Origin of the sequence: Streptomyces sp. YS415, from assembly GCF_023544665.1 — a bacterium.
In the GTDB taxonomy this organism is placed as follows: domain Bacteria; phylum Actinomycetota; class Actinomycetes; order Streptomycetales; family Streptomycetaceae; genus Streptomyces.
Genome location: NZ_JAMJFL010000031.1, coordinates 1 through 54753, shown reverse-complemented (window position 1 = coordinate 54753; position 54753 = coordinate 1). Strand labels below are relative to the sequence as shown.

General features: G+C 72.4%; 58 protein-coding genes and 1 tRNA gene (1 of these 59 only partly in view). 32 read left to right on the top strand and 27 right to left on the bottom strand.

Annotation, left to right across the window (positions count from 1 at the left end):
- Positions 1 to 1691, bottom strand: the 5' portion of a protein-coding gene (locus tag M8H82_RS30020) for a cation-translocating P-type ATPase (protein WP_250078219.1). 541 nt of this gene lie to the left of the window's left edge; only the first 1691 of its 2232 coding nucleotides appear in the window; the start codon lies at positions 1689 to 1691; the stop codon falls past the left edge of the window.
- 18 nt (positions 1692 to 1709) lie between these two features.
- On the bottom strand, positions 1710 to 1925 hold the full coding sequence (locus M8H82_RS30015) for a heavy-metal-associated domain-containing protein (RefSeq protein ID WP_250078218.1): 216 nt from the start codon (positions 1923 to 1925) through the stop codon (positions 1710 to 1712).
- Positions 1926 to 2121: 196 nt separating this feature from the next.
- Between M8H82_RS30015 and M8H82_RS30010 the strand changes: the two genes are divergently transcribed.
- Entirely contained in the window at positions 2122 to 3321 is a 1200-nt protein-coding gene (locus M8H82_RS30010) for a cation:proton antiporter (RefSeq protein WP_250078217.1), read from the top strand.
- Between the two features lie 43 nt (positions 3322 to 3364).
- Positions 3365 to 4408, top strand: coding sequence for a zinc-dependent alcohol dehydrogenase family protein (locus tag M8H82_RS30005; RefSeq protein WP_250078216.1), 1044 nt, complete (start codon positions 3365 to 3367; stop codon positions 4406 to 4408).
- Positions 4409 to 4440: 32 nt separating this feature from the next.
- On the opposite strand, the gene M8H82_RS30000 is transcribed toward M8H82_RS30005, so the two are convergent.
- Both M8H82_RS30000 and M8H82_RS29995 read right to left on the bottom strand, forming a co-directional pair.
- Positions 4441 to 4641, bottom strand: coding sequence for an AlpA family transcriptional regulator (locus M8H82_RS30000; protein WP_234847426.1), 201 nt, complete (start codon positions 4639 to 4641; stop codon positions 4441 to 4443).
- Positions 4642 to 5032: 391 nt separating this feature from the next.
- The gene (locus M8H82_RS29995) at positions 5033 to 5956 is read right to left on the bottom strand and encodes a helix-turn-helix domain-containing protein (RefSeq protein WP_250078215.1); all 924 of its coding nucleotides are present in this window, start codon (positions 5954 to 5956) and stop codon (positions 5033 to 5035) included.
- Positions 5957 to 6096: 140 nt separating this feature from the next.
- On the opposite strand from M8H82_RS29995, the gene iolC reads away from it, so the two are divergent.
- From iolC to mmsA, 5 genes are read left to right on the top strand one after another with little or no spacing between them, the layout of a single operon-like run.
- Entirely contained in the window at positions 6097 to 7269 is a 1173-nt protein-coding gene (gene iolC / locus M8H82_RS29990; protein WP_250078214.1) for a 5-dehydro-2-deoxygluconokinase, read from the top strand.
- On the top strand, positions 7266 to 8150 hold the full coding sequence (locus tag M8H82_RS29985; RefSeq protein ID WP_250078213.1) for a deoxyribose-phosphate aldolase: 885 nt from the start codon (positions 7266 to 7268) through the stop codon (positions 8148 to 8150). The genes iolC and M8H82_RS29985 overlap by 4 nt, the downstream gene beginning before the upstream one ends.
- A gap of 7 nt (positions 8151 to 8157) precedes the next feature.
- Complete coding sequence (gene iolB, locus M8H82_RS29980) at positions 8158 to 8973, top strand: 5-deoxy-glucuronate isomerase (RefSeq protein WP_250078212.1); 816 nt, start codon at positions 8158 to 8160, stop codon at positions 8971 to 8973.
- Positions 8973 to 10850, top strand: coding sequence for a 3D-(3,5/4)-trihydroxycyclohexane-1,2-dione acylhydrolase (decyclizing) (gene iolD, locus M8H82_RS29975; RefSeq protein ID WP_250078211.1), 1878 nt, complete (start codon positions 8973 to 8975; stop codon positions 10848 to 10850). The genes iolB and iolD overlap by 1 nt, the downstream gene beginning before the upstream one ends.
- A 14-nt stretch (positions 10851 to 10864) precedes the next feature.
- Positions 10865 to 12367 carry a CoA-acylating methylmalonate-semialdehyde dehydrogenase gene (mmsA, locus tag M8H82_RS29970; protein ID WP_250078210.1) on the top strand — a complete coding sequence of 501 codons (1503 nt, stop codon included), beginning with the start codon at positions 10865 to 10867 and terminating at the stop codon, positions 12365 to 12367.
- 57 nt (positions 12368 to 12424) lie between these two features.
- On the opposite strand, the gene M8H82_RS29965 is transcribed toward mmsA, so the two are convergent.
- On the bottom strand, positions 12425 to 13285 hold the full coding sequence (locus M8H82_RS29965) for a hypothetical protein (RefSeq protein ID WP_250078209.1): 861 nt from the start codon (positions 13283 to 13285) through the stop codon (positions 12425 to 12427).
- A gap of 363 nt (positions 13286 to 13648) precedes the next feature.
- Between M8H82_RS29965 and M8H82_RS29960 the strand changes: the two genes are divergently transcribed.
- The gene (locus tag M8H82_RS29960) at positions 13649 to 15043 is read left to right on the top strand and encodes an APC family permease (RefSeq protein ID WP_250078208.1); all 1395 of its coding nucleotides are present in this window, start codon (positions 13649 to 13651) and stop codon (positions 15041 to 15043) included.
- Positions 15044 to 15046: 3 nt separating this feature from the next.
- Here the strand turns inward: M8H82_RS29960 and M8H82_RS29955 are convergent, their stop codons facing one another.
- A complete protein-coding gene (locus tag M8H82_RS29955; RefSeq protein ID WP_250078207.1) occupies positions 15047 to 16432 on the bottom strand; it encodes a condensation domain-containing protein in 1386 nt (461 codons plus the stop codon).
- 224 nt (positions 16433 to 16656) lie between these two features.
- On the opposite strand from M8H82_RS29955, the gene M8H82_RS29950 reads away from it, so the two are divergent.
- From M8H82_RS29950 to M8H82_RS29940, 3 genes are all read left to right on the top strand, one after another.
- The gene (locus tag M8H82_RS29950; RefSeq protein ID WP_250078206.1) at positions 16657 to 19290 is read left to right on the top strand and encodes an alpha/beta fold hydrolase; all 2634 of its coding nucleotides are present in this window, start codon (positions 16657 to 16659) and stop codon (positions 19288 to 19290) included.
- Positions 19287 to 20141, top strand: a complete 855-nt coding sequence (locus M8H82_RS29945) for an ABC transporter permease (RefSeq protein ID WP_250078205.1) — start codon at positions 19287 to 19289, stop codon at positions 20139 to 20141. Before M8H82_RS29950 ends, M8H82_RS29945 begins: the two co-directional genes overlap by 4 nt.
- A gap of 147 nt (positions 20142 to 20288) precedes the next feature.
- Entirely contained in the window at positions 20289 to 21827 is a 1539-nt protein-coding gene (locus tag M8H82_RS29940; protein WP_250078204.1) for a von Willebrand factor type A domain-containing protein, read from the top strand.
- 82 nt (positions 21828 to 21909) lie between these two features.
- Here the strand turns inward: M8H82_RS29940 and M8H82_RS29935 are convergent, their stop codons facing one another.
- The gene (locus tag M8H82_RS29935) at positions 21910 to 22302 is read right to left on the bottom strand and encodes a rodlin (protein WP_250078203.1); all 393 of its coding nucleotides are present in this window, start codon (positions 22300 to 22302) and stop codon (positions 21910 to 21912) included.
- Between the two features lie 243 nt (positions 22303 to 22545).
- On the opposite strand from M8H82_RS29935, the gene rdlA reads away from it, so the two are divergent.
- The 3 genes from rdlA to M8H82_RS29920 all read left to right on the top strand — a co-directional run bounded on the left by rdlA (position 22546) and on the right by M8H82_RS29920 (position 24340).
- Positions 22546 to 22941 (top strand): rodlin RdlA, encoded by a 396-nt coding sequence (gene rdlA, locus M8H82_RS29930; RefSeq protein WP_250078202.1) that lies wholly within the window; start codon positions 22546 to 22548, stop codon positions 22939 to 22941.
- 306 nt (positions 22942 to 23247) lie between these two features.
- On the top strand, positions 23248 to 23475 hold the full coding sequence (locus tag M8H82_RS29925; RefSeq protein ID WP_250078201.1) for a chaplin: 228 nt from the start codon (positions 23248 to 23250) through the stop codon (positions 23473 to 23475).
- A 235-nt stretch (positions 23476 to 23710) separates the two neighbouring features.
- Positions 23711 to 24340, top strand: a complete 630-nt coding sequence (locus M8H82_RS29920; RefSeq protein WP_250078200.1) for a chaplin — start codon at positions 23711 to 23713, stop codon at positions 24338 to 24340.
- A gap of 70 nt (positions 24341 to 24410) precedes the next feature.
- Here M8H82_RS29920 and M8H82_RS29915 read toward each other — a convergent pair whose 3' ends face one another.
- Positions 24411 to 25676, bottom strand: coding sequence for an ATP-grasp domain-containing protein (locus tag M8H82_RS29915; RefSeq protein WP_250078199.1), 1266 nt, complete (start codon positions 25674 to 25676; stop codon positions 24411 to 24413).
- Between the two features lie 125 nt (positions 25677 to 25801).
- Here M8H82_RS29915 and M8H82_RS29910 point away from each other — a divergent pair, with 125 nt between their 5' ends.
- Positions 25802 to 27079, top strand: a complete 1278-nt coding sequence (locus M8H82_RS29910; protein ID WP_250078198.1) for a glycoside hydrolase family 26 protein — start codon at positions 25802 to 25804, stop codon at positions 27077 to 27079.
- A 22-nt stretch (positions 27080 to 27101) separates the two neighbouring features.
- Here the strand turns inward: M8H82_RS29910 and M8H82_RS29905 are convergent, their stop codons facing one another.
- From M8H82_RS29905 to M8H82_RS29865, 9 genes are read right to left on the bottom strand one after another with little or no spacing between them, the layout of a single operon-like run.
- Entirely contained in the window at positions 27102 to 28193 is a 1092-nt protein-coding gene (locus tag M8H82_RS29905) for a GNAT family N-acetyltransferase (RefSeq protein WP_250078197.1), read from the bottom strand.
- Positions 28190 to 28846 (bottom strand): lipopolysaccharide biosynthesis protein, encoded by a 657-nt coding sequence (locus M8H82_RS29900; protein ID WP_250078196.1) that lies wholly within the window; start codon positions 28844 to 28846, stop codon positions 28190 to 28192. The genes M8H82_RS29905 and M8H82_RS29900 overlap by 4 nt, the downstream gene beginning before the upstream one ends.
- Positions 28843 to 30000 carry a glycosyltransferase gene (locus M8H82_RS29895; RefSeq protein ID WP_250078195.1) on the bottom strand — a complete coding sequence of 386 codons (1158 nt, stop codon included), beginning with the start codon at positions 29998 to 30000 and terminating at the stop codon, positions 28843 to 28845. The genes M8H82_RS29900 and M8H82_RS29895 overlap by 4 nt, the downstream gene beginning before the upstream one ends.
- A complete protein-coding gene (locus M8H82_RS29890; RefSeq protein WP_250078194.1) occupies positions 29997 to 30755 on the bottom strand; it encodes a polysaccharide deacetylase family protein in 759 nt (252 codons plus the stop codon). The genes M8H82_RS29895 and M8H82_RS29890 overlap by 4 nt, the downstream gene beginning before the upstream one ends.
- Positions 30739 to 32388: a murein biosynthesis integral membrane protein MurJ gene (gene murJ, locus M8H82_RS29885; protein WP_250078193.1), complete on the bottom strand. Its 1650-nt coding sequence runs from the start codon at positions 32386 to 32388 to the stop codon at positions 30739 to 30741. Before murJ ends, M8H82_RS29890 begins: the two co-directional genes overlap by 17 nt.
- Positions 32385 to 33683 carry an O-antigen ligase gene (locus M8H82_RS29880; protein ID WP_250078192.1) on the bottom strand — a complete coding sequence of 433 codons (1299 nt, stop codon included), beginning with the start codon at positions 33681 to 33683 and terminating at the stop codon, positions 32385 to 32387. Before M8H82_RS29880 ends, murJ begins: the two co-directional genes overlap by 4 nt.
- A 4-nt stretch (positions 33684 to 33687) precedes the next feature.
- Positions 33688 to 35115, bottom strand: coding sequence for a sugar transferase (locus tag M8H82_RS29875; protein WP_250078191.1), 1428 nt, complete (start codon positions 35113 to 35115; stop codon positions 33688 to 33690).
- Positions 35112 to 36272: a glycosyltransferase family 4 protein gene (locus tag M8H82_RS29870; protein WP_250078190.1), complete on the bottom strand. Its 1161-nt coding sequence runs from the start codon at positions 36270 to 36272 to the stop codon at positions 35112 to 35114. Before M8H82_RS29870 ends, M8H82_RS29875 begins: the two co-directional genes overlap by 4 nt.
- Before the next feature lie 51 nt (positions 36273 to 36323).
- Positions 36324 to 36533: a hypothetical protein gene (locus tag M8H82_RS29865; protein ID WP_250078189.1), complete on the bottom strand. Its 210-nt coding sequence runs from the start codon at positions 36531 to 36533 to the stop codon at positions 36324 to 36326.
- A 293-nt stretch (positions 36534 to 36826) separates the two neighbouring features.
- Here M8H82_RS29865 and chpG point away from each other — a divergent pair, with 293 nt between their 5' ends.
- The 8 genes from chpG (at position 36827) to M8H82_RS29825 (ending at position 42042) form a co-directional block, all read left to right on the top strand.
- Positions 36827 to 37066 carry a chaplin ChpG gene (chpG, locus tag M8H82_RS29860; protein WP_250078188.1) on the top strand — a complete coding sequence of 80 codons (240 nt, stop codon included), beginning with the start codon at positions 36827 to 36829 and terminating at the stop codon, positions 37064 to 37066.
- 245 nt (positions 37067 to 37311) lie between these two features.
- Positions 37312 to 38130, top strand: a complete 819-nt coding sequence (locus tag M8H82_RS29855) for a hypothetical protein (protein ID WP_250078187.1) — start codon at positions 37312 to 37314, stop codon at positions 38128 to 38130.
- A 190-nt stretch (positions 38131 to 38320) separates the two neighbouring features.
- The gene (locus tag M8H82_RS29850; RefSeq protein WP_250078186.1) at positions 38321 to 38608 is read left to right on the top strand and encodes a hypothetical protein; all 288 of its coding nucleotides are present in this window, start codon (positions 38321 to 38323) and stop codon (positions 38606 to 38608) included.
- Between the two features lie 189 nt (positions 38609 to 38797).
- A complete protein-coding gene (locus M8H82_RS29845; protein WP_250078185.1) occupies positions 38798 to 39292 on the top strand; it encodes a DUF5949 family protein in 495 nt (164 codons plus the stop codon).
- Positions 39292 to 39897, top strand: coding sequence for a vitamin K epoxide reductase family protein (locus M8H82_RS29840; RefSeq protein WP_250078184.1), 606 nt, complete (start codon positions 39292 to 39294; stop codon positions 39895 to 39897). The genes M8H82_RS29845 and M8H82_RS29840 overlap by 1 nt, the downstream gene beginning before the upstream one ends.
- A 118-nt stretch (positions 39898 to 40015) precedes the next feature.
- Positions 40016 to 40528 carry a hypothetical protein gene (locus M8H82_RS29835; RefSeq protein ID WP_250078183.1) on the top strand — a complete coding sequence of 171 codons (513 nt, stop codon included), beginning with the start codon at positions 40016 to 40018 and terminating at the stop codon, positions 40526 to 40528.
- 181 nt (positions 40529 to 40709) lie between these two features.
- Complete coding sequence (locus tag M8H82_RS29830) at positions 40710 to 41192, top strand: tyrosinase cofactor (protein ID WP_250078182.1); 483 nt, start codon at positions 40710 to 40712, stop codon at positions 41190 to 41192.
- Positions 41176 to 42042, top strand: a complete 867-nt coding sequence (locus M8H82_RS29825) for a tyrosinase family protein (RefSeq protein ID WP_250078181.1) — start codon at positions 41176 to 41178, stop codon at positions 42040 to 42042. Before M8H82_RS29830 ends, M8H82_RS29825 begins: the two co-directional genes overlap by 17 nt.
- A gap of 125 nt (positions 42043 to 42167) precedes the next feature.
- Here M8H82_RS29825 and M8H82_RS29820 read toward each other — a convergent pair whose 3' ends face one another.
- The 3 genes from M8H82_RS29820 to M8H82_RS29810 all read right to left on the bottom strand — a co-directional run bounded on the left by M8H82_RS29820 (position 42168) and on the right by M8H82_RS29810 (position 43230).
- The gene (locus M8H82_RS29820) at positions 42168 to 42479 is read right to left on the bottom strand and encodes a chaplin (protein WP_250078180.1); all 312 of its coding nucleotides are present in this window, start codon (positions 42477 to 42479) and stop codon (positions 42168 to 42170) included.
- Positions 42480 to 42665: 186 nt separating this feature from the next.
- A complete protein-coding gene (locus M8H82_RS29815; RefSeq protein ID WP_250078179.1) occupies positions 42666 to 42836 on the bottom strand; it encodes a hypothetical protein in 171 nt (56 codons plus the stop codon).
- Between the two features lie 37 nt (positions 42837 to 42873).
- On the bottom strand, positions 42874 to 43230 hold the full coding sequence (locus M8H82_RS29810) for a PRC-barrel domain-containing protein (RefSeq protein ID WP_250078178.1): 357 nt from the start codon (positions 43228 to 43230) through the stop codon (positions 42874 to 42876).
- Positions 43231 to 43414: 184 nt separating this feature from the next.
- On the opposite strand from M8H82_RS29810, the gene M8H82_RS29805 reads away from it, so the two are divergent.
- The gene (locus M8H82_RS29805) at positions 43415 to 43723 is read left to right on the top strand and encodes a hypothetical protein (protein WP_250078177.1); all 309 of its coding nucleotides are present in this window, start codon (positions 43415 to 43417) and stop codon (positions 43721 to 43723) included.
- Positions 43724 to 43778: 55 nt separating this feature from the next.
- Here M8H82_RS29805 and M8H82_RS29800 read toward each other — a convergent pair whose 3' ends face one another.
- From M8H82_RS29800 to M8H82_RS29780, 5 genes are all read right to left on the bottom strand, one after another.
- A complete protein-coding gene (locus M8H82_RS29800; protein WP_250078176.1) occupies positions 43779 to 44495 on the bottom strand; it encodes a GAF and ANTAR domain-containing protein in 717 nt (238 codons plus the stop codon).
- A 78-nt stretch (positions 44496 to 44573) separates the two neighbouring features.
- Positions 44574 to 45254, bottom strand: a complete 681-nt coding sequence (locus tag M8H82_RS29795) for an ANTAR domain-containing protein (RefSeq protein ID WP_250078253.1) — start codon at positions 45252 to 45254, stop codon at positions 44574 to 44576.
- A gap of 192 nt (positions 45255 to 45446) precedes the next feature.
- A complete protein-coding gene (locus M8H82_RS29790) occupies positions 45447 to 45839 on the bottom strand; it encodes an STAS domain-containing protein (RefSeq protein WP_250078175.1) in 393 nt (130 codons plus the stop codon).
- Positions 45840 to 46254: 415 nt separating this feature from the next.
- Positions 46255 to 46524 carry a hypothetical protein gene (locus M8H82_RS29785; protein WP_250078174.1) on the bottom strand — a complete coding sequence of 90 codons (270 nt, stop codon included), beginning with the start codon at positions 46522 to 46524 and terminating at the stop codon, positions 46255 to 46257.
- Between the two features lie 10 nt (positions 46525 to 46534).
- Positions 46535 to 47308, bottom strand: coding sequence for a DUF5994 family protein (locus tag M8H82_RS29780; protein ID WP_250078173.1), 774 nt, complete (start codon positions 47306 to 47308; stop codon positions 46535 to 46537).
- 258 nt (positions 47309 to 47566) lie between these two features.
- On the opposite strand from M8H82_RS29780, the gene M8H82_RS29775 reads away from it, so the two are divergent.
- Positions 47567 to 47878 (top strand): hypothetical protein, encoded by a 312-nt coding sequence (locus tag M8H82_RS29775; protein WP_250078257.1) that lies wholly within the window; start codon positions 47567 to 47569, stop codon positions 47876 to 47878.
- 208 nt (positions 47879 to 48086) lie between these two features.
- Positions 48087 to 48485: a DUF5994 family protein gene (locus tag M8H82_RS29765; protein ID WP_250078172.1), complete on the top strand. Its 399-nt coding sequence runs from the start codon at positions 48087 to 48089 to the stop codon at positions 48483 to 48485.
- 359 nt (positions 48486 to 48844) lie between these two features.
- Here M8H82_RS29765 and M8H82_RS29760 read toward each other — a convergent pair.
- Positions 48845 to 48937: transfer RNA gene (locus tag M8H82_RS29760), tRNA-Arg, on the bottom strand.
- Positions 48938 to 49562: 625 nt separating this feature from the next.
- On the opposite strand from M8H82_RS29760, the gene M8H82_RS29755 reads away from it, so the two are divergent.
- Positions 49563 to 50036, top strand: a complete 474-nt coding sequence (locus M8H82_RS29755) for a DUF4240 domain-containing protein (RefSeq protein ID WP_308293292.1) — start codon at positions 49563 to 49565, stop codon at positions 50034 to 50036.
- Here the strand turns inward: M8H82_RS29755 and M8H82_RS29750 are convergent.
- On the bottom strand, positions 50012 to 50767 hold the full coding sequence (locus M8H82_RS29750; protein ID WP_250078171.1) for a GntR family transcriptional regulator: 756 nt from the start codon (positions 50765 to 50767) through the stop codon (positions 50012 to 50014). The two genes, M8H82_RS29755 and M8H82_RS29750, sit on opposite strands and share 25 nt — an antisense overlap.
- A 78-nt stretch (positions 50768 to 50845) precedes the next feature.
- Here M8H82_RS29750 and M8H82_RS29745 point away from each other — a divergent pair, with 78 nt between their 5' ends.
- The 5 genes from M8H82_RS29745 to M8H82_RS29725 all read left to right on the top strand — a co-directional run bounded on the left by M8H82_RS29745 (position 50846) and on the right by M8H82_RS29725 (position 53875).
- Positions 50846 to 51124, top strand: a complete 279-nt coding sequence (locus M8H82_RS29745; protein WP_250078170.1) for a hypothetical protein — start codon at positions 50846 to 50848, stop codon at positions 51122 to 51124.
- A gap of 532 nt (positions 51125 to 51656) precedes the next feature.
- Positions 51657 to 51881 (top strand): hypothetical protein, encoded by a 225-nt coding sequence (locus tag M8H82_RS29740; protein ID WP_250078169.1) that lies wholly within the window; start codon positions 51657 to 51659, stop codon positions 51879 to 51881.
- Complete coding sequence (locus tag M8H82_RS29735; RefSeq protein ID WP_250078168.1) at positions 51878 to 52624, top strand: GntR family transcriptional regulator; 747 nt, start codon at positions 51878 to 51880, stop codon at positions 52622 to 52624. Before M8H82_RS29740 ends, M8H82_RS29735 begins: the two co-directional genes overlap by 4 nt.
- The gene (locus M8H82_RS29730; protein WP_250078167.1) at positions 52621 to 52923 is read left to right on the top strand and encodes a hypothetical protein; all 303 of its coding nucleotides are present in this window, start codon (positions 52621 to 52623) and stop codon (positions 52921 to 52923) included. Before M8H82_RS29735 ends, M8H82_RS29730 begins: the two co-directional genes overlap by 4 nt.
- Before the next feature lie 193 nt (positions 52924 to 53116).
- A complete protein-coding gene (locus M8H82_RS29725; protein WP_250078166.1) occupies positions 53117 to 53875 on the top strand; it encodes a hypothetical protein in 759 nt (252 codons plus the stop codon).
- Positions 53876 to 54753 lie beyond the last annotated feature (878 nt).

Here is a 54753-nt window from a genome sequence, read left to right as displayed (position 1 = left end):
AGGACCGCACGCGCGGCCCCGTCCCAGCCCACGACGACGGCCGTACGCCCGCCCCTCTCGGCCTCGTCCCGGGCCCGGGCCAGCTCCTCGGGAAGCTCCGCGAAGAGCCGCCCCACGGCGACCTCATGACCCTCCACGCGCCCGCGCACGCCCCGCCCGGGCACGTTCTCGAACCGCTCGGCCGACGGCAGCGCCCCGGCCCGCTCCTCCGCCCCCGCGGCGACCGCCCGGGCGACGGGGTGCTCGGAGGCGTGCTCCAGGGCGCCCGCGAGCCGCAGCGCCTGCCTCTCGTCGGTGCCCTCGGCGACGTACACCTCGTGCAAGGTCATGTGTCCCGTCGTCACCGTGCCGGTCTTGTCGAGGACGACCGTGTCGACGCGACGGGTCGACTCCAGCACCTCCGGCCCCTTGATCAGGATGCCGAGCTGGGCCCCGCGCCCGGTGCCGACCATCAGCGCGGTCGGGGTCGCGAGACCCAGCGCGCACGGGCAGGCGATGATCAGGACGGCGACGGCGGCGGTGAACGCGTCGACGGTGTCCCCGGTGGCGCCGAGCCAGCCCCCGAAGGTGGCGACGGCGATCACCAGCACCACCGGCACGAAGACCGCGGAGATCCGGTCCGCGAGCCGCTGCACCTCGGCCTTGCCGTTCTGCGCCGCCTCCACCAGCCGCGCCATCCGCGCGAGCCGGGTACCGGCACCGACCTCGGTGGCCTCGACGACGAGCCGCCCGCCCGCGTTGACGGTGCCCCCGGTCACGACGGAGCCGGCCGTCACGTCCACCGGCACCGACTCCCCGGTCAGCATCGACGCGTCCACCGCCGAGACCCCCTCGACGACGGTGCCGTCGGTGGCGATCTTCTCCCCGGGCCGTACGACGAACCGGTGGCCGACGGCCAGTTCGGCCACCGGGATCCGCCGCTCCCGCCCGTCCCTGAGGACGGCCACGTCCTTGGCGCCCAGTTCCATCAGCGCCCGGAGCGCGGCTCCCGCGCGGCGCTTGGCGCGGGCCTCCAGCCAACGGCCGAGCAGGATGAAGGCGACGACTCCGGACGCCACTTCGAGGTAGATCGTCGAGGCGCCGTCCATCCCGCCGACGGTGAGCCGGAACTCGTCCCGCATCCCGGGCATCCCGGCGTCCCCGAGGAACAGCGCCCACAGCGACCAGCCGAAGGCGGCCAGCGTCCCGAGCGAGACCAGGGTGTCCATGGTCGCGGCGCCGTGCCGGGCGTTGGTCCAGGCGGCACGGTGGAAGGGCAGCCCGCCCCAGACGACGACCGGGGCGGCGAGGGTGAGCGCGAGCCACTGCCAGTTGTCGAACTGCAGCGCCGGAACCATCGACAGCAGCACGACGGGCGCCGCGAGCAGCGCGGAGACGGTGAAGCGCTGCCGGTAGCCGGTCGGATCGGGGTCGTCCTCGGCCGCCTGCTCCGGCGCGGCGGGCTCGGGCGGCGCGGGCTCCTCGGCGGTGTACCCCGTCTTCACCACCGTGGCGATCAGATCAGCCACGTCGACCCCCGCCGGGTACCTGACCCTCGCCTTCTCGGTGGCGAAGTTGACGCTGGCGGTGACCCCGTCCATCCGGTTGAGCTTCTTCTCGACCCGGGCGGCGCAGGCCGCGCAGGTCATGCCGCCGATGAGCAGCTCGACCTCGAAGACGGGGGCTGCCGGGGCCTGGGTGAGGGTGGACATGGCCGGACTCCGTACGGCTCAGACGGCGCCGACGAGTTCAAAACCGGCCTCGTCCACGGCCGCGCGCACGTCCTCCTCGCGCAGCGCCTCCGCGGAGACGACGGTCACCTCGCCGGTGGAGGCCACGGCCTTCACGGAGCTCACGCCGGGCAGCTCGGAGATCTCGCCGGAGACGGCGCCCTCGCAGTGTCCGCAGCTCATCCCGTTGACCTTGTAGACGGCGCTGACGCTCATGTTGTTCTCCTCGTCGAGGCATGTGGGGCCGACGGGTACCACGAGGGGTTCCCGTATCACACCACCGTATACCCCGGCGGGGTATTCCTCCAAGGAGGGTCCCTGCGGGCGGGCGCGCCCGTCTACGCAAGCCCGGCCCTCGGGAGAATCCCTCGGGTTGAGATGATTTGTCCCCTCCTCATGGTAGGTACGCCCTATGTCGCAGGCCGGGACGCTCATCCTCATCATGTCCATCGCGGTGCTGGCGCCGCTGCTCGCCCATGGGGTCGGCCGCCGACTGCCGGTCCCGCTCGTCATCTTCGAGATCGCGCTGGGCATCCTGGTGGGCCCGGACGTGCTCGGCTGGGCGGGGGAGGGCGAGGTCATCGACGTCCTCGCCGATCTCGGCCTGGCGATGCTGATCTTCCTCGCGGGCTACGAGATCGAGTTCGACAAGGTACGCGGCGCCACCCTGCGCCGGTCGGTGCGGGCCTGGCTGATCTCCCTCGCGGTGGGCCTGGGTCTGGCCACCCTGCTGTCCGGCTTCGACCGGGGCGTCTACATCGGTACGGCGCTCACCAGCACCGCCCTCGGCACCGTCCTGCCCATGCTGCGTGACGCGGGTGACCTGCGCTCCCGGTTCGGCTCGGTGATGCTGACGTTCGGCGCGGTCGGGGAGTTCGGGCCGATCATCGCCATCGCCCTGCTGCTGAGCGGCCGTTCGCCGGGCCGCTCGACGGCGGTACTGGCCGCGTTCGCGCTCCTGACGGCGGTGGCCGTGTGGTGGGCGACGCGGCCCCGCCCGCCCTGGTTCACCCGGGTGGTCGAGCTGACGCTGCACACCAGCGGCCAGTTCGCCGTACGCCTCGTGGTCCTGCTGCTCGCGGTCATGCTCGGCGTCTCCCAGGCGCTGGGCCTGGACACCCTGCTCGGCGCCTTCGCCGCCGGGGTGATCGCCCGGCTGGTGCTGCACGGCTCGGCGCCCCGGAGCGCGGAACCGGTCATGGAGAAGGTCGAGGCGATGGGCTTCGGCTTCCTGGTGCCGGTGTTCTACGTGGTCACCGGCATCGAGTTCGACCTGGACTCCCTGCTGTCCGGCGGTCGCGCCCTGCTGCTCCTGCCGCTGTTCCTGGTGCTCTTCCTCGCTGTCCGGGGGCTGCCGGTGTACGCCCTGGCCCCGCGCGACCTCGGCCGCCGCGACCGGGGCGCCCTGACCCTGTTCGCCGCCACCGCCCTGCCGCTGGTCGTGGCCATCACGACGATCGGCGTGGACGCCGGCACGATGCGCACCGACGAGGCGGCGGCCCTGGTCGGCGCGGCCATGGTGTCGGTGCTGGTGTTCCCGCTGGCCGGACTGCGGCTGCGGGGCGAGCGCGCGGCGCCGCGAAAGGCGGCCGGGGAACCGGAGTCGTGGTGATCCGGGGACCGGGCCTAGTCTTCGCCGGGGAGGAAGGAGCCCCATGCGAGCCGTGGTCTTCGAGCAGTACGGCGAACCCGCCGAGGTACGCGACCTGCCCGACCCCCGCCCCGCCGACCACGGAGTCGTGGTCCGGGTCGAGGCCACCGGCCTGTGCCGCAGCGACTGGCACGGCTGGCAGGGCCACGACCCCGACATCACGCTGCCGCACGTCCCCGGCCATGAACTCGCAGGAGTCGTCGAGGCGGTGGGCGCCGGGGTGACCGGATGGCGCCCCGGCGACCGGGTCACCGTCCCCTTCGTCTGCGCCTGCGGAAGCTGCCCGGCCTGCGCGGCGGGCGACCAGCAGGTGTGCGAGCGGCAGACCCAGCCCGGCTTCACGCACTGGGGCTCCTTCGCCCAGTACGTGGCACTGGACCACGCCGAGGTGAACCTGGTCGCGATCCCGGACGACCTGTCCTGCGCCACCGCCGCCTCGCTCGGCTGCCGGTTCGCCACCGCGTTCCGGGCGGTCGTGCAGCGCGGCCGGGTCGCCGCGGGGGAGTGGGTGGCGGTGCACGGCTGCGGCGGGGTCGGCCTGTCCGCGGTGATGATCGCGGCCGCGTCGGGCGCGCGGGTCGTCGCCGTGGACGTCTCGCCCCGGGCGCTGGAACTGGCGCGGACGTTCGGTGCCGCGCACTGCGTGGACGCCGCAAGCACCCCGGACACCGCCGGGGCGGTCCGGGAGCTGACCGGTGGCGGTGCCCACCTCTCCCTCGACGCCCTGGGCTCGCCCGTCACCTGCGCGGCCTCGGTGCACAGCCTGCGCCGCCGCGGCCGGCACCTCCAGGTGGGCCTGCTGCCCTCGGCCGACGGCACCACCCCCGTCCCGATGGCCCGCGCCATCGGCTGGGAGCTGGAACTCCTCGGCAGCCACGGCATGGCCGCGCACACCTACCCGCCGATGCTGGAACTCGTCCGGTCCGGCGTACTGCGCCCGGACCTCCTGGTCACCTCCACCATCACCCTGGACGAGACCCCGGCCGCGCTGGCGGCGATGGGCACGGCGCCGGGGTCGGGGGTGACGGTCATCGATCCCTGGAGCTGACACTCCCGGCCGATTGCCGGGCCGCTGGAGCGTCAGTCGGCCCGCCGGCCGCGGTTGCCCGGGCGGGAGGCGACCCACGCCCGGACGGTGTCGGCGTACCAGTAGGGCTTGCCGCCCTCCACGTGGTCGGGCGGTGGCAGCAGCCCGTGCTTGCGATAGGACCGCACGGTGTCGGGCTGCACCCGGATGTGCGCCGCGATCTCCTTGTAGGACCAGAGCCGTCGGTCGGTCATGACGTGCACCTCCCCGCGCGCACCGCGGCGGCGGCCGGAACGGCCGTCGGGGGTACCGGGCGCTGCGCTGGCGATCACAAAGCCTGTGCCCGGTGAACGACGCTCAGTGACCGCAGGGTTGGGGCTGTGCACCGGGTGTGACGCAAGGACCGCGTAGACGCGACATGTGTGACACAAGGGGGGCGTTTGTGACACAGGTGAGGCAAAGGCGCACGCGGGCGTGTGGCGTGGCGCGTTGACGGCCGGGGCGCGATGTGCGGGGACGGCAGATGTACGGGGACGGCAGGGCGGGCCGGACCCGCTGCGTCAGGTCCGGCCCGCCGTTTCCCCCGCCGACCTCGGCTCGTCGTCGGCTCGAGGTCAGGGGCACAGCGTGCCGGGGGAGATCCCGTCAGGTATTGGAAAAAACCGAACTACCGCCGGACGCGAGCACCACACTGGTGGCCTCGCCCGCCAGCCGGTCGGCGCCCGGAGCCCCGTCCGCCGTCGGCACGGACGACCGCCGGGCGGCCGTGAACTCCCGGGGCGTGCACCCCGTCATCGTCTTGAACTCACCGCTGAGATGGGCCTGGTCGTAGAACCCGCACAGGGCTGCGGTCTCGGCGGCGCCACGTCCGGCCGCGAGCAGGCGCCGGGCCCGCTGCAGGCGCAGCACCCGGGCCGCGGCCTTCGGGCCCAGACCGATCTGCTCCCGGAACCGGTTCTCCAGGTGCCGCGCACTCCAGCCGACCTCCTCCGCGAGCCGCGGCACCGGCATCGCGCCACCCGTGCGCACCAGTTCCGACCAGGCCCGCACCACCCGCGCCGAACTGGGCACCCCGGCCGCGGACCAGCGCGTGAACACCTCGTCCAGCAGCCCGAACCGGCTCTGCCAGGTCGGCAACGCGGCCAGCGCACCGGCGAGTTCGCACACGCCGATGTCCAGGGCGTGCGGCAGGTCGTCGGGGTCGACCGTGCGCTCGGCGAGTTCGTGCTGCGGCGTCCCGAACAGGGTGAACGCGGCCCACGGCGTGAGCAGCACCTCGATCCCGGCCAGCCGCCCGCCGTGCTCACCGACGGCCGGGGTGGTCGTGGGCCCACAGAACAGGGACACCAGCGTGTCGGGCGCCCGGCCCGGCCGCAGGATGCGCACCGGATCCCCGAACCCGAACACCACGGTCGCCGCCCCGATCGGCGTCTCCAGCCGCCGCCGGGGCCGCGCGAAACCGAGCCGGAACCCGCGATAGCTGATCAGTCCCGGCCGCAAGCGGGGGTGCGGCCGGCCGAAGGCGACTTCCCAGGATCCATCGGGCCCGTGCCCGGACCGAACAAGCACGCACAGAGCATTCCAGCCGCACGCCGAGAACAACACCCACAGGACCCGTCCCACTTCTGGTCCGAATGTCTGGACAAAACATTGACAGGGCTCCGTCCCCAGGGCTAGAAAGCCGGGAGAGCCGATACGAAGGGAACGCGATGGCGTACGACCTGATCACCATGGGGCGGATCGGGGTGGACCTCTATCCGTTGCAGACGGGCGTCCCCCTGCCGCAGGTCACCTCCTTCGGCAAGTTCCTCGGCGGCTCGGCGACGAACGTCGCGGTCGCCGCAGCCCGGCTGGGCCGGAACACCGCCGTCATCACCCGCACCGGCGACGACCCCTTCGGCACCTATCTGCACGAGGCCCTGCGGGGCTTCGGCGTCGACGACCGCTGGGTGGCCCCGGTCCCGGGCCTGCCCACTCCGGTCACCTTCTGCGAGGTGTTCCCGCCGGACGACTTCCCGCTCTACTTCTACCGGCAGCCCAAGGCGCCCGACCTGGAGATCGACGCCCATGAACTCGACCTCGACGCGGTCCGCGACGCCCGGATCTTCTGGATGACCGGCACCGGACTGAGCGAGGAGCCCAGCCGTACGGCGACCCTCGCGGCGCTCGCCCACCGCGCCAAGTCCGGCATCACGGTGTTCGACCTCGACTGGCGCCCCATGTTCTGGAGCGACCCCGACGCGGCCCGCCCCTTCTACGCCGAAGCCCTCCGGTACGCCACCGTCGCCGTCGGCAACCTCGACGAGGTGGAGGTCGCCACCGGCGTCCGCGACCCGCACGCGGCCGCCCGCGCGCTGCTCGACGCCGGGGTGGAGCTCGCTGTGGTCAAGCTGGGCCCGAAGGGAGTGCTGGCCGTGCACCGCGACGGCGACCGGGCGGAGGTCCCCCCGCTCCCGGTGACCGTCCTCAACGGCCTAGGCGCCGGCGACGCTTTCGGCGGCTCCCTCTGCCACGGCCTGCTCAACGGCTGGGACCTGGAGACGACCATGCGCCACGCCAACGCGGCCGGCGCCATCGTCGCCTCCCGCCTGGAATGCTCCTCGGCCATGCCCACTCCCGAGGAGGTAAAAACGGCCCTCACCACAGGAACAGTCCCACCGCCCGCACCCGCCGACGGCACCCCCACCCCACCAGAGCCCTCCGCACCCGACACCGGCAACAGCACCCCACCCCCACCCCCCGCACCCGCCGACGGCGATTCCGCCCCACAGGGGCCACCCGCACCCGACGACGAGAGCAGCACGGGTGGTCCGGGTGGGAACCCATCGGCCGAAGGCGAAGCCGAGGCCGAGCCCGAGCCCGGAGACGGAGCCCCCCGGTGACCGTCGACATCGCGGAGCTGATCCGCACCCGCACCAGACACCCCCAGGCCATCGCCGAAGCCGCCGCCCGCCGCAGGCGACGCCCGCTGCTCACCACCACCAGCGATCGCCTCATGATCGTCGCCGCCGACCACCCCGCCCGCGGAGCCCTGAGCGTCGGCGACCGCAAGCACGCCATGGCCAACCGCGCCGACCTCCTCGACCGCCTCTGCCTCGCGCTCAGCAGGCCCGGCGTCGACGGAGTCCTCGCCACCGCCGACATCCTCGACGACCTGCTCCTCCTCGGCGCCCTCGACGACCGCGTCGTCATGGGCTCGATGAACCGCGGCGGACTCCAGGGCGCCGTCTTCGAACTCGACGACCGCTTCACCGGCCACCGCCCCGAGGACATCGCCCGCCTCAACTTCGACGCCGGCAAGCTCCTCCTCCGCATCGACTACGACGACCCCGGCTCCCTGAACACCCTGGAGTCCACCGCCCGCGCCGTCGACGAGATGGCCGCCCGGCAACTCCCCCTGTTCGTCGAGCCGTTCATCAGCCGTCGCACCCCCGACGGAAAACTCCGCAACGATCTCTCCGCCGACGCGGTCACCCGGTCCATCGCCATCGCCTCCGGCCTCGGCGGCAGTTCGGCGTACACCTGGCTCAAGGTCCCGGTCACCGACAACCCGGACGACATGGCCCAGGTCATGGAGACCTCGACGCTGCCCGCCGTCCTCCTCGGCGGTGACATCGGGGACGACCAGGACGCCGCCTACGAGAAGTGGCGCGGCGCCCTCCAACTCCCCACCGTGCGCGGCCTGGTCGTCGGCCGTTCGCTGCTGTATCCGGCGGACGGCGATGTGGCCGCCGCCGTGGACACCGCCGTAGGACTGCTGTGAGGGCCGCATGACGACGAGCAAGGAGCTGTACGTCCCCAGGGGGGCGACCGCCGACGCGGACCACGTCCTCGACATCGGCCCCGAGCGGGCCGGCTGGGCGCACGCCGGCCTGCGGATCGTCGAGCTGGCGCCCGGCGGCACGCACACCTTCGCCACCGGGGACAGCGAATGGATCGTCCTGCCCCTCACCGGCGGTTGTACCGTGCGAACAGAACAGGAAGAGTTCCAACTCCTGGGCCGGGAAAGCGTGTTCGCGTCGGTCACCGACTTCGCGTACGCCCCCCGGGACGCCCGGGTCCAGATCGCCTCCGGCGCGGGTGGCCGCTTTGCTTTGGCAGGAGCAAGGTGCGAGCGACGACTCCCCGCCCGCTACGGCCCCGCGCCGGAGGTCCCCAAGGAGGAGCGCGGCAGCGGCAACCGGCTGCGCCACGTCCGCAACTTCGCCTCCGCCGACGCCTTCGCCTGCGACAAGCTCATCGCCGTCGAGGTCATCACCCCCGGCGGCAACTGGTCCTCGTACCCGCCGCACAAGCACGACGAGCACCGGCCGGGCGAGGAGTCGGAGCTGGAGGAGATCTACTACTTCGAGATCGACGGCCCGCACGGCTACGGCTACCAGCGGGTGTCCCCCTCCCGGGAGGGCGGCTCCGACCTGCTCGCCGAGGTCCGCACGGGTGATGTCGTCCTCGTTCCCGACGGCTGGCACGGCCCGTCGATCGCCCAGCCCGGCCACGACATGTACTACCTGAACGTCATGGCGGGCCCGGGCGAGACCCGGGAGTGGCGGATCTGCTTCCACCCGGACCACACGGAGGGCTACTGATGACCACCCGGCTGACCGTCGCCCAGGCGCTGGTCCGTTTCCTCGCCGCGCAGTACACCGAACGCGACGGCGCCCGGCACCGGCTCATCGGCGCCACCTGGGGCATCTTCGGCCACGGCAATGTCGCCGGACTCGGCCAGGCGCTCGTCGAGTACGCCGACGTCATGCCGTTCCACCAGGGCCGCAACGAGCAGTCCATGGTCCACGCGGCCGTCGGCTACGCCCGCCAGTCGAACCGGCTGTCCACGCACGCCGTGACGACGTCGATCGGCCCCGGCGCCACGAACCTGGTCACCGGCGCCGCCCTCGCGACCGTCAACCACCTCCCCGTCCTGCTGCTCCCCGGCGACACCTTCGCCGCCCGCCCGGCCGACCCGGTCCTGCAGCAGCTGGAGGTCCCCCACGCGGGCGACCTCAGCGTCAACGACTGCCTGCGCCCGGTCTCCCGCTACTTCGACCGCGTCACCCGCCCCGAGGCCCTGATCCCGGCCGCCCTCCAGGCCGTACGGGTGCTCACCGACCCGGTCGAGACCGGCGCCGTCACCCTCGCCCTGCCCCAGGACGTGCAGGCGGAGGCGTACGACTGGCCGGAGGAGTTCTTCGCCGAGCGCGTGTGGGCGGTACGGCGGCCGGGAGCCGACCCGGCCGAGCTGGCCGAGGCCGTGACCGCGATCCGCACCGCACGGCGGCCCCTCGTGGTGGCCGGCGGCGGGGTCCACCACAGCCGCGCCGAGGAGGCCCTCGCCGAGTTCGCCGCCGCCACCGGCATTCCGGTGGCCTCCACCCAGGCCGGCAAGGGATCCCTGCGCCACGACCACCCCCAGGACATCGGCGGCATCGGCCACACCGGCACCGAGACCGCCGACCGGCTGGCCCGCACCGCCGACCTGGTGATCGGCGTCGGCACCCGGTACACCGACTTCACCACCGCCTCCGGCACCCTCTTCCAGCACCCCGACGTCCGCTTCCTCAACCTCAACATCGCGCCCCACGACGGCCACAAGCTCTCCGGAATGCCCCTGATCGCGGACGCCCGCAACGGCCTGGCGGAGCTCACCGCGCGGCTGGAGATGCACGACCACCGGCTCGACCCGTCGTACGTCGCCGAGTACACCGAGGGCAAGGCGCGCTGGGAACAGCGCGTCGACGCCTGCTTCGCGGCCCCGGAGCCGGACGTACGACCGAGCCAGCCGCAGGTGATCGGCGCGCTGGACGCCCTGGTGGACGAGTCGGACGTGATCATCAACGCGGCCGGTTCGCTCCCCGGCGACCTGCACAAGCTCTGGCGGTCCCGGTCGGCCGACCAGTATCACCTGGAGTACGGCTACTCCTGCATGGGCTACGAGATCCCGGCCGCGATCGGCGTGAAGCTCGCCGCCCCCGAGCGCCATGTCTGGGCGCTGGTCGGCGACGGCACCTATCTGATGATGCCGACGGAGATCGTCACCGCCGTGCAGGAGGGCATCGCCATCAAGGTGCTTCTGGTGCAGAACCACGGGTACGCGTCCATCGGCGGCCTGTCGGAGTCGGTGGGCGGCGAGCGGTTCGGCACCGCCTACCGCTTCCGGGCGGACGACGGCTCCTACACCGGCGCCCCGCTCCCGGTCGACCTGGCCGCCAACGCGGCCAGCCTCGGCATGCGCGTCCTGCGCGCGCGGACCGTCGGTGACCTGCGCGCGGCCCTCGTCGAGGCGCGGGCCGCCGAGACGCCCACATGTGTCTACGTGGAGACCGAAACGGCAGACACAGTGTCGGGCGCGCCCGAGGCGCAGGCCTGGTGGGATGTTCCTGTGGCCGAGACCGCGACCCGACCGTCGGCGGTCAAGGCCCGCGACGAGTACGACCGGCACGTCTCAACCCGACGCCGCCATCTGTGAAGGAGTTCTTGGTCATGACGAAGATCGTCAACCACTGGATCGGCGGCAAGACCGTCGACGGCGCGTCGGGTATCTACGGGCCGGTCACCGACCCGGCCACCGGCGCGGTCACCACGAAGGTCGCGTTCGCCTCGGTCGACGAGGTCGACGCAGCCGTACAGGCCGCGCGGGAGGCCTTCGCGACCTGGGGCCAGTCCTCGCTGGCCCAGCGCACCTCGATCCTGTTCGCGTTCCGGGCGCTGCTGGACGCCAACCGGGACGCCATCGCCGAGCTGATCACCGCCGAGCACGGCAAGGTGCACTCCGACGCCCTCGGCGAGGTCGCGCGCGGCCTGGAGATCGTCGACCTGGCCTGCGGGATCAATGTGCAGCTCAAGGGCGAGCTGTCGACGCAGGTCGCGAGCCGCGTGGACGTGGCCTCGATCCGCCAGCCGCTCGGCGTGGTCGCGGGCATCACGCCGTTCAACTTCCCGGCGATGGTCCCGATGTGGATGTTCCCGCTGGCCATCGCGTGCGGCAACACCTTCGTGCTGAAGCCGTCGGAGAAGGACCCCTCGGCCGCCATGAAGATCGCCGAGCTGCTCGCCGAGGCCGGTCTCCCGGACGGCGTCTTCAACGTCGTCCACGGCGACAAGGTGGCCGTGGACCGGCTGCTGGAGCACCCGGACGTCAAGGCCGTCTCCTTCGTCGGCTCGACCCCGATCGCCCGCTACATCCACATCACCGCCTCCGCCAACGGCAAGCGCGTGCAGGCGCTCGGCGGCGCCAAGAACCACATGCTGGTCCTCCCCGACGCGGACCTGGACGCGGCGGCCGACGCGGCCGTCTCGGCGGCCTACGGCTCGGCGGGCGAGCGCTGCATGGCGATCTCCGCGGTCGTGGCCGTCGGCGCGATCGGCGACGAGCTGGTGGAGAAGATCCGCGAGCGCGCCGAGAAGATCAAGATCGGCCCCGGCAACGACCCCGCCTCCGAGATGGGCCCGCTGATCACCAAGGTCCACCGCGACAAGGTGGCGTCCTACGTCGAGGGCGCGGCGGCGGAGGGCTGCGAGGTCGTCCTGGACGGCACCGGCCACACGGTCGAGGGCCACGAGGACGGCCACTGGATCGGCATCTCGCTCCTGGACAAGGTGCCGACCACGGCGAAGGCGTACCAGGACGAGATCTTCGGCCCGGTGCTGTGCGTGCTGCGCGTGGACACCTACGAGGAGGGCGTGGCTCTCATCAACGGCTCGCCGTTCGGCAACGGCACCGCGATCTTCACCCGGGACGGCGGCGCCGCCCGCCGCTTCCAGCTGGAGATCGAGGCCGGCATGGTCGGCGTGAACGTCCCGATCCCGGTCCCCGTCGGCTACCACAGCTTCGGCGGCTGGAAGGACTCCCTCTTCGGGGACCACCACATCTACGGCAACGACGGCACGCACTTCTACACCCGCGGCAAGGTCGTCACCACCCGCTGGCCGGACCCGTCCGAGGCCCCGGCAGGCGTCGACCTGGGCTTCCCGCGCAACCACTGATCCGTCCCAGCGGCACCACCCGGGCCCGGGCACCTCAGGTGCCCGGGCCCGGTCGTGTCACTGGCCGTTCTGTTCCTTGAGCGCCTCGGTCAGGTCGGCGGTCTGCGCGGCCGGCGGGGCGGTGATGTCCTTGGTCGCGCCGAACTTGGCGAAGTCCATGGAGACCGACATGGAGCCCATCACCTGCTCCATGCGGACGGGCAGGTCCTTGTCGTTGACCCAGATGTCCATCTCCATGGTGGTGGCGCCGCCGGTCATGGCGCCCAGCATGCTGTCCTCGCCGCTGTAGGCGTCCTTGAACTTGCCCATGTCGTTCTCGTCGAGCACGGCCCGGTAGTGGGTCGCGCGCTGGCCGTTCACGGTCTCGGTGCCGAGGTTCTCGACATCGCCCGCGTACTTCAGGCTCTTCATGGACGCCGTCGGGCTGCCGGCGTCGCCGCCGCCCTTGTAGGCCTGGCTGCCGCTGTCGCCGAACACCGCGGAGGAGTCGACCTTGATCCACTCCTTGCCCGCGATCGGGCCGGAGGCCTGCGGGTCGACGTCGTAGTAGTAGACGCCGTCGACGAGCAGGACCTGGATCGTCGGGGCGTCCTGGAGTTCCTGCATCTGGGCGGCCGCGGTGTCCATCTGGACGTCGTAGGCCATGCCGTCACCCCAGGAGTAGGTGCCCTCCATGGCGATCGGCGCGCCCGTGCCGAGGTCGGTCGACATGCTCACCTCGGCCGAACCGAGCTGCTCGGTCCGGTCGGTGGCGCGGGCCAGCGCCGCCATGATCTTGTCCGCGCCGGTGACCGTCTCGGCCGCCTTCTTCGCGGTCTCCTTGGCCGTCTCCCCGGCCCCCTCGGACCCGCACCCGGTGACCGCCACCAGGGCCGCCGCCGTGAGCCCCACCCAGGCCGTGGTGTGCCTCAGCCTCATCCGTCCCCACCCCATCGCTGTGTCTGACTGTGTCTTCACTGTGTGACATCGCTGTGTGACAAAAGGACTGTAGCGGGCCCCACCGACACGTCCGTATGCCGGACGTCGGCAGTTTTTTCGGTCTTCATGTTGCGGTTCCCGTACAGCCGCAATAAGCGGAACGGCTTGCCTCTTCTGCTGTATACGCGATCTAGAGGGCTCTCTGGCTGCGGATTTCGTAGGCAAACACCCATTGACGCGTTGGTTTTCGTCGGTGTTCCATGCAGCGCCGGGAGCGGACGGAAAACCAGTACGACGAAGCCGCCGGAGGCGATAGCGCTCCCGCCCGAAACCACCGCCGCACGAGCCGATCGGAACCGCCGCATGACCGACACGCTGGAGAAGTCCCTCGTCCCCGATGACGTACCGGCCCCCGCCCCGGAGCTGAAGCGTTCGATCGGGGTCGTCGGCGGCACTCTGCTCACGCTCTCCTGTGTGACGCCCGCCTCCACCCTCTTCGTGGTCGTCCCCGACCTCTTCGGCTCGCTCGGCACCGCCACCGCGCTCACCATCGCGATCGGCTCCCTGCTCTGCATCGCCGTGGCGTTCTGCTACTCCGAGCTGGGCACCCTCATCCCCAGCGCCGGCGGCGAGTACGCGATGGTCACCACGATGGCCGGACGCCTCGCGGGCTGGCTGGTCTTCGTGCTCTCGCTGCTGGTCGTGATGATCGTGCCGCCGGTGATCGCGATGGGCACGGCCGACTACCTCGCCCCGATCGTCGACCTCGACCCCTCGATGGCGGGCGCCGGCGTGATGCTGCTCGCCACCCTCGCCGGTCTGCTGGATCTGCGCGCGAACGCCTGGATCACCGGCGTCTTCCTGGTCCTGGAGGTCGTGGCCGCGGCCGTGGTCGCCGTGCTGGGCTTCGCCCACGCCGAGCGCGGTCCGGACAGCCTGGTCTCGCTCGAGGTGGCCGGTGCCGACGGCGGCGTCGACACCGTGACGGCGATGCTGATCGTCTCCGGGCTGGCCATCGCCCTCTTCGTCACCCAGGGCTTCTCGACCGCGGTCTACCTCTCCGAGGAACTGGAGAACCCGCGCCGCAACGTCGCCCGTACCGTCCTGGCCACGCTCGCCATCTCCGCCGTGATCATCCTGGTCCCGGTCATCGGCATCACCCTCGGCGCCTCCGACCTCGCCGCGCTCACCAGCGGTGACATCGGCGGCATGGTCGAGGCCTGGTCCAACTCCGCGGTCGGCACCTTCGTCAGCCTCTGCGTGGCCCTCGCGATCATCAACGCGGGCATCGTCATGGTCATCCAGAACTCCCGCGTCCTGTTCGCCTCCGCCCGCGACAAGGCCTGGCCCGAGCCGGTCAACGCCGTCTTCGCCAAGCTCGGCCGCTTCGGCTCCCCCTGGGTCGCCACGCTGGCGGTCGGCGTCCCCGGCGCCGCCATGTGCTTCGTCAACCTGGACACCCTGTACGGCGTGACCGGCGTGTCGGTGACCGGCATGTACCTGCTGGTCGCGGTCGCCGCCCTGCTGGCCCGCCGCGGCGGCCACCAGCACCGTCCCGCCTGGCGCATGCCCCTGTGGCCGGCCATGCCGGTCCTGCTGATCGTGGTCCTGGCCTACATCCTGACCCAGCAGGAGACGGAGTACCTGCTGTGGACGGGCGGCATCACGGCCGTGGCCACCCTGTACTGGGCGCTGTACCTGCGCCCGAGGCGGACCACCCGCTGGCTGGTGACGCTTCCGCACGACGAACGGGACTAGCCCTCACCCGCGGGCCACTCCCACCACGACGTCCCGCAACCGCTCCACGTACAGCCGCATGTTCTTGTGGGCGACGTCCGTGTCCGGGTACCGGCTGGCGAGCCAGAGCCCCTCGTGCAGCCGGTTCACCCAGACACAGACCTGATCCCCGTACGACACCCTGATCAGCGCGTACGCCGACTGGCCGGCCCAGTCCCCGGCGCCCGGAAGCCCCCGGGCGTCGAGGTACGACACGATCGAGTACAGGTCCGGCGAGGTGGGCCGGAAGTCGGTCCCGAGCAGCGTCAGCACCCGGGCGAGCGGCATCCGCGCCAGCGGCCGGGCGGCCTGCAACTGCGCGCGCACACTGCGCAGGGCCCCGGCGAAGTCCGGCTCCGGCACCAGCGGGACCTCGATCGGCGCACCCCCCACGTACCACCCCAGGGAATCCGACCACCGCGACTTCACCCGCGTGTGGAAGGGCACGACCGTGCGGTAGACGGACTGCCCCCCGATCTCCCGGACGATGAGCGCCGTGGCCGCCAGCAGACCGACCAGGCTCCCGCCGCAGGGCCGGCAGTACGCCTCGAACGCGGCGGCGTCGTCCGCGTCGACGAGCATCTCCCGCATCAGCTTCTGCGTGGGCAGCGGCCCTCCGGGCTGCACCCCGAGGTCGACCGGGAAGCCCGGCAGCGTGCCGTCGCACCGCCCGATGAACTCCCGCCAGCGGCCGACGATCTCGTGGCTCTCGTCGATCCGGTCCGCGTCCGCCCGCTCCAGCTCGCAGAAGTCGATGTAACTGCTCACCGCCGGCTGCTCCTCGGTCCGGCCCGCGAGGGCCGCCGCGTACAGCTCGAGCAGCTCGGCGGGGATGCGGTGCAGCGAGTAGGCGTCGACGTTGCTGTGGTCGAAGGCCAGGTACACGCTGGTGGCGTCGTCCCGCACCACCGCCGCGTAGATCAGGTTCGGCCAGCGCAGTGCGTCCGCCACCACGTCGAACCGGTCCTGGAGGTGCTGGACCAGGTCCGCCGCGTCGGTGAAGTCCCCGACCACCTCGCGGTGCAGCGCCACCTCCTGCGTGCCGAGCGTGAACCGGCGCAGCTCGTCACCGGCCAGCCGGAAGCCGCTGCGCAGCGTCTCGTGGCGCAGCGTCCAGGTCCGCAGGGCGTCCTGGAGGGCGTCGAGGTCGACCCGGCCCGGGATGTCGAACGCCGTGCCGAGCCAGGTCGGGACGAACAGCCCGTCCTCGCGCACGCTCCGGGCGGTCCTGATGTGCGACTCCTGGATGTACGCCGGCGGGCGCGTGTCGTCCGGCAGCCGCGAGGCTCTCTCGACGGTCGCCGGACTGAGCGTCCACTCGACGAGCCGTCCGGGCCGGACCTCGCAGCGCTGGATGTCGGTGATGCGCACAGGGCGTCTCCGTTCGCGTGGGGGCGGACCTTCTAGGGTCTGCCGCGCCCGGGACCGGGGCGTACCGTTTCGCCCCGCTTCAGTGGATCGGGTGGTGCCTCGAACAGCGGTCCTCGTACCACGGGCGCGGTATGCGGGAGGGCCGCCGTACGCCCGTGGGAGGTGGGCCGGTTCACTCTGCGGTCGACAACTCCCCGACAGGTTGACCCCGTACGGTTGACGGCATGGATCTTCGACTGCGAGGGCCGTTCCGGCGGCCCCGGCGTCTGCTGGCCGCCGGGGCCGCCGTCGTCGTGCTCGCCGGCGCCGGCACCTGGACCGCCGTCGCCTCGGACGAGGGGCCCGCGGTGCACCGCGCCGACCGGGTCCTGTCCGTGGGCGACGTACGCCTGGACACCTCGTTCTTCACCGCCCCGGGCGGTGAGCGGCGCCCCGCAGTCCTGCTCGGCCACGGCTTCGGCGGCAGCAAGGACGACGTGCGCGAGCAGGCCGAGGACCTGGCCGCCGACGGGTACGCGGTGCTGACCTGGTCGGCCCGCGGCTTCGGCAGGTCCACCGGCGCGATCGGACTCAACGACCCGAAGGGCGAGGTCGCCGACGTCACCGGACTGATCGACTGGCTGGCGAAGCAGCCCCAGGTCCGGCTCGACGAGACCGGCGACCCGCGCGTGGGCATGGCGGGCGCCTCCTACGGCGGCGCGATCAGCCTCCTCGGCGCCGGGTACGACGACCGCGTCGACGCCATCGCCCCGTCGGTGACGTACTGGAACCTCGCCGACGCCCTCTTCCCGAACGGCGTCTTCAAGAAGCTCTGGGCCGGCCTCTTCGTCAACACCGGCGGCGGCTGCCACCGCTTCGAGGACCGGCTGTGCCGGATGTACGAGCGGGTCGCCGAGTCCGGCACCCCGGACGCCGAGGCGCGCGCACTGCTGGAGCAGCGCTCCCCGTCCGCCGTCGCCGACCGCATCGACGTCCCCACGCTCCTGATGCAGGGCCAGACCGACTCCCTCTTTCCGCTCGGCCAGGCCGACGCCGCCGCGAAGGCGATCCGGGCCAACGGCGCCCCCGTCGACGTCGACTGGATCGCGGGCGGCCACGACGGCGGCGACCAGGAGGCCGACCGGGTCCGGGCCCGCGTGCACGCCTGGTTCGACCGGTACCTCAAGGGCGACGAGGCCGTCGACACCGGCCCCGCCTTCCGCGTCACCCGCACCGGAGGCGTCGACTCCACCGACGGCCAGGCCCAGTTGCGGGGCGCGAGCGGGGACCGCTACCCCGGTCTGGACAGCGGCCGCACCCAGGTCGCCCTGACCGGCCGCGAACAGAGCTTCGCCAACCCGGCCGGCGCCAGCCCGCCCGCCGTCTCCGCCCTGCCGGGCCTGGGCGGCGGCGGCCTCGCCCAGCTCTCCTCCCTCGGCGTCGGCGTCTCCCTCGACTTCCCCGGCCAGTACGCCCGCTTCGACTCGGCCCCCGTCCGGGACGACCTGCGCATCACCGGCTCCCCGACGGTCACCGTGCACGTCGAGTCGACCAGCGAGGACGCCGTCCTCTTCGCCAAGGTCTACGACGTCGGCGCCGACGGCAGCCGGCAGGTGCTGCCGTCCCAGCTGGTCGCGCCGGTGCGCGTCGAGGGCGCGAAGTCCGGCAAGGACGTGACGATCACGCTCCCCGCCGTCGACCACGAGATCGACAAGGGCCACCGGCTGCGCCTGGTCCTCGCCTCCACGGACCTCGGCTACGCCTCCCCGGCCGCCCCGGCGACGTACCGGGTCGCCCTGAAGAGCGACCTGAACGTGCCCACGGCCCCCGGCGTGACCACCGCCGCCGCCCCGCTGCCCGCCTGGGTGTGGTGGCTGCCCGTCGCCGGTGCGCTGGTCGCCGCGGCCCTGCTGCTGACCGCCCGCCGCCGCACCGCGGCACCCGCCCCCGACCCGGAGCTGGCCGAGGTCCCGCTCCAGATCACGGACCTGAGCAAGAAGTACGCGGGCGGCGACCGCTACAGCGTCCGCGAGGTCACCTTCCGCGTCGAGCAGGGCCAGGTCCTCGGCCTGCTCGGGCCGAACGGCGCCGGCAAGACGACGACCCTGCGGATGCTGATGGGCCTGATCCGGCCGGACGGCGGCGAGATCCGCGTCTTCGGCCACGCCATCCGCCCCGGCTCCCCGGTCCTGTCCCGGGTCGGCGCCTTCGTCGAGGGCTCTGGCTTCCTGCCGCACTTGTCGGGCCGGGAGAACCTGGAGCTGTACTGGGCCGCCACCGGCCGCCCGGCCGGGGATGCCCACCTGGACGAGGCCCTGGAGATCGCCGGTCTCGGTGACGCCCTGGCCCGCGCGGTCCGCACGTACTCCCAGGGCATGCGCCAGCGCCTGGCCATTGCCCAGGCCATGCTCGGCCTGCCGGACCTGCTGATTTTGGACGAGCCGACCAACGGCCTCGACCCGCCCCAGATCCGCGAGATGCGCGAGGTGATGATCCGGTACGCGGCCGCCGGACGCACGGTGATCGTCTCCAGCCATCTGCTGGCGGAGGTCGAGCAGACCTGCACCCACCTGGTGGTCATGGACCGCGGCCGGCTCGTCCAGGCGGGTCCGGTCGGCGAGATCGTCGGCTCCGGCGACACCCTGCTCGTGGGCACGGCCACCCCGGTCGAGGAGCCGGTCGTGGAGAAGGTGACCGCGCTCGAAGGCGTCGCCTCGGCAGTACGGACCGACGAGGGGCTGCTGGTCCGCCTCGGCGCCGACGGCAGCGCCTCCCGCCTGGTCGCCGACCTCGTACGCCTCGAAGTGCCCGTCCGGTCGGTGGGCCCGCACCGCCGCCTGGAGGACGCCTTCCTCACCCTGATCGGAGGTTCCGCATGAGCACGCTCACCGAGGTCGCCTCCGGCTACCAGGCAGGCCGCACCCTGCCGCTCCGCGTCGAGCTGATCCGTCAGCTCAAGCGCCGCCGCACCCTGGTGATGGGCGCGATCCTGGCCGCCCTGCCGTTCGTGCTGCTGGTCGCCTTCGCGATCGGCGGCGAGCCGGACCGCGGCGGCGACCGCATCACCCTGATGGACACGGCCACCTCCTCCGGCGCCAACTTCGCCGCGGTGAACCTGTTCGTCTCCGCCGGCTTCCTGCTGGTCATCCCGGTCGCCCTGTTCTGCGGCGACACGGTGGCCTCGGAGGCCGGCTGGGCCTCGCTGCGGTATCTGCTCGCGGCGCCCGTGCCACGGGCCCGGCTGCTGTGGTCCAAGCTCGTCGTCGGGCTCGGCCTGAGCCTCGCCGCGATGGTGCTGCTGCCGGTGGTCGCGCTGGCCGTCGGCAGCGCCGCCTACGGCTGGGGCCCGCTGGCCATCCCCACCGGCGGCTCGCTCGACCCGGGCACCGCGGCACAGCGCCTGGTGGTCGTCGTGGCGTACATCTTCGTCTCCCAACTGGTCACCGCGGGACTCGCGTTCTGGCTGTCGACGAAGACCGACGCCGCGCTCGGCGCGGTCGGCGGCGCGGTGGGCCTCACCATCGTCGGCAACGTCCTGGACGCGGTGACCGCCCTCGGCGACTGGCGCCACTTCCTGCCCGCGCACTGGCAGTTCGCCTGGGCGGACGCCGTCCAGCCCACCCCGGAGTGGTCCGGCATGATCCAGGGCGTCGCCGTCTCGGTAACGTACGCCGTCGTCCTGTTCGCGCTGGCCTTCCGCGGTTTCGCGCGCAAGGACGTGGTGTCCTAGGTCACCGGAGGATCACCCACCGGTCTCGACGGCCCCCCGCCGTGCCCACTTCGAGACCCACCCGCAACACCCCGTACCGCACGTTCCGCCCCCTGGCCCCGTCACAGTCACAGCAGTCGACGTCAACGGACCAAGGGGGAACGGACGATGGCACGGTACGGCACACGACGACGGTGGCGGGGCGCGGTGCTGGCGCTCACGACGGCGGGCCTGCTGCTGACGGGCTGCGGCCAGGGAAGCGGCGACCGGGCGACGGACAGCTCGGACAAGAGCGGCGACCACCACCCGGCCCCGGCCCCCGACAGCGGCGAGTACGACGAACGGGACGACGACGGCACCTCCCGGGACATCGCCCCGACCCCCGACCACCTCTCCACCTTCGCCCTGGACGTCGACACCGCCTCCTACGGCTACGCCCGACGCACCCTCGCCGAGGGCCGGCTGCCCGACCCCTGGACGGTCCGCCCCGAGGAGTTCGTCAACAGCTTCCGCCAGGACTACGACCGCCCCGACGGCGACGGCTTCTCCGTCACGGTCGACGGCGCGCGCACGGACCGGGAGGACTGGTCCCTGGTCCGTGTCGGCCTGGCCACCCGAGCCGCCCCGGCCGAGGACGAACGCCCGCCCGCCGCCCTGACCTTCGTCATCGACATCTCGGGCTCTATGAGCGAGGAGGGCCGCCTCGACCTGGCCCAGGAGTCGCTGGGGGTGATGACCGACCGCCTGCGCGACGACGACTCGGTCGCCGTCGTGACGTTCAGCGACGAGGCCGAGACGGTCCTGCCGATGACCCGCGTGGGCGGCAACCGCGACGCGATCCACGAGGCCGTCGACAGCCTGGAGCCGACCCTGTCGACCAACCTGCAAGCGGGCGTCGAGACCGGCTACGCGACCGCGGTGGAGGGCCTGCGCGAGGGCGCGACGAACCGGGTCGTCCTGATCTCCGACGCCCTCGCCAACACGGGCGCCACCGACGCCGACACCATCCTGGAACGCATCGCGGGCGCCCGGCAGGAGCACGGCATCAGCCTCTTCGGCGTGGGCGTCGGCAGCGACTACGGCGACGCCCTGATGGAACGCCTGGCGGACAAGGGCGACGGCCACACGGTGTACGTGTCGGGCGAGGAGGAGGCCCGCGAGGTCTTCAGCGAGCAGCTCCCGCGCAACATCGACCTGACGGCCCGGGACGCCAAGGCCCAGGTCGCCTTCGACCCGGAAACGGTCGAGGAGTTCCGCCTGATCGGCTACGACAACCGCCGCGTCGCCGACGACGACTTCCGCGACGACCGGGTGGACGGCGGCGAGATCGGCCCCGGTCACACCGTGACCGCCGTGTACGCGGTCCGCACCGTGCCCGGCGCCGACGGCCATCTCGCCACCGCCACGGTCCGCTGGCAGGACCCCGACACCCGCGCCCCGCACGAGGAGTCCGGTCGGCTGGAGCGGGCCTCGCTCGACGACGACCTGTGGAGCGCGAGCCCCCGCTTCCAGGTCACGGCCGTCGCGGCCTACTTCGCCGACGCCCTCCGCCGGGGCGGTGACGACCGGCCCGCACTGCCGGGCGCGCCGCCCCTGCGCGAACTGGCCGGGCGCGCCGAGTCGCTGGCGGACGCCACCGAGGACCGGGCGGTGCGGGACCTCGCCGCGACCATCCACCGGGCCCTGCCCCTGCACCCCGGGGACTGACCGGCCGCATACCGGCGGCAGCCCCGGACACGCCGAAGGGCGGGGCCACCGGACAACCGGTGGCCCCGCCCTCGTACCGGCGTCAGCTCTCGCTGTTCTGCGACAGGATCGACACGTCCTCCAGGAGGTGCGCCAGCGCGCCGTCCCGCTTGGTCTGCGTCGAGTTCTCGGCACACTGCTGGTTCATGTCGTCCGAAAGGATCGGGACGTCCTGGATCGGGATGAGGTTGACGACGGGGACGTTGATGTCCTCCAGGGCGATGCAGGGCTTGTTGAAGGAGCCCTGGATGAGCGCCATCTGCGGGCTCATGTTGCCGTAGGTGCTGGAGTTGCCGAAGCTCTGCATGGCCCCGTTGCCGTTAGCCAGGGCCGGGCCGGAGTCGTCACCGATGGCAAGCGCCTGGGGAGCCGCGACAGCGGAGGTACCCACGACGGAAGCGGCGAGAGCCGCGGTGGCAATAACCTTCTTGAACACTGGCCAGTCCTTTCAGAGAAACACGTGTGCACCGGAGCGCTCTGGTCCAACTGATCCGGCGCGACTTGGTTTCTCTCGTTCACTCCGTCGGCCCACACCGGGGGACGTTTGCCGGGCGGCACCGCTGGGGACCACGCGTTTCCCGGCTCCGTGCGCCAACCGGGTGAACCCCCGCAACCAATCCCGACGCGCTCGGTTGATGAAGCCGTACGACATGCGTCGCTACGAGGAAAGGAACGCGAAGTGCTTAAGAAGGCAATGGTCGCCGCGGCGGCTGCCGCTTCTGTCATTGGTATGTCGGTGGCGGCGGCTCCCCAGGCGCTTGCCATCGGTGACGACTCCGGCCCGGCCGTGGCCAACGGCAACGGTGCCAGTTCGTCCTTCGGCAACTCGGCGACCAAGGGCGACATGAGCCCGCAGCTCTCGCTGGTCGACGGGACGCTGAACAAGCCGTGCGCCGCGCTGGAGGACATCAACGTCGCCGTCATCAACATCGTGCCCATCCAGGACGTCCCGATCCTGTCGGACGACCTGGCGCAGCAGTGCACCGACAACTCCACGCAGGCCAAGCGCGACGCCGCGCTCTCGCACATCCTGGAGGACCTGTCGGTCCTGTCGGCGAACGGCCAGTCGGACTGAGTCGTCCCTCACGCAGCCCGGGCGGTCCGCTGAATCCTCTGCGGGCCGCCCGGTCGCGTAGGGGAACTGACCCCGCGGGCGACGCGTCGGTGTTCTCGTCACTCTCCCGGTTCCCGTCACTCTCCCGGCGGAGCGGCGGCGGTGTGGAATGAGGCATGCGAGTGAATTTCTCGGTGTCGCACGTTCCATGGTTTCCTCCTCCGTCAATTTCTCGTTTGCAGGCTGCAGGTCATGGTGCGAGCCGTACAGCGCTGCTCGCTTCGGCTTCGGCCGAAAAAGGAGCATGACCGCAAGAAGGGATAGTTCATGAAGAAGACCGTTGCTGTTGTCGCGGGTGCCATCCTGGCCATGGGCATGGCCACCCCGGCGTTCGCCGACGCGGGTGCGAACGGTGCGGCCGTCGGCTCCCCCGGCGTCCTCTCGGGCAATGTGATCCAGGTCCCCGTGCACATTCCGGTCAACGTGTGCGGCAACAGCGTGAACGTCATCGCCCTGTTGAACCCGGCGTTCGGCAACACCTGCGTCAACGACTGACGACGTAGCGCATCAGCCACTCCGCTCGTGGCACGGCCGGCCTCGGACGCCTTCTCCCCGTTCCGAGGCCGGCTTTTTTTCCTTCACTTCTTCAAGCAGGAAGACAACGAGATTGCGACAGACCCTGAGCAGGGGAATGGTCACGGCCGCAGCCGCGACAAGCATTCTGTCCCTGTACGGTGCTCCCGCCCTCGCCGACACGAGCGCGAACGGGGGTGCCAAGGAATCGCCCGGCGTGGCGGCCGGCAACGATGTGTCGGCGCCGGTCGACCTCCCGGTCAACGCCTGCGGCAACACCGTCGACGTCGTCGCCGCGCTCAACCCGTCCTTCGGCAACGGCTGCGCCACGGCGGGCGATGCGACGAAGCGCGGTGGTGACGGGGAGCCGTCCGGCGATTCCGGATACGGCGACGGCGGCGACGACCGCGACCACGGGGACGGCAACGGGGACGGAGGGTACGGCGACACACCGCCGACGAAGCCCCCCACGACGCCTCCGGGTGGCGGTCACACGCCTCCTGGCGGGGAGCACACGCCTCCGGGTGGCGGTCACACGCCTCCTGGCGGGGAGCACACACCTCCGGGTGGCGGTCACACGCCCCCTGGCGGCGACCACACGCCCCCCGGCGGCGGTCACACGCCCCCTGGCGGGGAGCAGACGCCCCCGGGCGGCGGCCACACGCCTCCGCTGCCCCCCGGTGGGGATCACGCGCCCCCGCCCGGCGGGAATCACAGCGGGCCCGTTCCCACGCTGCCCGAGACCGGTAGCGCTGAGGGGATGCTCGCCGCGTCCGGTGCCAGTGCCGCGCTGATCGCGGGCGGGGCCGTGCTGTACCGCCGAGGACGGGCCGCGTCCCGTCGGTGAGACCAACGACGGGTGCCGGACGTCCTGTACGTCCGGCACCCGTGGTGTGTGCGCCCCGGCAGGGCGCACCTCAGTGACTGCCCGCCTTCTCGTCGTCGGCGACCCGCGCCGTCGCCTGCCGGACCACGCGCGCCTCGGGCGGCGGCCCCGACCGCTTGCCCAGGCGGCGCAGCCGGTCCAGGACGCGGCGCGACACGTGCCTGGTCCACAGCGCCCACATCGCCCGGCCCGGCGCCCGGTCGTCCTTGGCGTACCAGGCCGCCTCGCGGCCGTGCCGCGTCGGACGCAGGGCCGTCATCGGCGCGTAGTTCTCCACGACGAACAGCCGCCCCGCACGCGGTGACCCCTCCGGCAGCGGACGGTGGGTCAGGTCCAGGTGCAGCGCCCGTACGACGTCCAGCTCCGCGGTGTCGGAGAAGAGGCGGAACTGGGCGCCCGGGCGCGGGTTGAAGTCGAGCAGGTGGTACTGGCCCGTCGTGACGCAGCGGCGGAAGTCGAGGTCGAGGATGCCGCGGTAGCCGACGTGCGCCACCACGGCCTCCGCCAGCGCCCGCACCTGGGGGTCGGGAGTCCAGCGGCCCACCGCGGTCAGCCCGGCGCCGCGCGGCCAGGACAGGTGCTTGGTGCCCGTACCGCCCGCCCGGAGGACGCCCGCGCGGTCGACGTATCCGTGGCAGAACCAGTCCAGGTCCGGGCCCGGCGGCAGGAACGCCTGGAGCAGCAGTTCGCTGCCCGCCTCCGCCGTGCGCGCGTACAGCTCCCGTGCCTGCCGCGCCGAGCGGATGACCACCGTGCTGCGCAGACCGCTGCCGGGCGGCAGCAGCCAGGGGCGGCTCCACTTCGCGACCACCGGCAGGCCCAGCCGCCAGGCGTCCGCCGCGGCCTCGGACGCGCCGGCCGGGATCAGGGTCCGGGGGTGCGGTACGCCCGCCGCGGCGCAGATCCCCGCCAGCTCGGCCTTGTCGGCGACCCGCTCGGGCAGTGAACGGGCCTGCTGCGGAAGGAGATAGGCGGGGGAGAGCTCCGCGCCGAGCCGGCTCACCGCCACCGCGCCCGCGTCGTCCATCGGGATCAGCACGGCCGGCCGCGCGATCCCGGCGGCCACCTTGCGCAGCACCCTGGCGATCTCGGCCGGGGCGGCACCGGGCGGGGGCGGCGGGTGCACGCGCGTCACGAAGCGGGAGCGGCGTACGGGAGACGCCGCGCAGTCGGCGACCACATGCACCTCCACGCCCGCCCGGCCCAGCGAGCGCACGGCGCCCAGCGTTCCGTGGTGAAAGGGATTCCGGTCGATCCGCAACAGCACTGCGGGGATCCGGGTGTCGAAAAGCGACACGGACTCAATTCCTTCGGTCGGGCGAGCGGGGCACTCGAAAGCCGTAACAACGGTGGCGTAATTCCTGTTCATATGACTGGGTGTCAGTAATGGGAAATACCGCGAGTGTGGAGAAAGGAGCAGGCATGGCCCCACAGCAGCGACCGTTCCGGTCCCGTCGGCGGCTGGCGTGTGTCGCGGCGGTCGTCGCCGCGTCCGCGGCCCTGGCGTCCGGTACGGGATTCGCCGCGGGTACGGGGGTGGTGCGGGTCGCCGGCCCTTCCGCTCCGGTTCCCACGGCCACCGCGCCCACGGCCACCGCACAGGCGCCCACGGCCACCGCGCAGGCCACCCCGGCACCCGCGCAGGCGACCCCGGCACCCGCGGCGCCGCGCCAGGACACCCCCGCCTTCGGTGCCTACCTCGACTACAGCGCCCGGGGCGTCGACCGGATCGCCGAGCTCAGCCGCTGGCTGGGCGGAGCCGATCTGCGGGTCGGCCACACCTACCTGCCCGGCGACCGGTGGAGCAACATCGCCGGCGCCCCCACCTTCCTGGAGGCGTGGGCGGACTGGCGGCGGGAGCGGGACGACCGGATGTTCGTCCTCAACGTCCCCATGCAGGAGCGCAACGAGGAGGGCGTCTCCGACGCCGAGGTCCGGATGCTGCTGCGCAAGGGCGCGGCCGGCGCCTTCGACCACCACTACCGCCGCCTCGCCCAGCGCCTGGTGGACCTGAAGATCCCGGACACGGTGATCGTGCTCGGCTGGGAGATGAACGGCACCACGTACACCCATCGGTGCGGCCCCGACCCGGAGGCCTGGAAGAAGTACTGGAACAGGATCGTCACCACCATGCGGGCGGTACCGGGGCAGAAGTTCCGGTTCGACTTCACCCCGACCCGGGGCCGGGACGCCGTTCCCTGGACGGAGTGCTACCCGGGCGACGACACGGTCGACGTCATCGGCATGGACGCGTACGACATGCCGCGCGGAATGTCGTTCGACGAACAGGTCAGAGAGCCCTACGGACTCCAGGCGCACGTGGACTTCGCCAAATCCCACGGCAAGCCCATCTCGTATCCGGAATGGGGACTCTTCCGCAACGGTGACAACCCCGAGTACATGCGGCGGATGCTCGCCTGGATGGACCAGCACAAGCCGCTGTACAACACGCTGACCGACTACTGCCCGCACGGCGTGTGGCAGTGCGACGACAACCCCGAGTCGTCGGAGATCTACCGCTCGGTCCTGTCCGGCCGCCCGGACGTGCCGCAGCCCACGCCGGACCCGACGCCGACCGAGCCCACCGTTCCGCCCGTCACTCCGCCGAACTGCTCGCCGCTGGAACTGGGCGACTGGGTCGAGTACTGGCTCGGCGGGAAGCTGTGCCTGCGCTTCGACTGGTTCTCGCGCAACTGGTGAACCCCCGGTGGCGGCGGGCCGGTCAGGACCTGCCGCCACCGTCGCGCTCCTTCCAGCGGCGCACCAGCTCCTTGCCCCGCCGCCGGGCGGCGACCGAGCACAGCGCCGCCGCCAGCAGTGGGGCGGTGCGCCGCCGGGCCAGCAGCAGCCTCCGGTTCTCCACCGGGTCGGGCCGCCAGTGGTGCTTGTACGGCTCGTTGCCGCGCAGCAGGCTCAGCGTGCCGCGCGCGTACAGGGTGCTCGCCTCCAGCAGCATCACCGCCACGTCCACCTTGCGCTCCCGCAGACACGGATGGGCGCCGTACAGGTAACCGCCCGCCAGCCGCGGCGACAGCAGCGTCAGATCGACGGCGATCACGTCGTCGTCCAGCCGGAACTCGGTGACGACCGCGTTCCCGCCGGCCACCATCGGGCCGACCGCGCGCACCAGGTGATCCCGGAAGCGGGGGCGCAGGTGCTCGGGCGTCACCTTGCGGCCCTGCCACTGCAGTTCGTGCAGCTCCAGCAGCCGCCGCAGCGCCTTGTCGACCTCGTCCGGTTCCACGATGTGCCGCTCGATGTCGAGCGCGGCCAGCCTGCGCAGCTTGGCGCGGGCGCGCTGCTGGGTCTTCGCCAGGGGCAGCCGGGTGATCAGCTCGGGCATCGGGGCGGCGGGCAGTTCCAGGCACAGGGAGTCGGGCACCCGGCTGCGCGGGCCGGGCCAGCGGTCGTGGATCCGCTCGGCCGCGCCGCCCGGGCGGACCTCGCGCAGATCGATCAGGGCCGTGCGGGCGGTTGCCAGCAGACCGTCGGTGAGCGCGGCGGCTGCCGGCTCGCCGCGCTCCTCGTCCAGCAGGACGTCCCCGTAGTCGGAGATCGCCCCGCCGAGCGGCACCAGCGCGGGCACCGGGCGGTGCACCCGCATCAGCGGGGCGGCGGCGACGAGTTCGTCCCCGTCGCGGACCAGCACCACGCGGAGCCGGCCCGGACGGCCGTAGGACAGCCACCAGGAGTGCAGCCAGGGGTGGCTCTGGAACGGGGTCGCGGTCGGGCAACTGCCGTACAGGCGTGCCCAGTCGGCGGACAGGGCGGCGAAGGCGCTCTCGTCGGTGACGAGTTCCGTCGTGTACGTCACAGCTGCCCGCGGACGTCGGCGGCGGAGGCCGGGCCCGGTACGGCGCGGCGCCCCTGGTCCGCGGCGGCGCGCCGGGGCCGGACCAGCAGCGCCAGGCCGCCGAGGAGTCCGCCCGCGCTCGCGCCGACCAGCCCGGTCACCCCGGACGATGCCGAGGAGGGCTCGGTGGGCTCGGTGGCGCGGGCGAACTGCTGGAGCTCGACGTGCGTGGACTTCTCGACGTGGTTCGCGTGCCGGGTCAGGGCGCGGGAGACGGCGTTGGCCATGTCGGCGGCGAGGTCGGCGCGCGAGGAGGTGGCGGTGACGGCGACCATCGGGGCGTCCGGCGAGGTCGCGGTCCGCACGCTCTCCTGCAGCGTCGACACCGGCACGCCCGCCCACACCTGGGCGTCCCCGAGCACCGCGACCTGGGTGGCGACCCGGCCGTACGCCTGGGCGAAGCCGAGCGCCGAGACCGGGTCGGACTTCTCGCCGGGGACGGCGACGACATAGCTGGTGGCCGTGTAGGTCGGCGTCCTGACCAGGCCGTACGTGCCGCCGAGCAGGCCGCCGGCGAGGGCGCCGGCCACGACCAGCGACCAGGGCGGCAGGGCCTTGGCGCGGACCAGGGTGGCGGCGGCCGGGCGGCGCGGCCCGGTGAGGGTATCGGTCATGCGGAACTGACCTCCTGGGGTGACGGGGACGAGGGGGACGCCGGGGCGGTGACGGCGGTGTACACGTCCATCAGCCGGGTGGCGCTGCGGGTGATGCCGTAGTGCAGGGCGGCCTCGGCCGGGGTGCGCGGGCGGGGGCCCGCGGCGCGGGTCGCGGCGAGGGCGCGGGCGAACTCCTCGGGGCCGCCGCGGACCCGGCGGGCGGCCGGCGCGGCCTCGGCGGGGAGGTCCTCGATCGCCGGGCAGGAGGCGTAGAGCACCGGCAGTCCGCTCGCCAGCGCCTCCACGGCGGCCAGGCCGAACGCCTCCTCCGGGGACGGGGAGGCGAAGACGTCCATCGCGGCCGTGAGGGACGGCAGGTCGGGGCCGGGGGAGCCGTCGGGGACGTAGGGGCGTTCGCCGGTGAACAGGACCCGGTCGGCGACGCCCGCCTCGTGCGCGGTACGGCGCAGGACGCTCTCCTCGGGGCCGCCGCCGATCAGCAGCAGCCAGTGGTCGTCGGGGAGCCGGGCCAGGGCCCGCACCAGGGTGCCGAAGTGCTTGCCCGCGGTGAGCCGGCCGATGCCGCCGATGACGTACGCGTCCTCGGGCAGCCCGAGACGGCGGCGGGCGCGCACGCGCTGCGCCGGGTCGAAGCGGAAGCGGTCCAGGTCGATGCCGTTGGGGACGACCTCGATCCGGGGCGCGGGCACGCCCCAGCGCTTGAGGCGGTCGGCGACGGTGGGCGACACGGCGACGGTCTTCCGGCCGAGCCGCTCGCCCGCCAGGTACAGGGCGCGCACGCCCGGGCTGAGCCGCCGCCCCTCCATCTGGGAGTCGCCGAGGGAGTGTTCGGTGGCCACGACCGCCCGGACGCCGGCCGTGCGGGCGGCGAGCCGGCCGTAGAGGCAGGCGCGGTAGAGGTGGGTGTGGACCAGGTCGTAGCCGCCGGTGCGGATCAGGCGGGTCAGCCGGGGGAGCGCGGCGAGGTCGCGGTTGCCGGCCATGCCGAGGTGGACGACCCGCACCCCGTCGGCGACCAGGCCGTCGGCGACCGCGCCCGGGTTGGTGAGCGTGACGACGTCGCACGCGACCGGCAGGTGCCGCAGCAGCAGCCGCAGTTGCTGCTCGGCGCCGCCCACCCCGAGGCCGGTGATGATGTGCAGGGCCTTCACCGGGGCCCCGCCACGGGACGCCGGCGCAGCCGGTGCAGGCGCTGCTTGAGATAGAGGCGTACGGCGGTGTCGTTCTGGCCGACATGGACGCGGGGCAGTGCGTGCAGGGAGGTGAGCGGGCCGGGCGCGATGGCGCAGGCGTAGCTGTAGCCGGCCGCCCGGACCGCCTCGACGGCGCGGGCGTCGACCGTGCCGTACGGGTAGCAGAAGCCGTCGACCGGAGCACCGGTCAGCTCCGCGAGCCGTGCTCTGCTCCCGGCGGTCTCGGTGCGCAGCAGGTCGTCGTCGGCCTGGGTCAGGTCGACGTGGGTCAGCCCGTGCGAGCCGATCTCCACTCCGGCCTCGGCGGCGTACCGGATGCCGTCGGCGGTCAGCAGCGGCTTGCGCGGGCCGAGCGGGTCCCAGGCGTTGTCGCCGCCGAGCCTGCCGGGCAGGACGAAGAGGGTGGCGCCGCAGTCGTGGCGGCGCAGTACGGGCAGGGCGTGGTCGACGAAGTCGGCGTACCCGTCGTCGAAGGTGAGCCCGACCAGGCCGCGCCCCTCGCCCCGGGCGCGGGCGGCGAGCAGGTCGGCCACGGAGACGCCCCGCAGGCCCCGGCGGCGCAGCCGGCCGAGCTGTTCACCGAGGCGCTCGGGGGTGACGGTGATCCGGTAGGGGTCGTCGGAGCAGTCGCCCACGGAGTGGTACATCGCCACCCACGGGACCGGTCCTGGGCGGGGCCCGAGGCGGGGGCCGGTGTCAACGGAAACGGACATGGCGGAGCCTTTGCGTGACGGTGCGGACAGGGGCGAGGCCTTGGGCGCCGAGGGCGCAGCCGGCCAGGAGGAACACGCCGGTCACGGTCGCGGCCCCGGCGGCGAGGGCGGACAGGGCGGCGTCGAAGCGGGCGGCGGCCAGGGCGCCGGCGGCGGTGGCGGCCACCGCGGCCGCCGTCGGCCTGCTCAGTTCGCCCAGCACCCGCCGGGTGCCGATCGGGACGGCCCGCCGGCGCATGCCCGCGAGCAGCAGCAGCGCGGTGACGGTGATGCCGGCGGCGTTGGCGGCGGCGATCCCGGCCACGCCCCAGGGCCTCACGCTCCAGGCGCCGAGGCCGCAGGTGACGGCGATGCCGACGGTCATCGTCGCCAGCGGGTACCAGCTGGGGCGGCCCGCCGCGAAGTAGGAGCGGATCAGGGCGCCGACCAGGGTCTGGCCGAGCAGCCCGAGGGCGTACACCCGCATGACGTCCGCGGTCGCCGCCGTGTCCCGCGCGGTGAACGCGCCGCGCTGGAAGAGGAGTTCGACGATCTGCGGGGCGCAGGCGATGACCGTGCCGGCACCGAGCAGCACCACGCAGGCGGCCAGCGCCAGATCGCGCTCCACCCGGACGCGGGCCCGCTCGAAGTCGCCCTCGGCCACCGCCCGCGCCACCACCGGGAAGGTGACCGTGCACAGCATCAGCGAGAGCGTCATCGGGATCTGGGCCACCTTCTGCGCGTAGTTCAGATGCGAGATGGACCCGGCGGGCAGCGTGGAGGCGAGGAAGCGCTCGATGAGCACCTGGGACTGGCGGCACAGCGCGAACAGCAGCACCGACGCGACCAGCGCCAGCGACACCGCCTGCGCGTCGGCGGGAGCCGCCTCCGCCGCGACCGTCCTGCGCCGCAACTGCCGCAGCACGAAAGGCAGTTGTACGGCGACCATCAAGGCGCCGCCCACCGCGACCCCGACCGCCGCCGACCGCACCCCCCAGTGGCCGCCGAGGACGAACATCGCCGTGATGATGCCGGTGTTGTACGCCACGTAGATCGCGGCCGGCGCCAGGAAGCGGCGGTGCGCCCGCAGGGCCGCGCTGCAGTACCCGGCGAGCCCGAAGCTCAGCACGCAGGTCGCGGTCAGGCGGGTGCAGTCGACGGCGAGGGAGGGGTCGGGCAGGCCGGGGGCGAGGACCTGGACCAGGTGGGGGGCGGTGGCGATGACCAGCCCCGCCGCGGCGACCAGGGTGAGCGTCAGTTTCGGCAGCGTGGTGGCGACCAGTGAGCGGACCGGGTCGCCGGGGGCGCCCTGGGCGCGGCGGGCGAGCGCCAGGCTGAACGCGGGGACCAGGGCGAAGGCCAGGCCGTCCTCGATCAGCAGGGTCGAGGCGAACTCCGGCACCGTCCACGCGACGAGGAAGGCGTCCGTCTCGGTGCCCGCCCCGAACAGCCGGGCCAGCGCCTGGTCGCGGGCCAGCCCCAGCAGGGCGCCGGCGACGGACAGCACGGCGGTGAGCAGGGTGGCCCGGGCCAGGAACTTCCCGGAGGCGGGGGCGAGGCCGGTGCCGTCCTTCGCCGGCCCGGGTTCACCGGAGCGCGCCGGGGGCAGGGTCGCGGGGCCGTCGGCGCCGGTCCGCGGAGGCGTCACCGTCATCGGGCCGGGCCCTCCCCGGACTTCGGGGCCAGGCCCCACCATGCCACCAGGCCCAGGCAGACCGCGGTCAGCACGGTCGAGGGGCCGCCGATGTCGGCGTACGCGAAGTCGGTCAGCTGCCACACCAGCAGCCCGCAGGCGACGAGCCCGCAGTCGGCGGCGGTCGTCCCGCGCATCCTGCGCAGGGCGCAGACCAGCAGCGCCAGCCAGCCGCCCGCGAGGGCGAGCAGGCCGATCAGGCCCTGCTCGGCGAGGACGAGGAGGTACATGTTGTGCGGGGACAGCAGCGGCTGCTTGCGGAACCCGGCGCCCGCGCCGTCGGTGTCGCTCGCGGCGGACAGCGCCAGGGAGGCGTGCGCGTCCCGGTGCTCGGGAAAGCCTTTCAGGCCGACGCCGGTCAGCGGCTGCTCGCGCCACATGCCGGCGGCGGCCGCCCACATCGTGTACCGGTCGGTGACGGACTGGTCGGGGGCGTCGGTGACCTGGGTGATGCTGCTGATCCGTTCCTGGAGCATGGCCGATCCGAGGCCGAACCCGCCCACCAGGACCACCGCCACCGCCGCCACCGCGGCGGCCACCGTCAGCGCCCGGCGCAGCCCGGCGAGCGCCAGCTGCAGCGTGCAGGCCACCGCGGTCGCGATCCAGGCGCCCCGGCTGAAGGAGAGAGCGAGCGGCAGGAGCAGGGCGAGGGCGCAGGCGACGGCGATCACCCGCTGCCGTACCGGGGTGCGGCCGAGGGCCAGACCCACCGCGCACACCAGGCCCAGGGAGACGACGGTCGCCATCCCCATCACGTCCTGCGCCCCGAAGGTGCCGACCGCCCGGACCGGTTCGCCCTGGTAGGAGGCGCCGGTGCCGGTCACGTACTGGTGCACGCCGAGGGCCCCCTGCCATCCGGCGAGGGCGACGAACGACCAGGCCAGCAGCCGGAAGTCGGACCGGTCCCGGAGCAGCAGCAGGACGGCCGCCGGGACCAGGACGAAGACCTGGAGGTAGCGGCCCATACCGGTGAGCCCCGCACCCGGCGAGATCGCGCCCGTGGCCGCGACCGCGAGACCCAGCACGGGCAGGCCGAGGACCACGGCGGCCGTACGGGACAGCGGGCGCCGCCGGTCCCGTACGACCCGGATCGCGCAGTACAGCACCACCAGCGCGGAGAGCGCGTCGGCCGGGCCCGCGCCGCCCTTGCCGCCGGCGCCGAGGGGCAGGGCGAGCAGGGCGACGACGGCCACCAGGGGCAGCGCCGGGGAGAGGGCGGCGCGGGTCCGGGGCGGGGCGAGGGCGAGACCGGCCATCGGGTCAGCTCCCCGTCGGGCGGACGAGGGCGGCCGCGGTGCGCAGCAGGATGCAGACGTCCTGCCACAGCGACCAGTTGTCGATGTACGCGTTGTCGAAGCGCGCCCGGTCCTCGATGGAGGTGTCGCCGCGCAGCCCGTGCACCTGGGCGAGCCCGGTGATGCCGGTCTGCATCCGGTGGCGGGCCGCGTAGCCGGGGTAGGTCTGGCTGAACTTGCCCACGAAGTAAGGGCGTTCGGGCCGCGGTCCGACCAGGCTCATATCGCCCCGCAGCACGTTCCACAGCTGGAGCAGCTCGTCCAGCGAGGTGCGGCGCAGGAAGCGGCAGAACCACGACATGCGCGCCTCGTCGGCGACGCTCCAGCGGGTGGCCGCCTCGTGCGCGTCGACCGGGCGGTGGGTGCGGAACTTCAGCAGGGTGAAGGGGCGCCCGTCCTTGCCGATGCGCTCCTGCCGGAAGACCACCCCGGGCCCGTCCGTCAGCCGCAGCACCACCGCGCAGAGCAGCAGCAGCGGGCTGATCAGCAGCAGCAGCGCGCCGGACACGGTCACGTCCAGGGCCCGCTTGCCCGCGCTGCCGCGGCGCCGGGTCGTGCCCAGGTCGAGGCGGCGGCAGGCGAACCCGGCGAGCTGGTCCCGGGTGGCGTACGCCGGGGAGTCCGCGTCGACCTCCCACACCGTGCACCCCGATCCGGCGAGCGCCCGCAGCAGCGGCGCCCGTTGGGACCGTACGGAGGGATGCACGGCGAGGACGTCACGGACGCCGTTCTGGATCAGCGCCCGCTCGACCTCCTCGCCGGTGGTCAGTACGGGCAGGCCCTCGGTGCCGTCCGGGTCGTCGGCGACGATGCCCACCGGCCGCACCCCGCACCGCGGGTGGCGCAGCACGCCGGCGGCCACGCGCTGCGCGGTGGCCGCCGGGCCGATGACGAGGGCGGCGCGCGGCCGGGCGAGCAGCGCGACGGCCCGGTGCCGGTGCACCAGCCCACGGGCCGCGCAGCCGGTCGCCGCGTGGAGCAGGAAGCCGAGTGCGAGGGTGCGCGCGGAGAGCGCCTGGCCCGGCGCGTACGCGGCGACCGCGGTCGCCAGCGCCAGCCAGGCCACCGCGGTCCGGCCGCAGACGGCGGGCAGTTCGTCCAGTACGCCGGTCGCGGTCCGGGCCGGCTGCGGGCGCAGCAGCAGCGCGGCGGCCACCAGCAGCGCGACCAGCAGCGGGCGGCGCTGGGCGCCGGTGAGCGCCAGGGCGCCCAGCAGCGCTGCGGCGGTGTCGGCGGCCAGCAGCGGTACGGGGGAGGCGGGCCGCGGGCGGGGTCTGCGGGCCGGGAAGCGGAAGCCGGGGGCCGAGCCGCGCGGCGGCATGAGGGAGACGGGTGAGGAGGGCAGGTCCCGTGGGTGCCCGCCGGGCTGGGGGACGGTGCTGTCGGCAGTCACGAGCGGATGGACTCCCTGTCCTCGGTGGGCACGCGGGGGGCCAGCAGGTCCTGGTAGACCTCCGCGACCGCCTCGGCCGTGTGCCGCGTGTCGTGCGTGGACCGGACGTGCCGGCGCCCCTGGTGGCCGAGGGACTCGCGCAGCAGCGGATCGCGCAGCAGTTCGGTGACGGCCGTGGCCAGCCGGGCGGGATCGCGCGGCGGCACCAGGCAGTGCGGTTCCAGCGAGGGCGGCAGGCTCTCCCGGGCGCCGTCCACATCGGTCACCACCACCGGACGCCCGCACGCCATCGCCTCCAGCGGGGCGAGCGCCATGCCCTCCCAGCGCGAGGGCAGGACGACGAGATCGGCGGCCTGGTACCAGGGGGCGGCGTCGGCGACGGCCCCCGCGAACAGCACCGACCCGGGCGCCCGGGCCCGCAGCGACCCGGCGTCGGGGCCGTCGCCGACCAGCACGAGCCGGGCCCCGGGCACCCGCTGTGCCACCGAGGCCCACGCCCGCAGCAGGACGTCCTGCCCCTTCTGCCGGCACAGCCGCCCCACGCACACCACCAGCGGCGCCCCGGGATCGACGTCCGGCAGCAGTCCGGCGCGTACGGTGCCGGCGGCGGCGGGGTGGAAGTGCTCGGGGTCGATGCCGTTGGGGATCACCGTGTACCGGCCGCGGATCCCGGCGCGTACCCCGGTCATCCGCTCCGCCTCGCTCACGCACACCACCCGCGAGGCCCAACGGGCGCCTCGGCGCTCCCAGTTGAGGGCGACGGCGGCCATGGCACCGCCGACGGCCTCGAACGACCAGGCGTGCGGCTGGAAGACGGTCGGGATCCGCCCGCGCACCGCGAGCCGTCCGGCGAGCCCGGCCTTGGCGCTGTGCGCGTGCACCAGATCGGGCCGGGTCTCCTCGATCACCTGTGCCAGACGCCGTACTTCTCGAACAAGCGTCGGGCCCGGCGCACGGGTTGCGGACCAGGCGCGCACGTCGGCGCCGAGCGCCACCAGGGCCGCGGTCAGCGGGCTGTCGGGGCAGGCGACCGTGACGTGCAGTCCGGTCGCGAGCTGGGCGCGTACCAGGTCCGTCACGACCCGGGCGACCCCGCCCTCCACGGGCTGGGTCAGATGGAGGACCCGAGGCGGAGGGTCGGTGGCTGACAGGTGCATTGCGCGGTTTCCTCGCTCACGGGTGTCGCGGGGGACGGGCGGGATCGCGCCTCAGCTCTGGGCGTCGACGGCGATGAAGCGCGCGCCGGCCCACACTGCGTCCCGCTGGGAAACGAGCCGGACGGCCCGCGGGTCACCGCCGGGGCGCGGTGGGGTGTTCGGTTCGAACACGGCGGAGTGGCGGCCGAGGGCGTGCGGGTACGCGGGCGTGCGCTCCGCCGGCGCCGCCCCGGGCTCCGTGGCGGGGGTGCGGACGCCCACCGCCGCGCGGCGTGGCAGCGGGCCCAGACAATGGCGCAACACCGGGATGCCCTTTCGGAAAAGCTGTGATGGGACGGTGCGATGGAGTGGCAATAGGGGCGCGTCGAGAGGCCCGCAACTCTAGTCGCTATCCGTATTAATCCGTCGAAAGCGGACAAGTGTGTCGGATTGGTGAAGCCGACTGTCGCCGAATCACTCCATTGGCGGCACAACCCCGGTGCGCGCCGCGCGTTGACACAGCGCCGGGCATCCCCGCCCGGGTGTTTGTGTCAACCCCCAAGGAGCACCTCTCCATGTCGCGTATCGCGAAGGGCCTGGTCCTGACGTCTGTTGCCGCCGCGGCCGTTGCGGGCGGCGCCGGCATCGCCGCCGCCGACGCCGGCGCCAACGGCGCCGCCGCCCACTCCCCGGGCGTGCTGTCGGGCAACGTCGCCCAGGTTCCGGTCCACGTCCCGGTCAACGTCTGCGGCAACACGATCAACGTGATCGGTCTGCTGAACCCGGCGTTCGGCAACACCTGCGTCAACGACTGACGTCGTCGCGAGACCCTGACCGGCCGCCCTTCCGTGGATCCGCCACGGCGGGGCGGCTGGTTCGCGTTGCCCCGAACGGGGCATTCCGGCACCGACGTGCACGGGCCGCCTTGTCGTGCTCTCACCAGGCATGACGCCGCCCGTACGGCGTACGGGTGGTTACCGGGGGCGCTCGAACGGTTGCAGAGCGCTGGGGGCGCTTTCACGGTGGGCGCAAGAGAGAAGCACCACCGAAAGGAACACCCATGCGTGCTCTGCCCGCACGGCGTATCGCGTCCTCCGCGCTGTGCGCCACCCTCCTGCTCGGGATCGCCGGTCCGGCCGCGATGGCCGCCGACGACTCCGCCCATGAGCGCACCCATGCGGCGTCCCACGCGCCCGTCCCCGGCGCGGAAGCGCTTCTCGGCCAGGTCGAGTCCCTGAGCGACATCGGTGGTGTGCTCACGCCGGTGACCGACCTGCTGAACAACGTGCTCAAGGCCGACGACGGCCAACTGTCCGCCGCGGAGGCCGAGAAGCTCGGCACGATCGCGAAGGACGCCATCGCCATGGTCGCGTCCGCCGTCCCGGCCGCGCAGGTCCCGGCGGCCCCGGCCACCCCCACCGCCCCGGCCGCCCCGGCCGCCCCGGCCGCCCCGACGGCGCCGAACACCGCCGCCGCGCCGAGCACCCCCGCCGCGCCCGCCACCCCGGCCGCGTCCGCGCTGCCCGTCGCGCCGAGCCTGCCCGCCGCGCCGCCGACGCTCAGCACGAGCGACGACTCCAAGGTGCCGCCCACGCAGGCTCCCGGCGACCTCGTCAAAGACGCCCTCGCCGTCCTGCAGAAGGGCGTCGACGAGCTGCTCGGCGCCGTCACCGCCGGCGACGTCACCAAGGTGACCTCGGCCGTCACCGGGCTGGTGAAGGATCTGGTCAACATGCTCGCCGCCACCTCACTCGGCGGCAAGCTGCCCGCCCCGGACCTGGCCGGCCTGCCGCAACTGCCGAGCGCGCCCGCCGCACCGGCCGCTCCAGCCGCTCCAGCCGCTCCAGCCGCTCCAGCCGCTCCGACGCTCGCCCCGTAGCACACGGCGAAGCCGCAAAAGCCGTTGTGCCGGGCGATTTGACCGGCGCAACGGCTTTCTGAATTTCCCTCCGTCTTTCTTGGATCTCATATGAGGATGCGGGCCCGGGGTTTCCGGTCCGGCACCAGGTCGTTAGGCACGGCGGCAGAATTCCTCGTGGCGACTGTGAGTTGCCGAAGAAAGGAACACGATGAAGTCCCTGAAGGCCGCCGCTGTCGTAGCCGGTTCCCTGGTCGTCGCCGGTGCCGCCGGGCCCGCGTTCGCCCACAACACCGCCGACCTCACGCCCACCAGCCTCAACGGCGCCTGGAACACGCTCACCAGTGGCCGCCTGACGCCCGCCGACGCGATGCCGCTGCAGCACCAGTCGAACGCGCTCGACACCGAGAACAAGGACTCCCTGCTCAGCACCGTGAAGGGCGCCACCACCACGCTGAACCAGAGCGGACTCCTCGGCGGGCTTCCCACGCAGGGCTGAATTCCGCAATTCCGCACCGCGGCAGCCGATTTCGGGACGGACGGAATCGGCCCTCGGTGTGTGTGCCGCCGCGGCGCCGGGACCTGTTCGAGGCACGGGTAACTCGTTCGTGTGGACAGCAGGCGGGGCGTCGCCCGGTCGGGTGAGAAGCGTTCCGAAGCCGTTCCGGTGCGTCGATAGGGTCGCGCGGTGACCTCAACCTCAAGGGAAGACCGCGCTTTCCGCGCCGCTGACCTCGGCACGCTCGTCGTCATGGCCTGGAGCGGCGAGGCCCCCGGCGGCGACATGCCCTATCTGCTCGCCTATACGCTCGGCGACGGTGCCGGGGGGCCGGAGGGCTCGGTCGACGCCGTGGCGGCGCTGCTGGAGAACAACGGTCTCCCGGTCGGCGGGGACCTCGTCGACGGAGCGACCCGGCCCGGCCTCCCGGTCAGCCTGCTCGTCGAGGGCGGTCAGGCCGTCGTCAGCATGCCCGGCTTCGACGCCCGGTGCGTGCCGCCCCCGGAGTGGCTGGAGGCCGTCGCCGAACGTGGCTTCGCCTACTTCGTGTTCACCACCCGCCCCTGGCCCGGGGCCGAGCCGGGCAAGCCGATCGCGCCGGAGGCGCTGGCCGAGTTCGTCGGCGCCGACGAGACCCTGAACGCCGCCGCGCACATCGTGCTCCCGGCCCGCACCCCACGCTGATGGCCACGGCCGCGGGACCGACCGCGCGGACCGTGGGCGCGGGGCGGGGGTTCGCCCTGCTGCTGGTGCTCACCGGCGCCGCCGGGCTGCTGGCCTCCTGGGTCATCACCCTCGACAAGTTCAAGCTGCTGGAGGACCCGGACTTCACCCCGGGATGCAGCCTCAACCCGGTGGTGTCCTGCGGCAGCGTGATGGAGAGCGACCAGGCCGAGGCCTTCGGGTTCCCCAACCCCATGCTGGGCCTGGTCGCCTACGCCGTCGTCGGCTGCGTCGGCGTCGGTCTGCTGGCCGGGGCCCGGTTCCCGCGCTGGTACTGGCTCACCCTCGCCGCGGGCTGCCTGTTCGGCGTCGGGTTCGTGTCCTGGCTCCAGTTCGAGTCGTTGTACCGGATCAACGCGCTGTGCCTGTGGTGCTGTCTGGCGTGGATCGCCACGATCGTCCTCTTCTGGTACGTCGTGTCGCTGGTCGTGCGCGAGCGGCTGCTGCCCGCGCCGGGCTGGGCGGTCGCCTTGTTCGCCGAGTTCACCTGGGTACTCGTGGTGGTGCACCTCGGTGTGATCGGGATGCTGATCCTGACCCGCTGGTGGGACTTCTGGACGAGCTGACGAGACGTAGGTCGTACTACTGCGGCGATCGGGCGAATTGTGCGCTGGAGGTGAACCCGGAGTCGTTGTGCGGTACGGACGTCGATCCACCGAACCCCTGGAAGGGACCGTAGCTGAGATGAAGTCGACCACCCGAGGAACCCTTGCCGCCGTCGTGACGGGACTCGCGGCCGCGGTATCCGGCGCCGCGCCCGCTGCCGCGGTCGGCACGGTCCCCGTCCCGGTGCCGCTGGGCGGCGTGGAGAAGTCCTTCAACATCGAACTGCCCCAGGTCGGCGCCGAGATCCCCGTGCCGGTGCCGGGTTCCCCCGACGGCCCGCGGTACGTCGAGGGTCGGCTCATCCCCGAGCGGGTCATCCCGCAGCTGCCGGTCAGCGGCGGCCTGCCGGGCGCCGACATGCGTGCCCCGCTGCCGCACATCCTCGGCGACGACTTCGACCACGTCGCCCTGGACGCCCCGGCCTCCGACCTGCGCACCATGGCGCCGGGCCTGACCCTGGACGCCCCGCTCACCCCGCCGAACCCGAAGGCCTTCGGCCTGCCGGAGCCCAAGCTGCCGCAGGCGGGCGTGCTGACCCCGGTCCTCCAGACCGTGCCGGCTGCCGCCCTGGTGACGGGCCCCGGCCTGTAACCGCCCTTCACGAGGGCCCGGGGCGCACACCGCCGACCGGGCCCTTCGGCGTTCTGGGGGCTCGGGGGAGGTGGGGGTGGAAGTGGTGATGGCTGCTCCGGGTTTCCGGGGCGTACGCGGTGACCGGGCGGGCCGGGTGGCGGTTACCGCTGTGACAAGCGAACCGGATGAGGAGCGCACGATGGTCGTCGACGTCGGCACAGTGGCAGCGGCAGCAGCAGTGGCAGGGGATGCGGAGCCCGGAGCGCGGGGCACGGCGAGACCCGGTGGGCGGCGGGACCTGCTGCGCGGTCTGTTCGCGGCGGTGGGCGCCCTGACGCTGGCGCCCGTCGTCGCGGCCTCCCGGCCGCAGGCCCCCGCTCAGGGCTGGGACCACCCCGGGGAGCTCGCCTTCGACGAGACCTACCGCGGCCGCCACATCCGCGGCATCCGGACCTCGGCGGCCCACACCTCCGGCGCCGCGCAGTGGTACGTCACCGTCGACGGCGTACGCCTGCATCTGATGCGCCGGGCCGACGGCACCTGGCTGAGCATGATCGACCACTACCGCTCGTACGAGACCCCCCTGGACGCGGCCCGCGCGGCGGTCGACGAACTGGGGCCGGGGGAGCGGCTGCGGGACGAGGAGACGGACTCGGGGGACCACCATGGCGTACACGCGTAGGGACGTCAGCACGCTGACCCGGACCGAGCGGCGGCGGCTGGTGAAGGCGCTGCTGGAGCTCAAACGCCGGGGCGAGTACGACGAGTTCGTGCGGATGCACATCGAGTACTACGTCTCCGACGGCGACGGCGGACTGCGTACGGCCCATATGACGCCGTCCTTCCTGCCCTGGCACCGGCAGTTCCTGCTGGACCTGGAGCGGGCGCTGCGGCGGGTGGACTCCTCGGTGACGCTGCCGTACTGGGACTGGACGAAGGACCGTACGGCGGCCTCCGCGCCCTGGACCGCGGACCTGCTCGGCGGCACCGGGCGGCGCTCGGACCGGCAGGTGATGACCGGGCCGTTCGCCTACGCGGAGGGCAACTGGATCCTCAGGGAGAACGTGACCGACGGCAGGTTCCTCACCCGGGACCTCGGCCGGGTGCGCGATCCGATCGCGCTGCCGACGAAGAGGGATCTGGAGTGGGCGCTGGCGGATCCGGTCTACGACGCGGCGCCGTGGGACTCGACCGTCCGCAAGGGTTTCCGCAACAAGCTGGAGGGCTGGGGCGAGGGGCGGGGACCGGTGGCCTGGCGCAACCACAACCGGGTGCACCGCTGGGTCGGCGGTGACATGGTCGGCGGCGCCTCCGTCAACGACCCGGTGTTCTGGATGCACCACGCCTTCGTCGACCTGTGCTGGACGCGCTGGCAGCGGCGGCACCGGGTGCACCGCTATCTGCCGGCCGAGCCGCCCAGGATCGGCGACGAGCAGCGGGGGCGGGTCGTGGCCCGGCACCAGAAGCTGCCGCCGTGGGACGTGACGCCGGACCGGCTGGAGGACGTGAGCCACATCTACCGGTACGCGTGACAGGGGACAGGGGGCGGGGACGGAAGCAGGGACAGGGCAGAGCCCCGGCGCTCGGAGGTGCCGGGGCTCTGTTCCGTACGGGGACGTACGGGGGACGTACGGGCCGGACGGAGACGCGTGGGACGTCAGTTGCCGTAGCCGCCGTGGCCGTTGCCGTTGCCGCGGTCGTGACCGCCGCCGTTCTTGTGGTCCTTGTCGCCCTTGTTGACGCAGGTGTTGCCGAAGGCCGGGTTCAGCAGGCCGATCACGTCGACGGTGTTCCCGCACAGGTTGACCGGGACGTGGACGGGGACCTGGATGAGGTTGCCCGACAGGACGCCGGGCGAGTGGGCGGTGTGGCCGTTGGCGCCCGCGTCCGCCAGGGCCAGTCCGGCCCCGCCGACCACCATGGCACCGGTGCCGACGGCGACAGCGGCTGCCTTCGCGATGCGCGACATCACGTTCTCCTTTGACTCGGTGAGCCCGGGGGCAGGGTGCGCCACCGGACTCCCCGTTCAACGCCGGGGCCCACGGCTGGTCACGGTGGACCGGCGGAGATCACCCGGTTCCGTAACCCGTGCGGCGGTGTCCGGCCCGCCGCGCAGCACGGGAGCCGGCGAGGAAGGCCCGGTTGGCGGTTGGCACTATCGGATGGGGCGGTGACCGGCGCGCTGGGACCAGCGGACGGCGGTGATGCCCAGCGCGGCCACCAGGACCACGATGCCGATGACCAACAAGTAGCCCAACCCGTCCGCGGCCACTCCGATGATTCCCAGTACGACGGCGACCAGCAGGAGAAACAGCAAGAGGGCCATGGCGCGTACGCCTCCTAGGGCGGCTGGACGCGGACGGTCAGCGGCGGGCGAGTTTCCGCTCGCCGCCCGCGCCCGGCTGGTAAGGCATGTCGTAGTACTGGAAGATCGCTTCCTCCGACTCGGCGGGCAGGATGTCGTCCATGCCGACCGAGGGCGCCTTCTTCACCCGTGCCCTGGGGTAGGAGACCCTGACGTAGTCCGGGCCGAGGGTCGCCTCGTCGAGGGGGACGAAGGCCAGCTGGTGGCGGGTGGGGAGTCCGGTGCGGACCGTGGCCATGGCCGGTTCGTCGGTGGCGGTGTCGACGTAGACCGCTTCGAGTACGCCGATCTTGTGGCCCTTCGGGTCGACGACGCTGCGGTTGCGCCACTCGCGGATGTCGGCTGCGTGAATCATGGCTTGCCTCCGGGCCTGTGTTCTTCCAGGCTAACCGGGCATCTCCGCGCTGCGCCCCGCGTGCCGCGGCTTTCGGCCATGGTGGTCGGCGGGCATGCCGATGCGGCCTTCCGGCGTACTACGCTGTGGGGTGAGGCCCCAGTCCCCGGTGTCGATGCTGTGTCCAGCTCCCGGGAGGCCCACCGTGTTCGTCCTGCTCCTCGTCCTCGTCGCGGTCCTGTTCGGCCTCGGCTTTCTCAGTCCCCTCTGGTGGCTGGCCGCGGCGGTGTTGCTGTACGCCGCGACCCGGCACGGCCGCGATCGGGGCGGCGGCGATCGGGGCGGTGGCGATGGGGGCGGTGGCCAAAGCCGCGGCGGCCGTTCCGGTGCCGGGGACTACCAGGAGTACCAGGAGCGCCGGAGCCGCCAGGAACGCTGGGACCGCCGCTACAGCCGCCAGAACCGGGCGCGCTGGCGGCGCGAGGACCGCCGTGACCGCGGGCACCGCGGGTGAGCCGTGCCCGTCCTGCCGTCCGGGGTCCTGCCGCTCGTAGCCGACGCCGTGCGGGTCAGGATCCCAGGCCGGGGAGCGGTTCGGAACCGTCGATGAGGGTGCGGGCGACATCGGCCAGGCGCCGGTTGTGGGCACGTGCGTAACCGCGCAGCGCGGTGAACGCCTGCTCCATGTCGATGCCCTGGCGTTCGGCGAGCTTGCCCTTGGCCTGTTCGATCAGTACCCGGCTGTTCAGCGCCGTCTGCAGTTGTTCGTTGAGCACCGAGCTGCGCTCAGCGGTGCGTTGTTGCAGCACGCTGATGGTGGCGACGTCGGCCAGGGCCTGGGCGACGGGTGCGACGGCCGGGTCGAAGGGGCCGGAGGCGGTGCGGAAGAGGTTCAAGGCGCCGACGATCTCGTCCCGCAGACGCATCGGAAGGGCCTGGACCGCCCCGAACCCGCTGCGCTGGGCCGCCACCGCGAAGCGCGGCCAGCGGACGGTCGCCGTACCGAGGTCGGGGACGACCACCGCTGCGCCCGTGCGGAAGCACTCCAGGCAAGGACCCTCGTCGTTCTGCAGCTGGAACAGCTCCAGCAGGCGCACCCGTTCGTCGGAGGCGGCCATGACGCGGAGTTTGCCGTCCCGGTCGGCGAGCAGGACCCCGGCGGCGCTCGCGTCGAGCATGCCGACGCAGCGGTCGGTCAACAGGCGCAGGAAGTCGATGAGGTCGAAGTCGGCGACCAGGTTGTCGGCCAACTCGACGAAGGTCTTGGCCAGTAGCTTTTGATCCATCGTAGGCACCCTCGATAGAGATTGGTCCCCTGCCCGAAGGGGCGGGAAGTACGCACGTTTCCCGACCGGAACCGGGCGTCAGGCTCCCTCCCCGGCCCGATCCGGCTCCGCGTCCGGTGAGAAGCGGAGCCGTCGGGCCACCACGTCGGCGGCCACGTCCGCGAGCCGGCGTTCCCGCGCGTAGGCGTAGGCGCGCATCCGGACGAAGGCTTCTTCGATGCCGACTCCGAGCTGAACCGTGAGCATTCCGCTCGCCTGGTCGATCTCCGCCCGGTACGCGCCGAGATCCTCGAAGCCGTGGTCCGGCATCGGTACGCCGGCCGGCGCGCCCGCCTCGTCGATCCCCGTGTCGAGCAGCAGCAGCGTCGCGAGATCGGCGAACGCCAGGGCGTCGGCCAGCTCTTCCGCGTCCAGTACGGTCGGAACGCCCGCGTAGAGGTCCAGGACTCCCGGGCTGATCGCCCCTTTCTGCAGGGGGAGCGAGAACACCGCGCGGGCTCCCGCTTTCAGGGCCGCGCCGGCGAACACGGCCCACCGGTCGCGCAGTTCGGCGGTGAGCAGATCAGGGGCGAGGACGGCCGAGCCGCGTACGAAGGCGTCCACGCAGGGCCCTTCGCCCAGCGTGAGCTGGAGCTCTTCGAGTTGCTCGCTGATGGCGTCGGTGCTGCACAGCGGATGGCTCACCGTGGTTCTGGACATCGCCGACAGCCCGGCCCCGCCGACCGGCAGCGCGGCCACGACCGCGGTGCACACGTCCATCACCCTCACCGGTGCACCTCGTCGGACCGCCTGCTCGGCCACCAGCATCCGGATGCGGGCCGACCGTCTGTCACTGGCCACTCGGGCCACCGCCTGCCGCGTGGGTGACCAGGCCTTGCAGCCCCGCCGCGGGGGCGGAGGCATCGGTCCTGGGCACCGAGGCGGTGCCGAGCCCTGCCACCGGTCGGGCCGTCATCGCGTGTCGCTGGAGAGAGCAGACGCGGGCGGGGTGCCGCCGAGTGGGGGCGGCAGCCGGTCGGACGGAGGACCGAGGAGCAGGAACCCGCAGCCGACGAGGTCGACGATCCGGACCAGCGTGGCCGGCGGATGGTGCAGTCGCAGGGTTCCACCGGCGACGGCGGTCCGCTGTGCGGTGCAGAGGAACACGTTGAGTCCGCTGCAGTCGCAGAAGGTGACGGGGGAGAGGTCGACAGCGATGGTGCGGATACCGTCCCGCAGGCACTGCCCCAGGCACTCGCGCACCAACGGCGCGGAGTCGAGGTCGATCTCGCCGTACAGGGTGATCAACGCCTGTTCCCGGTGGCTGTGGCTGTGGCGGTGGACGGTGAGCTGTGAGAGGGGCATGACGCCTCGGTTCGGAAGCCAACCGGCAGCGGCCCGATGAGCCGGAGTTGCGGCACTCCGGGCGCGCTTGCGGCAGGGGCGTACGTGCGGCTGAGGCAGAGCGGCGACCGGTCCGACAGCCTGCGCGGCCGGACGGAGGACCCACCCCGTGCCCTCCAGGGAAGCGCCGGGCGGCGGACCAGGAGCCCGCACCCCGCAGCCATCCGTGTTCAGCAACAGTGTGCCGCCGGGGTCTGGGACGTCTCCCCGGCAGCGTAGTCCTCGCGGCGGGTGACGGACGGGTTCGAAGCAGCGTAATTCCGGGACGCGGATGGCGGGTTGTGCGGTTGGCGGCTCACTGGGGGGCGTGTTCAGCCGCACCTGCCGAGCTGAACGGCCCCCTGCCGGGCAGGGGGCCGTTCAGCGGATCGGCTGGTCACTTGTGGTGAGGAGTACGGCTGCGACGGCGCGGCGGGAACCGGCCGCGTCCCCCCTCGCGGTGGTCCCGCCGTTCTCCGGTGGGCGGCGACTCGGAGCGGTCCGGTCCCGAGGGCTGCGGGGTGCGGCGGCCATGGCGGTCGGGCCAAGGGTCGCTGTACCGGTGCACGGCGATTCTGTCGGCGTGCTGGAGGTTGAGCCGGTGGATCGCGTATGCGCCCGCCGCGATGAGCACCACGAGGGCTGCGGCTGTCAGGAAGGCGTTCATGGTGGCTACCTCACATACCGGTGATCAGCCGGCTGGCGCGCTGGAGCGGTCCGGTCTGCTCCGGCACGGCCGCGGACATCGCGGAGGCGCCGCCTTCGGCCTCCCACACCTCGTCCGGGTCCAGCGGGCCATCGGTCCTGTCGTGCGCGCTCAGCGGGCCATCGGTTCCGTCGTGCGCGCTCAGTGGGTCTTCGGCCCGGGGGCTGCCGTGCCGGGTCTCGTCCGCGGCGATGAGCGCGCTCGCGGTCAGCGGTGGGCCGTCGTGCTCGGACGCGGCGGCCATCAGCCGGGCCGCCGACTCCGCGTCGGTCTCGGGCGGGATGACCAGCAGGTCCCAGCGCCCGGTGCCGTAGGAGAGCAGCAGCAGTTTGTGCGGGTCGAGCTCCCGGGTGAACCAGCCGATCTTGACGATGTGACCGTCCACCGGAACCTTGCGGGGGATGACCGGCCAGTGCTCCGGGTTGACGGCGATTCGGGTGATACGGCCCCACAGGGGGTCCAACGTGTCGGTGAGCAGCGGTAGTTCGCTCAGCAGATCCCGCGAGCGGGGCCACCAGGCACCGTCCAGGAGTCCACGGGAGGTGCCGTCTGTCTTCCTGGGCTTCAGGGCGAGACGCGCGGCCGGGGCTGCGACGGGCTCGGGGTGCGGCAGAGGAGGAAGCAAGGTCGCCGACATGATGCGGACCTGTCTCCGGGCCGCGTCTACGGCGGCCCGGGTTTCATCTTTCACTGAGGACGACCCGGCGTGGAAGCCGGTGTGCGAAGTGCCCTCGGTAATGTCCATGTTACTCCGCGTTCCGCCCCAGCGGAGAGAAGTGGCCCCCTGAATATGCAGCCTCGCCGACCGACCATGGAGCGCGTGCACGGTCGTACGCCGTCCCGGCTCGCTCCGGCCCGCCTCCTCCCGGAGCATGCGGGGGTACGGTGGAGGGAGTGAGGGCCCCTTCGTGTGCCGGTCTCCGACCCGGCACCGTCCTCGCGACGTCCTCTGGGCAGCCCGTGACCCCGGCCGCGCCATTCGCATCCAGGCCGAGGAGCACGTATGCCACTCAGTCCCACCACGTCCACGCGGCTCACGCCGTCGGACCCCGCGCCGCCGCCTCAGGGCTATGACGGCACGTCCCCCTTCCCGTCGGACGGCCCGGCGCCCCCGCGCAGCGGCAGCGACCGGCTGTACGTCACGGTGACCGCGGCGATCGTCGTCCTTCCGTTCGTGGCGCTCGGTCTGGCCGGCCGGCTGCTGTGGGGGAGTCTCGTCCACCCCACCGACATCGTGCTCGCCCTCGTCCTCTGCACGATCACGGGTCTCGGTGTCACGGTCGGATTCCACCGCGGCCTCACGCACGGCGGCTAGAGCTGGCACCACCTGCACCACGCCCACCCCACCGGCGCGCGCCACGGTGTCGATCGCGGTCAGCTGGACCCCTCGGCCGCCGTCATCCGGCTCCTCGAACGCCTCGGCTGGGTGCACGACGTGCGCCGGCCGACCGAGGAGCGGGTCGCGGCCCGCCGCGCCTGACGTCCACCACCCCGTCCGTACACAGCAGTTGGCAGGAGCTTTCATGACCACCGCACTGCAACCCCCGCTTCCCTCCCACCCCCTCCTGCGGCTGCGTCTCGCGTCTCGCAGCACCATGCCGCGGCCCATCGACGGAGCATGGTGGCCGCGTTCGTACGACCTGCTCACCGAACTCCCCCGGTTGCTCGCCGGGTTGCCGCAGGCATGGGGCCACATCGCCAGCGCCACCGTCAACGGGACGACCTGGTCGGCGGTGCCCGGCCGGATGCTCGTCTCCAACCAGGCCGTGAGGCTGCACCGGACCCTCGGCGCATCCGCCGCGCACACCATCGTCCTGCTCTCGCCCGGCCGGGGACGCTGGGACCTGCTGGTCGTCCCTCCGGATACGACCGCGGAGGCGGCGGAACCGCTCATGGCGGCCGCGGCGAGCGGTCGCGTGTGACGGGCGCCTCCGCCGTCCCCGCGGCCGAGTCACACCGCCCGGCGAGCCGCTGACGCCGTCCGAGTGCGGAGAGGGCGGAGCGGCGGAGCGGGAGGAGAGGGAACCGGCTCCCTCGCCGCCGCCCCGGCGGGCCCGTTCCGCCGCCATGAGCGCGGTCGCGGTCCCCGGCGGCGAGCACATGGCCGACCGAGATGCCGACCTCGCGGTGTGGCTGAACGCCGATCTGCCGGGCCCGTCGCGGCGAGCGGGCGCGAGGACGGCTCGGGCGATGACTTCTGCGCAGGGCCTGGCCCAGCAGCGATGCGGATCGCGCCGGGAACGAAAGTGACCAGGGTTTCCGCTGGGCGGAGGGTGTACTGCGCCCCCGGCAGGACTCGAACCTGCGGCCAAGCGCTTAGAAGGCGCTTGGCGCATGCCGAAGGACTCGGACGCTGACCTGCACAGACGGATGCACGGGACCGTCTTCAGGCTTCGGCTTCGACACGCATTCGACTGCGTCACCAGGGAAGGGTGCGCTTCACTGGTGCCGTGGAACTTGTCGAGGGGCCAACCGAGTGGAGCCCGAAGCTGCATGCTGCCGGCACCCAGTCCCGCATGCAGCGGTGCGCGTGGGGCTCTCCGTGCACACGCAAAGCGCGCTGGAGCGTGCGGGTTAAGGACAAGGGTGGCGACAGTTGGTGGGCTGTCTGCGAGGAGCACCGTGCGGCATCAGCGGTCTTGAACCCAGGCTCCCAGTGACTGACAGTCTGAACAGCCTCAACTGATCACCGGCGGCCGTGACCTGCGCCGCACTTTGTATCAACGCCCTGGCCTGCTACTGAGCTGTCGGCGGATGCCGACGTTGGTCAGCGCTGAGCGCCCTTCCACGGCCCGAGGACGGCCCGGGCGGGCGCTCGTGCGGGAGCACCGCATTAGGAGTTCGATCTACGCCCGCCTCTGGGCTCGTGGTCGGCTGGTCGGCGGTCGCACGGGGGTGCTGCTGTCTGCCGCTATCCGGGGTCGTTGAGGTCAGCCATGGATGTCAGACGGCGCTGGCATCCTGCGCCTGTGCGAATGACATGAGCCGACTTCTGGACGCTGATAGCGACCCTGAACGGCGAAGCCACGCAGGAGAGCTGCGAGCACCTTGCCGAGGAGCTGAGCCGCCGTTCCGTCCCCGACATAATCGGCTTTGCGGAACGACATGCCGAGGCTCTCTATCGCTTGGACCAAGAGAAGTTCGGGACGCTTCCCATCATCGACATGACGGGCCCGAACGGCACGCCCTTCCCGCAGTCGGCCGACTCGTTCCTGTACGCCCATTCCGCTGTCGTCGCCGCAGGGCAAGCCGCATGGGAAGGCGTCTTCTTCGACATCGACAAGTTCGCCCCGTACACCTCCACCGAGTGCGACGGGGAGTGGCTGCTGTACGTGCCGGATCAGGCCTACGCACTCGCTACCGGGAAGGGGTGGGACCGCTCGACCCGGTACTGCTCGAGAGCTTCTCCAACAAGGATGGCTGGCCGGACATGGCCAGCTGACGTGGACTACCGCTTGATGGGGATCTCGTAAACGATCTCGCAGTGCGCGGCGGGTACGACGATGTCCGCTGTCTCGACGGGGCGTCCTTCATCACTGTAGTACGTCCGCCGGATGTGAGTGACGAGCGCGGCCTTCTGGATGCCCAGTATTGAGGCCTCCTCGGCGGTGGCCTGCCTGGGTTTCGGCTGCTCCACGGCGTGGCTGACGGTGACCCCGATCGCGGCCATGCGGTTCACGACCCCGGCTCCCGCGTGGGGCCCTCCCTCGGGCAGCACGACGAGAGTGCCCGCGGTGAGGTCGTACGGTTCCCAGCTCGTCGACAGCTGCACCGGCCTGCCGTCGGCCAGGAACTCGTACGTCGTGCGGACGCACAGCTCGCCCTCGGCCATACCGAGACGCGCCGCGATCTCCGTTGGGGCCGGCACCTTGGCGTCGGTCCGGCTCTCCCAATCGCCCTGCCTGCCGACGGCCTTCATGTCCGCGCGAAACGGGGACCCGGCGGGTTGCTCACGCGCCGATGAGCGGACGACTCGTACCCGTTGCCGGGGCTCAGCAACGTAGGTGCCCGAACCTGCGCGGCCCTCAAGCACGCCTTGGGAGATCAGCAACTCCTGTGCCCGGCGGACCACGTTCTCACCTACGCCGCACTCCTGGCCGATCTGTGCGCGGGAGGGGAGACGGTCGCCCGGCTCCCAGACGTGCTCAGCGATGCGCCGCCGGAGCTCCTCGGCGATGCGGAGATAGGGCGGCTGCTCAGACATATGGAAAATCTAGTCCACTAGCTCTAATCTAGTTAACTAGCTTCACTCAAAGTGATCGCCGGTGACGGAGGCTGCCCTGTGCCCGCTTCGGGATTGACCGCGGAGGCCCTCGCCGCCCGGCTGTCCGCCCTTGGGCTCACCACGCGAGTGGAGGAACACCCCTGGCACACGTCGGTGAAGGCGGAGTTACCAAATTCGCTCTCCGCCGAGACCTGGCGGGAGGTCCTGGACGCGGTGGCTCTGGCCGACCGGTTCGGTCTCCTCGCCACCAGCATGAACGGCCGCACCCTCTGGGCGGCCGTACGCAGAACGGTCCCCTCGACGGGCGATGTCGGGGGACCGGGCCATCAGCGATAGGAGCTGATCAGCGTGCTCAACCGTATCCGCCGTGCCTTCTGCCTCACCAGGGTGCGGAACTCCTCCAGGGGCAGGCATCGCCGCCCCTTAACGCCCTCTACGCGTCCGGCGTCTCCTGCGGCCGCATCACCCGCACCCGTTGGCGCCCCGACCCTAATCCTGAGCCGGGCTGCCGCCGGAGCGTCGGGCCGCCCGTTGCTCACGGGGGAGGACATCGGGCTCGTCCGCCCGTACGTTCTGGCCTATGAGAGGCGTACCCGGACCCGCACGGTCATCGTCGCGCCCCACATGCCAGCTCATGCGTGGCCCCCGGCCCTGATGGGGGTCCGATAATGACCTCCGGCCAGAAGCCGCACCTCACGGACACCTCGTCCGTCCCCTACCGCTCGGCCGCCTGCCGGATCGGCACACACGCCGCCTGCGCGGAGCCTCACCCGGCGCCGGCACCGATCGACGTGCCAGTGATCTATGAGGTGTGCGACTGCAGGTGCCATTGGTCGGTCAGCCCGGCCGTGCCGGTGGGGGTGGCGTCGTGATCGCCCGGACTCCCGTCGGTGCACTGGTCGCCAGGGTCGAGATCACCGCGGCCACTGTCCAGCGAGGCGACATCATCCAACTCGGCGGTCGGGCGCGCCAGGTGAGAGACCTCTTCCAGCTTCCCCAGGGGGCGAAGCAACTGGTCTTCGACTCGGGCGAGTTGCTGACGATACACATGCGTACCCGGCTCATCGCCGTGCGGACGCTGAGAAGGCGGTGAGCAGTTTCGTGCCTCCCCGCCACCACGACGTCGCCGACGACCTACGGCAACAGATCACGACCGGCCGTCTCCAACTGGGCGAACGCCTGCCGTCCGAAACCGCTCTGGCCGAGCGATACGCGGTCAGTACGGTGACACTGCGCCACGCTCTCGCGGTACTTCAGGGCGAAGGGCTCCTTGAGAAGATCCACGGCAAGGGCAACTTCGTCCGCCGTCCCCTACGGAAGATCACGTACGTGGGCGGCTGGGGCACCCTGGACCCGTGGACCGCCGCTGCGCCGTCAGTGCGCGTCACGGTTCGCAGCGCCACGGTTCAGGCCCCCGCAGACCTGTCGGCGTTGCTGAGCGTCCCCTCGGGCAGCCCCCTCGCGGAGTTCTCCTGTCTCAGCCTCGAAGGGGAGTCACCGCGCGGGCTGGCCCGCATCTATATGCCGCCAGACCTGGCCCCGGCCGGAGTCCTCGACGATGACTTCGGCAGTAGCCGAGAGGCGGCCATACGCTTCGCCGTGCTCGCTCCGCCGCCGGCCGCCGTGCGGGAGACGGTGTGTGCTCGTCCCCCGACACCGGACGAGGCAACGGCCCTGCGCATCGGCTCCACGAGGGCCGTACTCGCGATCACGCGCCTCGCAACTGATGCCGCCGGCCGCGTCCTTGAAGCCGCGCTGCTGGCATTCCCGGGGGACGGCGTCGACGCCGTCTTCACCGCTCAACACGTGACCGACGAGAGGAAGACCCGGGGATGACAACGTCGAACGAACTGCGGCTTCTGCCGTGGGCGGGTCCGGAGGGCAAGCCCTGCTACCTGAGCACCGACGACCGGGACGGCTACATGTCCCGCCTGGCGGACAGCGTTGAAGCGGTCCAGCTTGGAACGGCAACTGAGCTCCTGGAGCAGGCATCGGAGGTACTCGGCGACCGGAACGCGAACCCGGCGGAAGTAGAGCGACTGGCGATAGAACTGACCGGAGCTCTCCGGGACGTCCTCCGAGTGGCTGCCAGCCGCGGTCATCTTTTGGCTGCTGGGGAGCCTCAAGGCGTTTGAGGGGCGGACTGGAACGACGCACCAACAGGTGCCAACCCTCCCGAGGGGGAGGGGACCCCGGAATGCACCTGGGCTCCCCTCCCCCTCGGGTTTGTACCGACCTCGGCCCAGGTTGCCTGGCCTCGGTCCCTTGTTGTCAGTGCCTGCGGCTATGGTGCGTCTGCCATCAAGGGCAATGTTCTGGGGAGGGGCGTTGGGGGCAACGACGGGACTCCTGGTGTACGCCGACGGCGACGTGCCGGGGTTGCTGCGACAAGTGGGAGCGGCGGACCTAGATCGGACGGTCACCACGATGCGGCGGCTCTACCCCGACTGCGAGATCGAAGAGTGCGAGGACTCGAAGCTCGGGGACGGTGTGTATCCCCCGAAGGGGACGGCATACGCAGCCAGTTGGCCAGGCCTGGATGTCATCGGCGATCAAAGGGTGATGATCGACGCCCCATCCCAGCTCCCGGTCCACCTCGTGGCGGCAAGCATCGGCCGACGGCTCGTCCTGCACGCCATGCACAGCGTCGTCGACTGGCTGGCGTTCGCCGTGTGGGAAGACGGACGTCTCGTCCGCTCTCTGAGCCTGTCCCCGGACAGCGGCATCATCGAGAATATCGGCGAACCGCTTCCCTTCGAACGGCCCTACTGGGCCGGAGACCGACCGGCCGACATCGTCCCCTGGCCCGGTGAGGAGGAAGAGCCGTACGCCTTGCCATTTCACCCACTGGACCTGGGCGAAGACGCGTTGCGGGCGCTCTGCGGGTTCATCCAGGAGGGCCGTCCCCAGCCCGACGACGTCGACGCAGACGCCATCAAGCTGTACGGATTCCACGTGCGGGATGCATACGGGCCTGATCCAGCAGAGCAGGAAGCGGAGCTGCGCAGAGCGGTGGAAGCCATGGATCCGCCGCGCTTCTACACACTGAGCCCTGATGGCTCACTGATTGAGCGCGACGGCCTTTAGCTCAGGACCTCTTCGACCCGAAGCAACTTGGGAGTGGGCTCTGCCTTGAGCTGGTGTGTCTCCACCTGTGCTGATAATCCGCACACGTCCGCACTCGTCCGTCGGCGCAGTTAGACACTCACCGGCCCGTCGCGGAACCGTGGATGGTGCGTTCGATGTCGTGTCATGTCGTGCACACAGCCGAGCCGAGATCAACCTCCTGTCTCCCCTGGGCAGGCTCCGCGTTGTTCGGAGTTGCCATGGGCTGCGTCGCCTGGTCGCTGACTGTCTGGGCGCGCGCATACTGCGACGCGGGTTACGACGCTGGCGGACGCTTCGAACTCAACTTTCTGCTCCCTCTTGTCGTGGGATGCGAAGCACTCATTGGACTCGTGGCGTGGGCCACCGGTCGACGCTTGGTGGTTCGCGCGCCAACGACCGTCCGCGTCCCACTGCCGACGCTGCTGGTGGTCGTGGCGACGGTGTCGTTGGCATGGTGGCTCTTCGCGACCCGAGGGACGCTGGACGGCTATCCCGGCGACTCTAGACTCTGCCCCGTGAGTAACGTCCCTCCACAGTGGCCTGACTGGATTCCCGTCTGACCAGCCACACCCGATCATCGGCGGTCATGCCCTGCCCAATCGATCAACTCTCTGGCCGCAAAAGACCCCGGACCATGATCGACCCAAGGACGATCCCCCGTACCCACGGCAGGATTCGAACCCGCGCACACGGCTCCGGAGGCCCTTTGAGTCTCAGCCAATGTGGCTGGTCAAGGCTGCGCAGGTGCTGGTTCGGGTGGGGTCCGGCCACAGATAGTCCACGAGGGCGTGACCACCGCCTTACGAGTTCGATCCGGCCCGCTTCGGTGTCGGCCGTCGACTGGCTCGAGGGCCGGA

Excerpts from the sequence above, each read along its gene's own strand:
- M8H82_RS30015 (WP_250078218.1), bottom strand. The coding sequence starts at position 1,925 with ATGAGCGTCAGCGCCGTCTACAAGGTCAACGGGATGAGCTGCGGACAC.
- M8H82_RS30010 (WP_250078217.1), top strand. The coding sequence starts at position 2,122 with ATGTCGCAGGCCGGGACGCTCATCCTCATCATGTCCATCGCGGTGCTG.
- M8H82_RS30005 (WP_250078216.1), top strand. The coding sequence starts at position 3,365 with ATGCGAGCCGTGGTCTTCGAGCAGTACGGCGAACCCGCCGAGGTACGC.
- M8H82_RS30000 (WP_234847426.1), bottom strand. The coding sequence starts at position 4,641 with ATGACCGACCGACGGCTCTGGTCCTACAAGGAGATCGCGGCGCACATC.
- iolC (WP_250078214.1), top strand. The coding sequence starts at position 6,097 with ATGGCGTACGACCTGATCACCATGGGGCGGATCGGGGTGGACCTCTAT.
- iolB (WP_250078212.1), top strand. The coding sequence starts at position 8,158 with ATGACGACGAGCAAGGAGCTGTACGTCCCCAGGGGGGCGACCGCCGAC.
- iolD (WP_250078211.1), top strand. The coding sequence starts at position 8,973 with ATGACCACCCGGCTGACCGTCGCCCAGGCGCTGGTCCGTTTCCTCGCC.
- mmsA (WP_250078210.1), top strand. The coding sequence starts at position 10,865 with ATGACGAAGATCGTCAACCACTGGATCGGCGGCAAGACCGTCGACGGC.
- M8H82_RS29965 (WP_250078209.1), bottom strand. The coding sequence starts at position 13,285 with ATGAGGCTGAGGCACACCACGGCCTGGGTGGGGCTCACGGCGGCGGCC.
- M8H82_RS29960 (WP_250078208.1), top strand. The coding sequence starts at position 13,649 with ATGACCGACACGCTGGAGAAGTCCCTCGTCCCCGATGACGTACCGGCC.
- M8H82_RS29950 (WP_250078206.1), top strand. The coding sequence starts at position 16,657 with ATGGATCTTCGACTGCGAGGGCCGTTCCGGCGGCCCCGGCGTCTGCTG.
- M8H82_RS29945 (WP_250078205.1), top strand. The coding sequence starts at position 19,287 with ATGAGCACGCTCACCGAGGTCGCCTCCGGCTACCAGGCAGGCCGCACC.
- M8H82_RS29940 (WP_250078204.1), top strand. The coding sequence starts at position 20,289 with ATGGCACGGTACGGCACACGACGACGGTGGCGGGGCGCGGTGCTGGCG.
- M8H82_RS29925 (WP_250078201.1), top strand. The coding sequence starts at position 23,248 with ATGAAGAAGACCGTTGCTGTTGTCGCGGGTGCCATCCTGGCCATGGGC.
- M8H82_RS29910 (WP_250078198.1), top strand. The coding sequence starts at position 25,802 with ATGGCCCCACAGCAGCGACCGTTCCGGTCCCGTCGGCGGCTGGCGTGT.
- M8H82_RS29900 (WP_250078196.1), bottom strand. The coding sequence starts at position 28,846 with ATGACCGATACCCTCACCGGGCCGCGCCGCCCGGCCGCCGCCACCCTG.
- M8H82_RS29890 (WP_250078194.1), bottom strand. The coding sequence starts at position 30,755 with ATGTCCGTTTCCGTTGACACCGGCCCCCGCCTCGGGCCCCGCCCAGGA.
- murJ (WP_250078193.1), bottom strand. The coding sequence starts at position 32,388 with ATGACGGTGACGCCTCCGCGGACCGGCGCCGACGGCCCCGCGACCCTG.
- M8H82_RS29880 (WP_250078192.1), bottom strand. The coding sequence starts at position 33,683 with ATGGCCGGTCTCGCCCTCGCCCCGCCCCGGACCCGCGCCGCCCTCTCC.
- M8H82_RS29870 (WP_250078190.1), bottom strand. The coding sequence starts at position 36,272 with ATGCACCTGTCAGCCACCGACCCTCCGCCTCGGGTCCTCCATCTGACC.
- chpG (WP_250078188.1), top strand. The coding sequence starts at position 36,827 with ATGTCGCGTATCGCGAAGGGCCTGGTCCTGACGTCTGTTGCCGCCGCG.
- M8H82_RS29855 (WP_250078187.1), top strand. The coding sequence starts at position 37,312 with ATGCGTGCTCTGCCCGCACGGCGTATCGCGTCCTCCGCGCTGTGCGCC.
- M8H82_RS29850 (WP_250078186.1), top strand. The coding sequence starts at position 38,321 with ATGAAGTCCCTGAAGGCCGCCGCTGTCGTAGCCGGTTCCCTGGTCGTC.
- M8H82_RS29840 (WP_250078184.1), top strand. The coding sequence starts at position 39,292 with ATGGCCACGGCCGCGGGACCGACCGCGCGGACCGTGGGCGCGGGGCGG.
- M8H82_RS29835 (WP_250078183.1), top strand. The coding sequence starts at position 40,016 with ATGAAGTCGACCACCCGAGGAACCCTTGCCGCCGTCGTGACGGGACTC.
- M8H82_RS29830 (WP_250078182.1), top strand. The coding sequence starts at position 40,710 with ATGGTCGTCGACGTCGGCACAGTGGCAGCGGCAGCAGCAGTGGCAGGG.
- M8H82_RS29825 (WP_250078181.1), top strand. The coding sequence starts at position 41,176 with ATGGCGTACACGCGTAGGGACGTCAGCACGCTGACCCGGACCGAGCGG.
- M8H82_RS29820 (WP_250078180.1), bottom strand. The coding sequence starts at position 42,479 with ATGTCGCGCATCGCGAAGGCAGCCGCTGTCGCCGTCGGCACCGGTGCC.
- M8H82_RS29815 (WP_250078179.1), bottom strand. The coding sequence starts at position 42,836 with ATGGCCCTCTTGCTGTTTCTCCTGCTGGTCGCCGTCGTACTGGGAATC.
- M8H82_RS29810 (WP_250078178.1), bottom strand. The coding sequence starts at position 43,230 with ATGATTCACGCAGCCGACATCCGCGAGTGGCGCAACCGCAGCGTCGTC.
- M8H82_RS29800 (WP_250078176.1), bottom strand. The coding sequence starts at position 44,495 with ATGGATCAAAAGCTACTGGCCAAGACCTTCGTCGAGTTGGCCGACAAC.
- M8H82_RS29795 (WP_250078253.1), bottom strand. The coding sequence starts at position 45,254 with ATGGACGTGTGCACCGCGGTCGTGGCCGCGCTGCCGGTCGGCGGGGCC.
- M8H82_RS29790 (WP_250078175.1), bottom strand. The coding sequence starts at position 45,839 with ATGCCCCTCTCACAGCTCACCGTCCACCGCCACAGCCACAGCCACCGG.
- M8H82_RS29785 (WP_250078174.1), bottom strand. The coding sequence starts at position 46,524 with ATGAACGCCTTCCTGACAGCCGCAGCCCTCGTGGTGCTCATCGCGGCG.
- M8H82_RS29780 (WP_250078173.1), bottom strand. The coding sequence starts at position 47,308 with ATGGACATTACCGAGGGCACTTCGCACACCGGCTTCCACGCCGGGTCG.
- M8H82_RS29775 (WP_250078257.1), top strand. The coding sequence starts at position 47,567 with ATGCCACTCAGTCCCACCACGTCCACGCGGCTCACGCCGTCGGACCCC.
- M8H82_RS29765 (WP_250078172.1), top strand. The coding sequence starts at position 48,087 with ATGACCACCGCACTGCAACCCCCGCTTCCCTCCCACCCCCTCCTGCGG.
- M8H82_RS29750 (WP_250078171.1), bottom strand. The coding sequence starts at position 50,767 with ATGTCTGAGCAGCCGCCCTATCTCCGCATCGCCGAGGAGCTCCGGCGG.
- M8H82_RS29730 (WP_250078167.1), top strand. The coding sequence starts at position 52,621 with ATGACAACGTCGAACGAACTGCGGCTTCTGCCGTGGGCGGGTCCGGAG.